General features: G+C 65.4%; 55 protein-coding genes and 3 pseudogenes (1 of these 58 running past the window's edge). 25 read left to right on the forward strand and 33 right to left on the reverse strand.

Translation table 11 applies throughout. The features are described from left to right. From P1U75_RS01475 to argH, 6 genes are all read right to left on the reverse strand, one after another. Positions 1-2179 (reverse strand): DUF4175 family protein (locus P1U75_RS01475; protein WP_300238913.1); only part of this gene is annotated, 2179 nt, incomplete at its 3' end. Positions 2180-2215: 36 nt separating this feature from the next. Further along, a complete protein-coding gene (gene lysA, locus P1U75_RS01480) occupies positions 2216-3481 on the reverse strand; it encodes a diaminopimelate decarboxylase (RefSeq protein WP_300238916.1) in 1266 nt (421 codons plus the stop codon). 58 nt (positions 3482-3539) lie between these two features. Further along, positions 3540-4733 (reverse strand): sugar-transfer associated ATP-grasp domain-containing protein, encoded by a 1194-nt coding sequence (locus P1U75_RS01485; RefSeq protein ID WP_300238920.1) that lies wholly within the window; start codon positions 4731-4733, stop codon positions 3540-3542. Positions 4734-4826: 93 nt separating this feature from the next. Next, positions 4827-5144: a DUF2834 domain-containing protein gene (locus P1U75_RS01490; protein ID WP_300238922.1), complete on the reverse strand. Its 318-nt coding sequence runs from the start codon at positions 5142-5144 to the stop codon at positions 4827-4829. A 202-nt stretch (positions 5145-5346) separates the two neighbouring features. Further along, positions 5347-6285, reverse strand: a complete 939-nt coding sequence (locus P1U75_RS01495) for a calcium-binding protein (RefSeq protein ID WP_300238924.1) — start codon at positions 6283-6285, stop codon at positions 5347-5349. A 49-nt stretch (positions 6286-6334) separates the two neighbouring features. Continuing rightward, positions 6335-7726 (reverse strand): argininosuccinate lyase, encoded by a 1392-nt coding sequence (argH, locus tag P1U75_RS01500; protein ID WP_300238927.1) that lies wholly within the window; start codon positions 7724-7726, stop codon positions 6335-6337. Between the two features lie 22 nt (positions 7727-7748). Here argH and P1U75_RS01505 point away from each other — a divergent pair, with 22 nt between their 5' ends. From P1U75_RS01505 to P1U75_RS01520, 4 genes are all read left to right on the forward strand, one after another. Beyond that, positions 7749-8315, forward strand: coding sequence for a TlpA disulfide reductase family protein (locus tag P1U75_RS01505; protein ID WP_300238929.1), 567 nt, complete (start codon positions 7749-7751; stop codon positions 8313-8315). Positions 8316-8432: 117 nt separating this feature from the next. Beyond that, the gene (locus P1U75_RS01510) at positions 8433-8819 is read left to right on the forward strand and encodes a hypothetical protein (RefSeq protein WP_300238931.1); all 387 of its coding nucleotides are present in this window, start codon (positions 8433-8435) and stop codon (positions 8817-8819) included. Next, positions 8816-9766, forward strand: a complete 951-nt coding sequence (locus P1U75_RS01515; protein WP_300238934.1) for a sterol desaturase family protein — start codon at positions 8816-8818, stop codon at positions 9764-9766. The genes P1U75_RS01510 and P1U75_RS01515 overlap by 4 nt, the downstream gene beginning before the upstream one ends. A gap of 69 nt (positions 9767-9835) precedes the next feature. Next, positions 9836-10231 carry a lysozyme inhibitor LprI family protein gene (locus P1U75_RS01520; RefSeq protein ID WP_300238937.1) on the forward strand — a complete coding sequence of 132 codons (396 nt, stop codon included), beginning with the start codon at positions 9836-9838 and terminating at the stop codon, positions 10229-10231. Here the strand turns inward: P1U75_RS01520 and P1U75_RS01525 are convergent. Further along, on the reverse strand, positions 10210-10803 hold the full coding sequence (locus tag P1U75_RS01525) for a DNA-3-methyladenine glycosylase I (RefSeq protein WP_300238939.1): 594 nt from the start codon (positions 10801-10803) through the stop codon (positions 10210-10212). The two genes, P1U75_RS01520 and P1U75_RS01525, sit on opposite strands and share 22 nt — an antisense overlap. A 98-nt stretch (positions 10804-10901) precedes the next feature. On the opposite strand from P1U75_RS01525, the gene P1U75_RS01530 reads away from it, so the two are divergent. The 4 genes from P1U75_RS01530 (at position 10902) to P1U75_RS01545 (ending at position 15330) form a co-directional block, all read left to right on the forward strand. Then, on the forward strand, positions 10902-11750 hold the full coding sequence (locus tag P1U75_RS01530; RefSeq protein ID WP_300238942.1) for an EAL domain-containing protein: 849 nt from the start codon (positions 10902-10904) through the stop codon (positions 11748-11750). Between the two features lie 216 nt (positions 11751-11966). Then, positions 11967-13142 carry an acetyl-CoA C-acetyltransferase gene (locus P1U75_RS01535; RefSeq protein ID WP_300238944.1) on the forward strand — a complete coding sequence of 392 codons (1176 nt, stop codon included), beginning with the start codon at positions 11967-11969 and terminating at the stop codon, positions 13140-13142. Between the two features lie 187 nt (positions 13143-13329). Further along, the gene (gene phbB / locus P1U75_RS01540; RefSeq protein ID WP_300238946.1) at positions 13330-14052 is read left to right on the forward strand and encodes an acetoacetyl-CoA reductase; all 723 of its coding nucleotides are present in this window, start codon (positions 13330-13332) and stop codon (positions 14050-14052) included. A 312-nt stretch (positions 14053-14364) separates the two neighbouring features. After that, positions 14365-15330 carry a transcriptional regulator GcvA gene (locus P1U75_RS01545; RefSeq protein WP_300238949.1) on the forward strand — a complete coding sequence of 322 codons (966 nt, stop codon included), beginning with the start codon at positions 14365-14367 and terminating at the stop codon, positions 15328-15330. Here P1U75_RS01545 and P1U75_RS01550 read toward each other — a convergent pair. The 3 genes from P1U75_RS01550 to P1U75_RS01560 all read right to left on the reverse strand — a co-directional run bounded on the left by P1U75_RS01550 (position 15327) and on the right by P1U75_RS01560 (position 16591). After that, positions 15327-15491 carry a DUF465 domain-containing protein gene (locus P1U75_RS01550; protein ID WP_300238951.1) on the reverse strand — a complete coding sequence of 55 codons (165 nt, stop codon included), beginning with the start codon at positions 15489-15491 and terminating at the stop codon, positions 15327-15329. The genes P1U75_RS01545 and P1U75_RS01550 overlap by 4 nt on opposite strands. 120 nt (positions 15492-15611) lie before the next feature. Continuing rightward, positions 15612-16379, reverse strand: coding sequence for a methyltransferase (locus tag P1U75_RS01555; RefSeq protein ID WP_300238954.1), 768 nt, complete (start codon positions 16377-16379; stop codon positions 15612-15614). Beyond that, entirely contained in the window at positions 16376-16591 is a 216-nt protein-coding gene (locus P1U75_RS01560; protein ID WP_300238956.1) for a DUF2007 domain-containing protein, read from the reverse strand. Before P1U75_RS01560 ends, P1U75_RS01555 begins: the two co-directional genes overlap by 4 nt. A 56-nt stretch (positions 16592-16647) precedes the next feature. Between P1U75_RS01560 and P1U75_RS01565 the strand changes: the two genes are divergently transcribed. Beyond that, positions 16648-17646, forward strand: a complete 999-nt coding sequence (locus P1U75_RS01565; protein WP_300238958.1) for a polyprenyl synthetase family protein — start codon at positions 16648-16650, stop codon at positions 17644-17646. 100 nt (positions 17647-17746) lie between these two features. On the opposite strand, the gene P1U75_RS01570 is transcribed toward P1U75_RS01565, so the two are convergent. Both P1U75_RS01570 and P1U75_RS01575 read right to left on the reverse strand, forming a co-directional pair. Continuing rightward, positions 17747-18322, reverse strand: coding sequence for a hypothetical protein (locus P1U75_RS01570; RefSeq protein WP_300238960.1), 576 nt, complete (start codon positions 18320-18322; stop codon positions 17747-17749). Positions 18323-18558: 236 nt separating this feature from the next. Then, the gene (locus P1U75_RS01575; RefSeq protein WP_300238962.1) at positions 18559-18783 is read right to left on the reverse strand and encodes a DUF6471 domain-containing protein; all 225 of its coding nucleotides are present in this window, start codon (positions 18781-18783) and stop codon (positions 18559-18561) included. A gap of 100 nt (positions 18784-18883) precedes the next feature. Between P1U75_RS01575 and P1U75_RS01580 the strand changes: the two genes are divergently transcribed. Further along, positions 18884-19846: an IS1595 family transposase gene (locus P1U75_RS01580; protein WP_300238965.1), complete on the forward strand. Its 963-nt coding sequence runs from the start codon at positions 18884-18886 to the stop codon at positions 19844-19846. Further along, complete coding sequence (locus P1U75_RS01585; RefSeq protein WP_300238967.1) at positions 19816-20370, forward strand: type II toxin-antitoxin system antitoxin SocA domain-containing protein; 555 nt, start codon at positions 19816-19818, stop codon at positions 20368-20370. Before P1U75_RS01580 ends, P1U75_RS01585 begins: the two co-directional genes overlap by 31 nt. A gap of 309 nt (positions 20371-20679) precedes the next feature. Here the strand turns inward: P1U75_RS01585 and P1U75_RS01590 are convergent, their stop codons facing one another. The 5 genes from P1U75_RS01590 to soxR form a co-directional block, all read right to left on the reverse strand. After that, a complete protein-coding gene (locus P1U75_RS01590; RefSeq protein WP_300238970.1) occupies positions 20680-21018 on the reverse strand; it encodes a hypothetical protein in 339 nt (112 codons plus the stop codon). 112 nt (positions 21019-21130) lie between these two features. After that, positions 21131-21949 carry a 4-(cytidine 5'-diphospho)-2-C-methyl-D-erythritol kinase gene (locus P1U75_RS01595; protein WP_300238972.1) on the reverse strand — a complete coding sequence of 273 codons (819 nt, stop codon included), beginning with the start codon at positions 21947-21949 and terminating at the stop codon, positions 21131-21133. Next, entirely contained in the window at positions 21939-23603 is a 1665-nt protein-coding gene (locus P1U75_RS01600; RefSeq protein ID WP_300239078.1) for a tetratricopeptide repeat protein, read from the reverse strand. The genes P1U75_RS01595 and P1U75_RS01600 overlap by 11 nt, the downstream gene beginning before the upstream one ends. 150 nt (positions 23604-23753) lie before the next feature. Continuing rightward, positions 23754-25403 (reverse strand): electron transfer flavoprotein-ubiquinone oxidoreductase, encoded by a 1650-nt coding sequence (locus P1U75_RS01605; protein WP_300238974.1) that lies wholly within the window; start codon positions 25401-25403, stop codon positions 23754-23756. A gap of 138 nt (positions 25404-25541) precedes the next feature. After that, the gene (soxR, locus tag P1U75_RS01610) at positions 25542-25997 is read right to left on the reverse strand and encodes a redox-sensitive transcriptional activator SoxR (protein ID WP_300238976.1); all 456 of its coding nucleotides are present in this window, start codon (positions 25995-25997) and stop codon (positions 25542-25544) included. 84 nt (positions 25998-26081) lie between these two features. Between soxR and P1U75_RS01615 the strand changes: the two genes are divergently transcribed. From P1U75_RS01615 to P1U75_RS01630, 4 genes are all read left to right on the forward strand, one after another. Continuing rightward, the gene (locus P1U75_RS01615) at positions 26082-26465 is read left to right on the forward strand and encodes a VOC family protein (protein ID WP_300238979.1); all 384 of its coding nucleotides are present in this window, start codon (positions 26082-26084) and stop codon (positions 26463-26465) included. 306 nt (positions 26466-26771) lie between these two features. Continuing rightward, positions 26772-27242: a transcription elongation factor GreA gene (gene greA, locus P1U75_RS01620; protein WP_300238981.1), complete on the forward strand. Its 471-nt coding sequence runs from the start codon at positions 26772-26774 to the stop codon at positions 27240-27242. A 15-nt stretch (positions 27243-27257) separates the two neighbouring features. Then, a complete protein-coding gene (locus P1U75_RS01625) occupies positions 27258-28280 on the forward strand; it encodes a hypothetical protein (protein WP_300238984.1) in 1023 nt (340 codons plus the stop codon). A gap of 305 nt (positions 28281-28585) precedes the next feature. Further along, complete coding sequence (locus P1U75_RS01630) at positions 28586-30151, forward strand: right-handed parallel beta-helix repeat-containing protein (RefSeq protein WP_300238986.1); 1566 nt, start codon at positions 28586-28588, stop codon at positions 30149-30151. A 60-nt stretch (positions 30152-30211) separates the two neighbouring features. Here the strand turns inward: P1U75_RS01630 and P1U75_RS01635 are convergent, their stop codons facing one another. From P1U75_RS01635 to P1U75_RS01665, 7 genes are all read right to left on the reverse strand, one after another. Beyond that, entirely contained in the window at positions 30212-31357 is a 1146-nt protein-coding gene (locus P1U75_RS01635; protein WP_300238988.1) for an iron-containing alcohol dehydrogenase, read from the reverse strand. Between the two features lie 62 nt (positions 31358-31419). Beyond that, positions 31420-32802: an aldehyde dehydrogenase family protein gene (locus P1U75_RS01640; protein ID WP_300238992.1), complete on the reverse strand. Its 1383-nt coding sequence runs from the start codon at positions 32800-32802 to the stop codon at positions 31420-31422. A gap of 8 nt (positions 32803-32810) precedes the next feature. Continuing rightward, complete coding sequence (locus P1U75_RS01645) at positions 32811-34172, reverse strand: glutamine synthetase family protein (protein ID WP_300238995.1); 1362 nt, start codon at positions 34170-34172, stop codon at positions 32811-32813. A 72-nt stretch (positions 34173-34244) separates the two neighbouring features. Beyond that, positions 34245-35279 (reverse strand): TRAP transporter substrate-binding protein, encoded by a 1035-nt coding sequence (locus tag P1U75_RS01650; RefSeq protein ID WP_300238997.1) that lies wholly within the window; start codon positions 35277-35279, stop codon positions 34245-34247. A gap of 51 nt (positions 35280-35330) precedes the next feature. After that, positions 35331-36653 (reverse strand): TRAP transporter large permease subunit, encoded by a 1323-nt coding sequence (locus P1U75_RS01655; protein ID WP_300238999.1) that lies wholly within the window; start codon positions 36651-36653, stop codon positions 35331-35333. After that, positions 36653-37249, reverse strand: a complete 597-nt coding sequence (locus P1U75_RS01660; RefSeq protein ID WP_300239001.1) for a TRAP transporter small permease subunit — start codon at positions 37247-37249, stop codon at positions 36653-36655. Before P1U75_RS01660 ends, P1U75_RS01655 begins: the two co-directional genes overlap by 1 nt. After that, positions 37242-38033 carry an N-formylglutamate amidohydrolase gene (locus P1U75_RS01665; protein ID WP_300239005.1) on the reverse strand — a complete coding sequence of 264 codons (792 nt, stop codon included), beginning with the start codon at positions 38031-38033 and terminating at the stop codon, positions 37242-37244. Before P1U75_RS01665 ends, P1U75_RS01660 begins: the two co-directional genes overlap by 8 nt. Positions 38034-38179: 146 nt before the next feature. Here P1U75_RS01665 and P1U75_RS01670 point away from each other — a divergent pair, with 146 nt between their 5' ends. Further along, complete coding sequence (locus tag P1U75_RS01670; RefSeq protein WP_300239007.1) at positions 38180-39043, forward strand: MurR/RpiR family transcriptional regulator; 864 nt, start codon at positions 38180-38182, stop codon at positions 39041-39043. Between the two features lie 12 nt (positions 39044-39055). Here the strand turns inward: P1U75_RS01670 and P1U75_RS01675 are convergent, their stop codons facing one another. Both P1U75_RS01675 and P1U75_RS01680 read right to left on the reverse strand, forming a co-directional pair. After that, complete coding sequence (locus P1U75_RS01675) at positions 39056-40453, reverse strand: hypothetical protein (RefSeq protein WP_300239009.1); 1398 nt, start codon at positions 40451-40453, stop codon at positions 39056-39058. Between the two features lie 141 nt (positions 40454-40594). Further along, complete coding sequence (locus tag P1U75_RS01680) at positions 40595-41524, reverse strand: LysR family transcriptional regulator (RefSeq protein ID WP_300239012.1); 930 nt, start codon at positions 41522-41524, stop codon at positions 40595-40597. 260 nt (positions 41525-41784) lie between these two features. On the opposite strand from P1U75_RS01680, the gene P1U75_RS01685 reads away from it, so the two are divergent. The 3 genes from P1U75_RS01685 to arsJ are packed head-to-tail and all read left to right on the forward strand — an operon-like array spanning position 41785 to position 44884. Next, complete coding sequence (locus P1U75_RS01685) at positions 41785-42633, forward strand: helix-turn-helix domain-containing protein (RefSeq protein ID WP_300239015.1); 849 nt, start codon at positions 41785-41787, stop codon at positions 42631-42633. Then, a complete protein-coding gene (locus P1U75_RS01690; protein ID WP_300239018.1) occupies positions 42630-43628 on the forward strand; it encodes an ArsJ-associated glyceraldehyde-3-phosphate dehydrogenase in 999 nt (332 codons plus the stop codon). The genes P1U75_RS01685 and P1U75_RS01690 overlap by 4 nt, the downstream gene beginning before the upstream one ends. Continuing rightward, positions 43625-44884 carry an organoarsenical effux MFS transporter ArsJ gene (gene arsJ, locus P1U75_RS01695; protein ID WP_300239020.1) on the forward strand — a complete coding sequence of 420 codons (1260 nt, stop codon included), beginning with the start codon at positions 43625-43627 and terminating at the stop codon, positions 44882-44884. The genes P1U75_RS01690 and arsJ overlap by 4 nt, the downstream gene beginning before the upstream one ends. 26 nt (positions 44885-44910) lie before the next feature. Here arsJ and P1U75_RS01700 read toward each other — a convergent pair whose 3' ends face one another. After that, positions 44911-45387, reverse strand: a complete 477-nt coding sequence (locus tag P1U75_RS01700) for a MarR family transcriptional regulator (RefSeq protein ID WP_300239023.1) — start codon at positions 45385-45387, stop codon at positions 44911-44913. A gap of 248 nt (positions 45388-45635) precedes the next feature. On the opposite strand from P1U75_RS01700, the gene ectA reads away from it, so the two are divergent. The 5 genes and pseudogenes from ectA to P1U75_RS01725 all read left to right on the forward strand — a co-directional run. Continuing rightward, positions 45636-46166, forward strand: coding sequence for a diaminobutyrate acetyltransferase (ectA, locus tag P1U75_RS01705; RefSeq protein ID WP_300239026.1), 531 nt, complete (start codon positions 45636-45638; stop codon positions 46164-46166). Between the two features lie 51 nt (positions 46167-46217). Continuing rightward, complete coding sequence (gene ectB / locus P1U75_RS01710; RefSeq protein ID WP_300239028.1) at positions 46218-47513, forward strand: diaminobutyrate--2-oxoglutarate transaminase; 1296 nt, start codon at positions 46218-46220, stop codon at positions 47511-47513. An 8-nt stretch (positions 47514-47521) separates the two neighbouring features. Then, on the forward strand, positions 47522-47914 hold the full coding sequence (locus tag P1U75_RS01715; protein ID WP_300239029.1) for an ectoine synthase: 393 nt from the start codon (positions 47522-47524) through the stop codon (positions 47912-47914). A gap of 61 nt (positions 47915-47975) precedes the next feature. Next, complete coding sequence (locus tag P1U75_RS01720; protein ID WP_300239030.1) at positions 47976-49475, forward strand: aspartate kinase; 1500 nt, start codon at positions 47976-47978, stop codon at positions 49473-49475. Between the two features lie 423 nt (positions 49476-49898). After that, a pseudogene (locus tag P1U75_RS01725) lies at positions 49899-50063 on the forward strand (transposase); the annotation flags it as partial. 322 nt (positions 50064-50385) lie between these two features. Here the strand turns inward: P1U75_RS01725 and P1U75_RS01730 are convergent. Together P1U75_RS01730 and P1U75_RS01735 are read right to left on the reverse strand one after the other, a co-directional pair. Next, a complete protein-coding gene (locus P1U75_RS01730) occupies positions 50386-51942 on the reverse strand; it encodes a Fic family protein (protein WP_300239032.1) in 1557 nt (518 codons plus the stop codon). A gap of 153 nt (positions 51943-52095) precedes the next feature. Continuing rightward, the gene (locus P1U75_RS01735) at positions 52096-52272 is read right to left on the reverse strand and encodes a hypothetical protein (protein ID WP_300239035.1); all 177 of its coding nucleotides are present in this window, start codon (positions 52270-52272) and stop codon (positions 52096-52098) included. Here P1U75_RS01735 and P1U75_RS20565 point away from each other — a divergent pair. Next, positions 52271-52486: pseudogene (locus tag P1U75_RS20565) on the forward strand (FAD/NAD(P)-binding oxidoreductase); the annotation flags it as partial. The gene P1U75_RS01735 and the pseudogene P1U75_RS20565 overlap by 2 nt on opposite strands. Before the next feature lie 158 nt (positions 52487-52644). Here P1U75_RS20565 and P1U75_RS01740 read toward each other — a convergent pair. The 4 genes and pseudogenes from P1U75_RS01740 to P1U75_RS01755 form a co-directional block, all read right to left on the reverse strand. Next, the gene (locus P1U75_RS01740) at positions 52645-53346 is read right to left on the reverse strand and encodes a VIT1/CCC1 transporter family protein (protein ID WP_300239038.1); all 702 of its coding nucleotides are present in this window, start codon (positions 53344-53346) and stop codon (positions 52645-52647) included. 86 nt (positions 53347-53432) lie between these two features. Beyond that, a pseudogene (locus tag P1U75_RS01745) lies at positions 53433-54176 on the reverse strand (heavy metal translocating P-type ATPase); the annotation flags it as partial. A gap of 5 nt (positions 54177-54181) precedes the next feature. Then, positions 54182-55162 carry an FAD:protein FMN transferase gene (locus tag P1U75_RS01750; RefSeq protein ID WP_300239042.1) on the reverse strand — a complete coding sequence of 327 codons (981 nt, stop codon included), beginning with the start codon at positions 55160-55162 and terminating at the stop codon, positions 54182-54184. Then, positions 55143-55667, reverse strand: partial view of a PepSY domain-containing protein gene (locus tag P1U75_RS01755; protein ID WP_300239045.1) — the 3' portion only. The gene runs 1683 nt beyond the window's last position; 525 of the gene's 2208 nt are visible here — the last part of the coding sequence; its start codon lies beyond the right edge, outside the window; it ends in the stop codon at positions 55143-55145. Before P1U75_RS01755 ends, P1U75_RS01750 begins: the two co-directional genes overlap by 20 nt.

Consider the following 55667-nt stretch of genomic DNA (forward strand, 5'->3'; position numbering starts at 1 on the left):
CGCCCGGCAGGGTGCCCTGCTGTCGGCGCAGTTCCTCGCGCAGGGCCTGCTGGCGATCCGCCAGCGCGCCCTCGCCGTTGCCGCCGGGCTCCTGCCCTAGCTCGCCCGGACGTGCACCCTCACCCTGCCCCTGCGCCTGCCCCTCGCCGGATCCCTGGCCCTCGTGGCTTTCGCCACGCCCCATGCCGCCGTTGCGCCCCTCGTTCTGCTGGCTCTGGCCAGAGTTCGCACCGGGATTGAACTGTTCCTGCAGGTCGCGGAAGGCCTGATCGCTCAGCCCCTGCTGATCGCGCAGGGTATCGGCCAGACCCTCCATTGCGCGTTGCCCCTCGGATTGCCCGCCCTGGCCCTGTTGGCCCTGCGTCACGCGCATGTTTTCCATCAGCTGCTGCAATTCCTGCAACGCCTGCTCCGCCTCGGCCATGCGGCCCTGTTCCATCAGCTCCTGGATGCGGTCCATCATGCGCTGCAGGTCATTCTGCGTCATCTGCATGCTGTCACCGTTCTGAGGCTGGCCGTCCTCGCCCTGCTGACCGTCCTGCTGAGCCTGGCGCGACAACTGGCGCAAGTAATCGTCGGTGGCCTCGCGCAGCTCCTGCATCAGTTCGGCGATCTCCTGGTCGGAGGCGCCATTCTTCATCGCCTCGGACAGCCGCTCCTGCGCCCGGCGCAGGCGTTCCAGCGCATCGCCAAGGTCGCCCTCTTCCAGAAGGATCGCCAGATCCCACAGCGCCTCGGAGATCTCGTCGCGCTGCGCTTCGCTCAGACCGTGGGCGGTAAAGTTCTCCAGCCGGCGCAGGATCACCCGCAGGCGCAGATAGGCGGTTTCGGAGCGGAACACCTCGTCCGGTCGATAGGAAACCGCGCGCAGCACCTGCGCCACCCTCGGCGCATTCTGCCGCGTCCACAGCAGGTCGCGCCGCTGCTCGGCGATCGCCGCCGCCAGCGGGTCGAAGAAATGCCGGGCCGGCAACAAGGCGGCCAGCGGCGTGGCCTGCCCCGCCTGCCCGGCGGCATCCTCGGCGGAAAGCGTGATCATCACCGGCAGGTTGGCCCAGGGATGTTTCGAGAAATCCTCGATCAGCGTCTCGGTGAATGCGGCGCGGTCGCCGGCAATCGGCAATGGCAGAGGCACGGTGATCGGCGCCCTGGCCTCGGGGTCGGCGGCAAACCCGTAGCGGCGGTCAAGCGTGGCGAGGTCCAGCGCGATCACCGCCTCGCCGCCGGTGATGCCGTAGTCGTCACGGGCCTCGAACGGCAGGGTCATTTCCCCCGCCGCACCGGTGTCCGGTTCGCCCGCGACACGCACCTCGGGGGGGGCATCCGCGATCACCGTCACATCCCAGGCGCGGCCGCCGGGACCGTCGATGCGCAGCGTGCCGTCGCGAGCGACGGTGAACTCCTGCTGCGGATCGGCGGCCGAGGGCAGTTCGCCGATGCGGCCCGACACGGTTTCGGCCAGCGTCAGCGCGCCCACTTCGCCGTAAAAGCGCAGGGTAATGCGGCTGCCCTCCGGCACGCGCATGTCGTCCCCGGCGATGTCGGCAAGGTAGAGCGTCGGCAGGCCGGTATAGCGCGGCGGCTCGACCCAGCCCTCCCAGGTCGGACCACCGGCAAGGGCACTGCCGCCCGGCGTCATCTCGGCCACCGACCCGACCCGCCAGACCGAGCCGAAGATCAGCCCGACCGCCAGCGCCAGCACCGCCACATAGCGCAGCGCATAGGGGTCGCGCGCCGCCAGCCGCAGATCGGGGCGCACCGGGCGCGCAATAGCGGCGCGGGCCGCCATCCGTGCCTGATGCGCCCGCCAGACAGCAGCCGAGGCGGCATCGCCCGCACCGATCGCCTGGTGGTCCAGAATGGCGTGGATCGGTTGCCCGGGCAGGGTTTCGTCGAGCCGCGCCAGCGCCTCGTTGCGCCGGGGCCAGTGAAACCGCCGCGCGCCGCGCGCGGCGAACCCGACCAGACCCAGAACCGCCAGAACGGCGCTGCCCCAGACCAACTCGACCGGCGCCATGTCGTGCAGCCCCAGCATCAACCCGCCCAGCGCCCCCATGACGATGCAGAGCACCGGCCAGAAGGCCCGCAGCAGACGCTCGGCCAGCATCCCGGACCGCGTGAGAAACAGCGGCAGGCGCAGGTGGGTCAGCATCGGGTCGCTCTCAGGCGCAGGGGCCATAAAGGGTTGCCTCCTTTTGGCCCACGCGGGATCGCGTCAGAGCCATTCGGGAATGGTATCTCGATTTATGATCTCGTCAAAGGTCGGGCGTCGGCGGATAACCGCGAATTGATCCCCGTGCACCATCACCTCGGGCACCAGCGGGCGGGTGTTATATTCGCTGGACATCACCGCGCCATAGGCCCCGGCACCGCGAACGGCGATCAGGTCACCCGCGGCCAGCGGCGGCAGCGGGCGCTGGCGGGCAAAGGTGTCGCCGGTCTCGCAGACCGGGCCGACGATGTCATAGGGGTACGCCTCGACACCTGGCGCCGGTTCGATCACCGGGTCGATATCGTGGTGCGCGTCATACATCGCGGGGCGGATCAGGTCGTTCATCGCCGCGTCCACGATCAGGAAGTCGCGGCCTTCGCCCTGTTTCACATAGATCACGCGGCTGACCAGCAGCCCGGCGTTGCCGGCGATCAGCCGGCCCGGCTCGATCTCGATCTCGCAGCCCAGGTGACCCAGTGTGCGCTTGATCAGCGCGCCGTAGTCGGTGGGCAGCGGCGGCGCCTCGTTGGAGCGGGTATAGGGGATGCCGAGACCCCCGCCGAGGTCGAGCCGGCGGATGTCGTGGCCGTCGGCGCGCAGGACTTCGGTGAGATCGGCCACCTTCTTGTACGCCAGTTCGAACGGCTCCAGCTCGGTCAGCTGGCTGCCGATATGCACGTCGATGCCGATGACCTCGAGCCCCGGTAACGCGGCGGCATGGGCATAAACTTCGCGGGCGCGGGAAATCGGGATGCCGAACTTGTTCTCCGACTTGCCGGTGGCGATCTTGGCATGGGTGCGCGCATCGACGTCCGGGTTCACCCGGACAGTGATCGGGGCGACAACGCCCAATTCCTGTGCAACCGCGCTGATCGCCTCCATCTCGGGCTCGGATTCCACGTTGAACTGGCGCAGGCCACCCTGCAACGCGGTGCGAATCTCCTCCGCCGTCTTGCCGACGCCGGAAAACACGATCCTGTCGCCCGGCACGCCTGCCGCCTTCGCCCGCAGGTATTCGCCGATCGAAACCACGTCCATCCCCGCGCCGGCCTGCGCCAGCGTCTTCAGGATCGCCTGGTTCGACGCTGCCTTCATCGCGTAGCAGACCAGATGATCGGTGCCGTCCAGCGCCTCGTCGAACAGCCGGAAGTGGCGCAGCAGCGTGGCGGTGGAATAGACATAGAACGGCGTGCCGACGGTAGCCGCGATCTCGGCCACCGGGACATCCTCGGCGTGCAGGGCGCCGTCCCTGTAGAGAAAATGATCCATGTCGCGCGCATAGGAGAAAGCGCGCCGCAGATCAATTGCATTCCGGTCCGGAACGATCTCAGCCGTTGCGGCGCTTGGCCTTGTTGCGGGCCTCGAACAGCTCTTTCTTGCGCGCGTACATCGCCTCGGAGCGTTCCGCCGTGCGGTCGAAGACCGGCGTGAACTCCGGGTTGCGGATGCCGCGCCCGTAGGCAAGCTGGTAGAGCCCGTGGAACGGATTGTCGTTGGCCTCGATGATCACCGGGCCGTCGGGGCCGATGGCGATGTCCCAGCCGATCACGCCAAACTCGGGGAACAGGGCGTGGGCGCGGCTGGCGGTATCGAGGGCGGCGTCGAAATGCGGTACACGGAAACTGTCGAAGCGCCGGCCGGAAACCGGGTGTTCATCGATCCAGCGGCCGTCGAGGCCGGTGCCGATGCGGCAGCGTCCCAGCAGGCCGCCGTCGCCGATCTCGGCCACCATGCTGCCCTCCTGCCAGAAATTGTCGGACATGGCGCGCGGCGAGGGCAGCTTCCACAGCGCGTAGAGCGGCCTCGGCAGTGCCTGATCGCGCACGGTGACCACGCGCACGGTGCCGATCGCGTCGCCGGCCAATGCACGCATCTCCGGGTGCTGGGTCAGCGCGGTCTGGAACAGGAAGCCATCGGGGTAATCGCTCAGGATCTCGTCGCAGAAGGCGTCGAGCGACACCCGCCGCCCGTTGCCGAGCACCAGTTCGCCCGCCTCGACCCCCGAGAGCAGCGCCGAACCGAAGCTGCCGGTGCCGCGCGCGGGCTTGGCAAAGACCGGGTAGACCGCCTTGTGCAGCAGGAAATCCTTGATCTCGGCAGGGCTGGCCAGCGCCGGAATGCGTCCGAACAGCCGCGCCGCCTGGGCCACGGCCTGGGTCCTGGTGGCGGCGAATCCCAGCTCGTGCAGAAGCGCGGTATACATCACCTTGTCCTGAACGAAGAACCGCGGGCCGGTCAGCTTGGGCGGCGAAATGTGCACGTTGACGTCGTAGCTGCCCAACACACCCACGTACTCGCGCTTTTCCTGCGGTGAGATGGCCGGGTCGTAAAGCCCGATGGAATAGTATTCATGCGGCGCGATCCGGCCCCGCCCCCGGTTCAGCAGGACCATTTCCCTGAGCTGCCGGAACGGACTGACCCCGTGCTTGCGGGCCACCTCGACGATCTTTGGGGCTGGGGCCGCGCCGGGGGTGCGCGGCGGGGTGACGAGGGCCTTGGCGTCGGCGGTGCTGTCGGTCATCGGGGCCTCCTGCGGGGCGGTTTGCGCTCTTGCAGGCGGTCTAGCGGGGAAAAATGGCCAAAATTGGGCTGATTGTTTCCAGTGCCGAACCAATCACACCACCGGGCGGCTGCGCAGGAACAGGTAGAGCGGCAATCCGCAACTGACCCCGATGCAGAATGTTGCGGGAAGGACGACAAGCGCAATCCAGTTGCGGCGCACCGCCACCTCGGCCATCACGAAGACGGTGAGCGCGATGGCCGAAATGGTCAGATCCCACACCAACCCGCTGCTTGCGGCGTTCACGTTCCAGGCCGCGGCCATGGCGCGCAGTTCAAAGCCGTTGGCGCCGAACCAGGTCACGAAATGGTACATCGGATGCAGCGCGCCCCAGATCGCCAGAGCCAGGTAGATCATGCGCAGGGGCGACATCGACACCTCCCTTTCCTGTCTTGCTCAGGTTAGCCGCTGGCCATAGGCAAGGCCAGATCCGGAAGAATGCGGGTTCAGAAGCCCGCAGCAGGCCCCGTATGCCGCGCACGACTGGGCGGCACCGGCTCGCCATCGACGCCGCAGGCCGAAAGCCACATCAGTATCGCCATGAAGGCAGCCGTTTTTTTCACGTTTGCAGTCCTTAAAAGTCGATAAAATCAATGGCGCCCGCCAGTGCGCCCGCTATGACCGGATCGTCAAGGGTGATGGTCACGAATTCGGTTTCCAGCGCGACGACCATATGCTCATCGAACACACCGTATGTCGAGACAAAGCCGGCCGCGTCCACGCTGGCGTCAAAGAGCACCACGCTGATGTCCATGCTGTCGCCCTCGGAGGGATCGAAGTCGCGCACCGTCGGATCGCCTGCGACACCGTGAAAAATGAAGGTATCAGCGCCGCGGCCGCCTGTCAGGATGTCGTCTCCGCCCCGGCCTTCGATCCGGTCATTGCCGGCGCCACCACGGATGCGTTCCACCCCACGATCACCGGTTATGGTGTCGGCGCCACTGCCTGCGAATATTCTGTTCACGCCCGGGCCATGGAGCGCCGGATTGTTCAGCACTGAGATTTCGTCGTTTCCGCCCCCCCCACGCAGCACATTTCCGACGCCGAGCGTTTGCAGAAAATCGGCGCCCTGCCCGCCGAACAGCTTGTCGTGGCCACCGGATCCGATCAACGTATCGTCCCCCCTGCCTCCGAACAGCCGGTCGCGCCCGTCGTCGGCCCCCGAAGGGTCGCCATAGAGCGTGTCATTCCCCGCACCGCCGCTCAGCCGGTCGGCACCGGCGCCTCCGAACAGCTCGTCGTCGCCGGAGCCGCCGATCAGCTCGTCGTTCCCCTCCTGCGCGGATATGTAGTCGTCGTCGCCATTGCCGTAGAGGCGATCGTCGCCGGTGCCACCGAAGATCTCGTCGTTGCCTGCACCGCCCCTGGCAATGTCGTCGCCGTCTCCGCCCGAGAGGTTATCGTGCTCCCCAAACCCGAAAAGCTTGTCGTTGCCCCCCTGACCGGCCAGCCAATCGCGCTCAGCCGTGCCTTTAATGGTTTCGTCGCTGTCGTCGCCGGAAATACGGACCAATGGACCCTCCTCGCGTTGCAGCCTGCAGAGGCATTGGGCCAAATATGCGTCAGTCGATCAGGTTTTTCCACCGCGCTATCTGTTCGCGCACGCGTTGCGGCGCGGTGCCGCCGTAGGACAGGCGCGAGTTGACCGAATTGTCGACGCCAAGCACGGTGAACACGTCGCCAGTGATGCCGGAATGGACCGATTGCATGTCGGCAAGGCTGAGGTCCGGCAGGTCGCAGCCGCGCCCTTCGGCCATCGCCACCAGCGTGCCGGTCACGTGGTGGGCATCGCGGAACGGCAGGTTCAGCACCCGCACCAGCCAGTCGGCCAGGTCGGTTGCGGTGGAAAATCCCGAACCGGCGGCGGCGGCCAGGCTTTCGCGGTTGGCGGTCATGTCCCGGACCATGCCCTCCATCGCCGCCAGCGCCAGCATCCAGTTGTCGGCGGCGTCGAACACCTGTTCCTTGTCCTCCTGCATGTCCTTGGAATAGGCCAGCGGCAGCCCCTTCATCACCATCATCAGCGCCGTGTTGGCGCCATAGATGCGGCCCACCTTGGCGCGGATCAGCTCGGCGGCGTCCGGGTTTTTCTTCTGCGGCATGATCGAGGAGCCGGTGGAGAAGCGATCCGAGAGCGTCACGAACCGGAACTGCGCCGAGGACCAGATCACCAGCTCCTCGGCAAAGCGCGACAGGTGCATGGCGCAGATCGAGGCGCAGGAAAGGAATTCCAGCGCGAAATCGCGATCCGACACCGCGTCGAGGCTGTTGGCGGCGGGCCGGTCAAAGCCCAGCGCCTGCGCCGTCATGTGCCGGTCGATGGGAAAGGAGGTGCCGGCCAGCGCGGCGGCGCCCAGCGGGCTTTCGTTCATGCGTTTGCGCGCGTCGCGCACGCGGCTCAGGTCGCGGCCGAACATCTCGACATAGGCCCTCATATGATGGCCCCAGGTCACCGGCTGCGCGGTTTGCAGGTGGGTAAAGCCCGGCATCACCCAATCGGCTCCTGCCTCGGCCTGAGACAAAAGCGCGCGGATCAGGGCCAGAAGCCCGGATTCGGCGGCGTCGAACTGGTCGCGCACCCAAAGCTTGAAATCGGTTGCCACCTGATCGTTGCGCGACCGGCCCGTGTGCAGACGCCCCGCAGGCTCACCAATAAGGGTTTTGAGACGCGCCTCGACGTTCATGTGGATGTCTTCCAGCGCGGTCGAGAACTCGAAGGTTCCGTGCTCGATTTCTGACAAGACCGTGAGAAGCCCTTCCCGAATGGCCTGCGCATCATTATCGCTTATCACGCCTGTGGCGGCCAACATCGCCGCATGAGCCCTGGAACCGGCGATGTCCTGTGCCGCCATCCGCTTGTCGAACCCGATCGAGGCGTTGATCGCCTCCATGATCGCGTCCGGTCCGGCGGCAAAGCGGCCGCCCCACATCTGGTTCGAGGTTTGATCTGCCATTGTCTGCACCCGTGGAGGTAAAATGCGCCTGTTCCGTTCCCTGACCCTTTATATGGCCCTGCTGTTGGGTGCAAACGCCGCCCTCGCCGCGGACACCGCCGCGCTGAAAGAGATGCGGACCGGCGACATGAAGCGGCTGATCGTCCATTCCGAGCCCAAGCCGCTGACCGAGACCCCGTTCACCCTGGCCGACGGCGCCGGGACCGCGACGCTGGCAGAGTATCGCGGCAAGTATGTTCTGCTGAACTTCTGGGCCACTTGGTGCGCGCCCTGCCGCAAGGAGATGCCGATGCTCTCGGAGTTGCAGGCGGAGTTCGGCGGCGCGGATTTCGAGGTGCTGACGCTGGCCACCGGGCGCAATTCGCCCACCCGCATCAAGGCGTTCTTCGACGAGATCGGGGTGACCAACCTGCCGCGTCACCAGGACCCGCGCCAGGCGGTCGCCCGCGAGGTCGGGGTGCTGGCCCTGCCGATCACCGTGCTGATCGACCCCGAGGGCCGCGAGATCGCCCGGCTGCTGGGCGACGCGGAGTGGAACTCCGACGATGCCAAGGCAATCATCCGGGCGCTGATCGCCGAGGCCGACTGAGCCGCGAACGCCAAGGGGACCGGCCCGGATCGCGGCCGGCCCATACGCCTTGACCCCACGTCCCCTTTTGACAGCCCGCCCCGTCGCGCGGTTTAATCCGCGAGGGGGAGGAAGGACATGCCGCTCACGGTGCTTGTCTCACTGGTCGCTTTCGGCATTGCGGGGATCGCGCTGCTGCTGCATCTGGCCGGCCGGTCGAAGCGCTGTGTGCTGACGCGCGAGGGGGCCGAGGCCGCCTGGCAGCGGCACTTTCCCGGCGACATCGTCGAACAGATCACGGTTGCCCGCGATGCTCACGCGGCGCTGGTGCTGACCCATCTCGGCCCCGGCCTGCTCTGGGCGTTCGGCGCCGACACGGTGGCGCGGCGGCTCGAGGATTTCGACCTGATCGACACCGGCGACCGGCTGCGCGTGGTGTTCCACGATTTCGCCGCACCCTCCGTCACCCTGGTGCTGGACGACTTCGAACGTCCGCACTGGCGCAACCTGATGCAGGCCCCATGACAGACACGCTGACATATCCCGACGTGGTTCAACTGGCGGTTCCCGCCTTCATCGCGCTGATCCTGGCCGAGTTCCTCTGGATCGCCTGGAGCGGGCGCGGCGGGCGTTACGAGACGCGCGACGCGCTGACCTCGCTGCTGATGGGGGCGGGCAATGTCGCCGTCGGCATCGCGCTGGGCTTCGTCGCCTGGGGGTTTTTCATGCTGCTGTGGCGCCTGACACCGCTGGACCTGGGTCCTGCCTGGTGGGTGGTCGTGCTGTGCTTTGTCCTCGACGACCTGCGCTATTACTGGGTGCACCGGTTCGGCCATCGCATCCGCTGGGTCTGGGCCAGCCACGTCAACCACCACTCCAGCCAGCATTACAACCTGACCACCGCGCTGCGGCAGACCTGGACCGGCACCTTCACCTTCATGATGATCGTGCGGGCGCCGCTGATCCTGCTGGGGTTCCACCCGGCGATGGTGCTGTTCTGCGGCGGGCTGAACCTGATCTACCAATTCTGGATCCATACCGAGGCGATCGGCAAACTGCCCCGCTGGGTCGAGGCGGTGATGAACACGCCCAGCCACCACCGGGCGCATCACGGGCGCAATCCGCGTTACCTCGATTGCAACTATGCCGGGGTTTTCATCGTCTGGGACCGGATGTTCGGCACCTTCGTGCCCGAACTGGAGGAGGAACGGGTCGATTACGGGCTGGTGCACAACCTCGGCACCTTCAACCCGCTGCGGGTGGCGTTCCACGAATGGGTCGGGCTGTTCCGCGACGTGACGCGGCCCGGCCTGACCCTGCGCCAGCGGCTTGGCTATGGCTTTGGCCCGCCGGGCTATTCGCACGACGGCAGCCGCGACACCTCGGAGCGGATCAAGGCGCAGCACCTGGCCCGCCACCCCGAGGACGCCGGTACGCCGGGGTTTGAAACACCGCGCCCGCCAGCGGAGTAGCGCTTGCCACATGGGCCGCGACACCGCATCCTCGGCGCATCCCGTTTCCTGACCTGAGATCGTGCCGCCATGCCCTTGCCCCGCCTCGCCCTCGCCGCCCTGCTGCTGACCGCACCCGCCGGGGCCCGTGCGTTGGACTGTTCGGCCCCGCAGACCCAGTCCGACATGACCCAATGCGCCGCGCTGATGTACCAAGCCGCCGACGCGGATCTGAACCTGGCCTATGGCCTGGCGCGCGGCATGGCCCGGCAGCTCGACGCGGCCGGCGGCGCCAATGCGCCCGGCGCCGAGCGGCGCCTGCGCGATGCCCAACGCGCCTGGATCGCCTTTCGCGATCTCGCCTGCGAGACCGAAAGCCTGCTGGCCTATGGCGGTTCCATGCAGCCGATGCTGCGCCTGTCCTGTCTGGAGCGGCTGACCCGCGCCCGGACCGAGGATCTGCGTTACTTCGGCGAGGTGAACTGACCCACCGCTGCCATCGCCCGCACCGGGGCATGCCGGTGACAGGTGACAAGGTGGTCGTTCACCATCCCCACCGCCTGCATGAAGGCATAGACAATGGTCGGGCCGCAGAACTTGAACCCGCGTTTCTTCAGATCCTTCGAGATCGCCGTCGACAGCGGCGTGAACCCCGGCACCTGCGCGAGGCTTTCCCAGCTGTTCTGGATCGGGCGGTCGCCGACGAAGGACCAGAGATAGCGATCGAATCCCTGTTCCGCCTCGATCCGCTGCCAGGCGCGGGCATTGGCGATGGTCGCCTCGATCTTGCCGCGATGCCGGATGATGCCGGGATCGGCGAGCAACCGGGCAACCTCCTCCTCGCCCCAGGTGGCGATCACATCCGCGTCGAACCCGGCGAAGGCGGTTCGGAAATTGTCGCGTTTCTTCAGGATGGTGATCCAGCTGAGCCCGGCCTGAAACCCGTCGAGAATCAGTTTTTCCCACAGCGCCCGGCTGTCCCACTCGGGCACGCCCCACTCGCTGTCGTGATAGTCGATATAGATCTGTTCGGGCCCCGCCCAGCCGCATCGTTCCATTGTCCCGCCCTGCTTGTGACCGACCGCGACAGCGTTAATTGCCGCGAAAGGAATTTCCCGGACCCTAGACACAAAGTGCAATGGGAATCAAAAACGATATGACCGGACCCGAAATCCCCGAGCGGCCCTGGGCAGATGTCCCGGAGGGCGGCGACAGCCCCATCAAGGCCGCAGTGCGCGACCGTGACGCCGCGATCCTGGACATGGTGCAGGCGGCCGTGCGACATCGGCAATGCCTGCTCGCCTTTCAACCCGTGGTGCAGGCGACGGCGCCCCGCAATCCGGTCTTTCACGAGGGGCTGATTCGCATCCTCGACGAAACCGGGCGTGTGATCCCAGCGCGGGAGTTCATGCCGGCGGTCGAGGCCACCGAACTGGGCCGCCTGATCGACTGCGTCGCGCTGGACCTGGGGCTTCAGACCCTGTCGCGTACCCCCACATTGCGACTGTCGATCAACATGTCCGCCCGGTCGATCGGCTATGGCCAATGGATGCGAACGCTGGACGGCGCCCTGCGCCGCGATGCCCGGCTGGGCGAGCGGCTGGTGCTGGAGATCAGCGAACGCTCGGCCATGACTGTGCCGGAACTGGTGATCGACTTCATGGATCGCCTGCAGGGGCATGGCATCGCTTTCGCGCTCGACGACTTCGGCTCCGGCGCAATTGAGATCCGGCATTTCCGCGATTTTTTCTTCGATGCGGTCAAGATCGACGGCCAGTTCATCCGCGGCGCGCACCGCGACCCCGAGGCCCAGGCCACCATCCGCGCGTTGATCGCCCTGGCCCGCGAATTCGAGATGCTGACCATCGCCGAATCCGTGGAAACCCGCGACGATGCGGACACCCTGGTCAAGCTGGGGATCGACTGCATGCAAGGCTACCTCTTCGGGGCGCCCACGGTGCATCCGGACTGGGCGACCAAACCCGGCATGCGCGTCGCGGGCTGACCCGGCCGTTTCCCGCGGCCTGCCCACACTGGGCCGTGCCCTGCGTTGAGATCCTCAATTCGCCGTGCAAAGCTGCAAGCGTGTGTTGCTGCACATGCAGCAATCCGGTATCACCACAGGCATCGGGGCGGCGGCCCCCGGGGGTGGCAGAGACGGGCCTGCCCGCTTGGCCGTATCGGAGGAGGCCGCCCGTTTGATGGCAGAGGACCGGATCACATGACCAACGTAGTAATTGCATCAGCGGCGCGGACCGGCGTCGGGAGCTTTGGCGGTTCGTTCGCGAACATCCCGGCGCACGACCTGGGCGCCGCCGTTCTGGAGGCGATCGTCGCCCGCGCCGGGATCGCCAAGGAAGAGGTGTCGGAAACGATCCTCGGTCAGGTGCTGACCGCGGCCCAGGGCCAGAACCCGGCCCGCCAGGCGCATATCAACGCCGGCCTGCCGATCGAAAGCGCCGCCTGGGGTCTCAACCAGGTCTGCGGCTCGGGCCTGAGGGCGGTCGCGCTCGGCGCGCAGCACATCCAGCTCGGCGATGCCGCGATTGTCGCCGCCGGCGGCCAGGAGAACATGACGCTCTCCCCCCATGCCGCCGCGCTGCGCGCCGGTCACAAGATGGGCGACATGTCCTATATCGACACCATGATCCGCGACGGCCTTTGGGATGCCTTCAATGGCTATCACATGGGCCAGACCGCCGAGAACGTGGCCGAACAGTTCCAGATTTCCCGCCAGATGCAGGACGAATTCGCGGTGGCCAGCCAGAACAAGGCCGAGGCGGCGCAACTGGCCGGCAAGTTCGCCGATGAAATCGTCCCCTTCATCATCAAGACCCGCAAGGGCGAGATCGTGATGGACAAGGATGAATACATCCGCCATGGCGCCACCATGGAGGCCATGGCCAAGCTGCGCCCGGCATTTGCCAAGGACGGCTCGGTCACTGCGGCCAATGCCTCGGGCCTCAACGACGGCGCCGCCGCGGTGCTGCTGATGACCGCCGACGAGGCCGAACGGCGCGGAATCGAGCCGCTGGCGCGCATCGCCTCCTACGCCACCGCGGGCGTCGATCCCTCGATCATGGGCACCGGCCCGATCCCCTCCTCGCGCAAGGCGCTGGAAAAGGCCGGCTGGTCCCCCGAAGACCTCGACCTGGTCGAGGCGAACGAGGCCTTTGCCGCCCAGGCCTGCGCGGTGAACAAGGACATGGGCTGGGATCCTTCGATCGTGAACGTGAACGGCGGCGCCATTGCCATCGGCCACCCGATCGGCGCCTCCGGCTGCCGCATCCTGAACACCCTGCTGTTCGAAATGAAGCGGCGCGACGCCAAGAAGGGCCTCGCGACGCTTTGCATCGGCGGTGGCATGGGCGTGGCCATGTGCCTGGAACGCCCGTAAGGTGCGCGCCCGCTAAGGAATACCGGGGCGCCTTCGGGCGCCCCCTTTTTTTGCGTTGCGGCATCGCAAGCCTCGGTCAGAAAAAGAATTCGCCGTCACACAACTTTCACCGCGAAACTTTATTGCGGAATTGATACACAATAGGTAACAGAGTTACCGGACCACATTGCAATCGAAGGAGCCATCCATGGCACGAACAGCACTCGTCACCGGCGGATCGCGCGGCATCGGCGCGGCGATCTCCAAAGCCCTGAAAGCGGCCGGTTATTCCGTCGCCGCCACCTATGCCGGCAATGATGAGGCCGCCGCCACGTTCACCGAGGAAACCGGCATCAAGACCTACAAGTGGAACGTCGGAGACTACGAGGAAAGCAAGGCAGGCATCGCCAGGGTCGAGCAGGATCTGGGCCCGATCGACGTTGTCGTGGCCAACGCCGGCATCACCCGCGATGCCCCGTTCCACCGGATGACGCCGGAACAGTGGCAGCAGGTGATCGACACCAACCTCACCGGCGTGTTCAACACCGTGCACCCGGTCTGGCCCGGCATGCGCGAGCGCGGCTTCGGCCGGGTGATCGTGATCAGTTCGATCAACGGGCAAAAGGGTCAGTTCGGTCAGGTCAACTATGCCGCCACAAAGGCCGGCGACCTGGGCATCGTGAAGTCGCTGGCACAGGAAGGCGCGGCCAAGGGCATCACCGCCAACGCCATCTGCCCCGGCTACATCGCGACCGAGATGGTGATGGCGGTTCCGGAAAAGGTGCGCGACTCGATCATCGCACAGATCCCCACCGGCCGGTTGGGCGAACCCGAGGAAATCGCCCGCTGCGTGGTGTTCCTGGCCGCAGATGACGCCGGCTTCGTCAACGGCTCGACCATTACCGCGAACGGCGGCCAGTTCTTCGTCTGAACCGCGCGATTCACCGAACATGACAGGGCCGGCCCCGCGGGGCCGGCCCTTTTGCATCCCGTAAGATCCCGGCGCCTGGGATCAGCGGGAAGACCGGAACGCGATCATCCAGGACAGGGCTTCGCGCAGGGCCTGGCCGCGTTGCACATGGGCCCGATCAATGGCGTCGCGGGTGAGGTGAGAGGTGGTCGGTTCGAACATGCTGCCCTCCGGCTACATCAGGGTTACTTGACTGGACCGAATATGATCGCCATTTTTCTTTGGCACAAACGAGAGTTTCCGTTGCCTCGCACAAGGAAAACTTAACCGACCATGCCGGGCCGCATGCCTCCGCTTACCGCCTTGCGCGCATTCGATGCCGCCGCCCGGCACTTGTCTTTTGCCAGGGCGGCCGAGGAGCTGCATGTCACCCCCGCCGCATTGTCGTTTCAGATCAAGTCATTGGAGGCGCACCTGGGCCGCCCGCTGTTCCGCCGCCTGAACCGGGCGGTGGAGCTGACCGAGGCGGGCCGCACCCTCGCCCCGGGCGCCGCCGACGGGTTCCAGACGCTCGCCGCCGCCTGGCGCGCGGTGACCCGGATGCAGGATGAAACCGGGCTTGCCGTCACCGCCGGCCCGGCCTTTACCGCGAAATGGCTGGCGCCGCGCCTGTTCCACTTCGCCCGGGCCCACCCGGAGATCGAGTTGCGCTTTTCCGCCAGCTTGCGGGTGATGGATTTCGACCGCGACGAGATCGATGTCGCGATCCGTTTCGGCTATGGTCCTGACCCCGGGCTCTACTCGCTGAAACTGGCCGAGGAATGGGTGACGCCGGTCATGGTGCCCGAACTGGCCGCGCGTTATCCCACGCCCGAGAGCTTGCTGGAGGCGCCGCTGCTGACCGACCAGTCACTCGATTTCCTCGATCCGCCCTGCGACTGGCCGGCCTGGTTCCGGGCGATGGGGCTTGCGGCCGATCCGCCCGCGGGCCCGAGGTTTTCGCAGGCGGACCATGCCATCGATGCGGCGATGACCGGGGTCGGCGTCGCGCTGGGCCGCCGCGCCCTGGTGATCAAGGACCTGTCCGAGGGCCGCCTCGTCGCGCCCTATGGAATCGCCCTGGGAACCAAGGCGCATTTCCGATTCCTGTGCCAAAGCGGTGCCGACACCCGCCCGCAGATTGCGGCATTCCGCGACTGGATTCTCGAGGAGATCGAGAAAACCGTCGCGGTCTCGGATGCCATGACAATCGTGCCGGCAGAGGACGTGCCGCCGCCGGCCCCGTCTGCGGGAAGTTAGCTCGACAGACGCTCGATCTGTTCTTTCAGTTTCAGCTTGCGCTTTTTCAGGGACGCCACGTGCAGTGCGTCCACACCGGGCGAGCGCTGGGCCTGATCGACCTCATTGCTCAGGAGTTCGTGCTTCCGCTTAAGTTCCATCAGGTGTGAACTCACGGTCATGGAAATCCTCCTCTATACAACTTGCCCATTGAGTTGAGCACATCACGGCGCGCCTGTCACGCTGCGGACACAATGGTTTTGTCACAAAAGCGACATCTTGCCGGTTTGCCGGGAAATCCGTCACCGTGGCCAAGGGAGCGCCGCGCCCTCGCGTAAAACCTTTGCGATTTCAGGATGATAGCTATCTTCATCCCGCAGGTGGCACGCCCCCGCATGCAAGACCAGCGGCGCGTGCAGGCGAAAGGGTGCCCGCCCATCCTTGCGCGCGCGCAGAATCATCAGCTCCGGCGCCCGCCCCGCCCGCGCCGCCAGCGGCAGCACCTCCAGCGACCCCAGCCGCCCGGCGCAGCCGGCCAGCAGATCGGGCAGCCGTTCGCTGCGCTGGATCACATGCAGGTAACCGCGCGGCGCCAGTCGCCGCGCCGCCGTCGCAAGCCAGTCCTCCAGCGGGGTTTGCTCGCCCAGCGCCAGACGCCGCCCGCGATCCTCGGCCGGCATATGCGCCCCGGCCCGGAAATAGGGCGGGTTGGCGATGACATGGTCGTATTGCCGCTGCCGCAGCCCGGCCGGCAGATCGGCCAGGTCGGCGCAGATCACCTCCAACGCCTGGGCGTTGGCTTCTGCATTCCGGCGCGCCAGATCGGCATAGCCCTGTTGCAACTCGACCCCGGTCAGCGCCAGCCCCGGCACCCGCGCGCCCAGCGACAGGATCGCCGCGCCCGCGCCGCAGCCCAGCTCCAGCACCGATTGCCCCGCGCGGGCCGGCACCGCCGCGGCCAGCAGCACAGGGTCCACCCCGGCGCGATAGCCCCGTCGCGGCTGGTGCAGGAACACCCGCCCGCCAAGAAAGGCGTCGCGGCTCAGCTGGTCTGCGGCGAATCCGCTCACCGGCCCAGCGGCACGTCATTGTCCCGCATCACCCGCAGCGCGGCATCAAGGTCTTCGTCGCGCACCATCATCCGGCGCGGAAAGATTCCGATCCCGCCCTCGAGCACGCTCATGTTTACGTCCATTTGAAAGCAGTCTATATCCTCGCCTTCAAGAAGGGCGGAGGCAAAGGCCATGACGGTCGGGTCGGTGCTGCGCAACAGTTCCTTCATGACACCGGATGTAAGGGCAAGCCGCAGGCGATGTCGAGCCTTTGGAAACGCGCACGATGAACATACCCATGGCAACCAAACCACATGACCGGCTCGCCACCGCCCTGTCCGAGGAAATGGCCGCCGTCGATACGCTGATCCGTACCCGGATGCGGTCTGAAAACGCCCCGCGCATCCCCGAGGTTACCGCCCATCTGGTCGGGGCCGGGGGCAAACGGCTGCGCCCGATGCTGACCCTGGCGGCGGCGCGGCTCTGTGGGTATCGGGGCGAGCATCACCTGGGCCTCGCCGCGACGGTGGAGTTCATCCACACCGCCACGCTGCTGCACGACGATGTGGTCGACGAAAGCGAGAAGCGCCGCGGGCGGCCTACCGCCAACCTGCTGTGGGACAACAAGTCCAGCGTGCTGGTCGGCGATTACCTGTTTTCGCGCAGCTTCCAGCTGATGGTCGAAACCGGAAGCCTGCGGGTGCTCGACATCCTCGCCAACGCCTCGGCCACCATCGCCGAGGGCGAAGTGTTGCAGATGACCGCGGCGACCGACCTGAAAACCGATGAGGATATCTACCTCAAGGTGGTGCGCGGCAAGACCGCGGCGCTGTTCTCGGCCGCGACCGAGGTGGGCGGCGTGATCGCCGAGGCGCCCGAAGAGCATGTGAAGGCGCTGTTCGATTATGGTGATGCGCTCGGAATCGCGTTCCAGATCGCCGACGACCTGCTGGATTACCAGGGCGACAGCGGCGCCACCGGCAAGAACGTCGGTGATGATTTCCGCGAACGCAAACTGACCCTGCCGGTTATCAAGGCGGTGGCGCGGGCAACGTCCGAGGAATACGCCTTCTGGCAGCGCACCATCGAAAAGGGCCGCCAGCAAGACGGCGACCTGGAGCAGGCCCTGGCGCTGATGGCGAAATACGACACGCTCACCGCCACCCGCGCCGATGCCGAGGGCTGGGCCGCCAGGGCACAGGCCGCGCTCGCCCCCCTGCCCGGGCACGAGCTGCGCGACATGCTCCACGACCTGGCCGGCTACGTGGTATCGCGCCTGTCCTGACCGCATCCGCCGACAGCCCGGTCTTTTTCTGGCCGAAAATACTCGGCCGTATGTATCAAACGCACCAAGCCGCTCGGAGGACTGAGCGGTGATTAAGGTTCTAGCCGTCGCGGCTTACTTGGTGCAGCCCTGGCATATGCCCTCCGGCTGGTGCGAAATTGCTTGTGCCGCCGAATGTCGCCCTGTGTTCATGCTTCCGGCCAAATACGTCCTTCCACCCAATCACGATGGTACATTTGAGATTGATCCTAGTATCGTCAGCCCAAGAGAGGGCGGAAAAATCATCGTCAGATTGCCTAACAAGACAGTTCTGTCTGAACGGCGATTCGCTATGACCCGCAATATCAAACGCCGACACCTTCTCACCGACAGTGACGGCGGTCGGAGTGATGATTTCCGTATAGGACCACACATCTCTCGCTGGCGTTTCTCCGGAATTGGTGAGGCAGAATTCGATTCTCCATTGAACCGAGCCATCTCCAGTAAAAGCGTTGTATGCGGCGGTAACGCGATCAATCATCAAGTAAGCGCTGACTTGATCCTGTCCAACTTTGACGGAAATCCTATTGGCGTCCCGCTGCAAATTAAGGGTGTAAACGAGAGCGCCAAGGCCGATGATGCTGACCGCGCCAGTAACGAACGTCAGCCAAGCAATCCAGTCGGTGGCGTGGGCCATGCGCTCTTGGGCGCGAAGATCATAATATTCATGACGGGTGGGATTGCCTGGGGAATACTCTGGTTCCGTTTCGTAACTGAACGTGCCCCTTATGGCGTCTGGCACTTGCCATACGCGATAATCAGCATTTTGGTTTGGGTCATCGGCTGCTTGGCTATAGTAGCAGGGCTGGTTTGGGCAGTAGTTTAGGCCAAACACCCACAAGACAGATGTAATAGCTACTCCGACACCTATGACTAGTCCAAGCGCAAAGACTCCGTTCCGATAGCCATCAAGCATTGCAACAGGAACGCCGCGCTAAACTTCCCTCGGGACAGTTTGTTGCGAACGTTCGCTTCCCTTTCCTCGATTCCAATGTCTGACAGCTTGTCCACAAGTTGAGCGTAAGTCACCCCCTTGCGCTTCAACTCAGCCTTGAGGAGGTTTGCCGCCTTCGATTCCCATTCAGTCTGTTGTGCCATGCATCACCTATAGGGCAAAAGTACTGTTTTCGATACATATGCCCTTGTAACCGATACGTCAATGTACTATATTTGATGCATAGGCATCGGATACAGTACAATGGCACAACACTTCCTTCTCTCCGCAGCATCCCGCACCCTCAGCCTTCGCAAGATTTACAAGGCTGGCGAGGACGCGGCTTACCGCACCTTCTGCGAAATGCGCTGGCCGGAAACCAACGGCGAAGCGGTTTGCCCGTGCTGCGGTCATGACGAGGCGTACAAGATCACCACCCGCCGCAAGTTCAAGTGCAAGGCGTGTCACCACCAGTTCAGCGTCACCAGCGGGACCATCTTCGCAAGCCGCAAGATGGACTTCGTGGACCTGCTGGCGGCGATCTGCATCATCGTGAACGCTTCCAAAGGCGTTTCGATGGTCCAGCTTTCGCGCGACCTGGACTGCCAGTACAAGACCGCCTTCGTTCTGGCGCACAAACTGCGCGAGGCGATGGCGCAGGAAGTCCAGACTGGCGAAGTTCTGACCGATCACGTCGAGATTGATGGGGCCTATTTCGGCGGGCACATCCGCCCGGCAAACGCCAAGGCTGACCGCGTTGACCGCCGCCTGAAAGAGAACCAGACCGGCAAGCGCCGCGTTGTGGTGGCCCTGCGCGAGCGGGAAGGCCGCACCCTGCCTTTCGTGACCATGAGCGAGGCAGAAGGCGTTGCGCTGGCAAACGAGAACGTTGACCGCATGGCGACCATTTCCGCCGACGAGGCGAGCCATTGGGATCTGCTCCACGCGGGCTGGGACGTTGACCGGGTGAACCACTCGGAAATCTACAGCGACCACGGCAAGCATACCAACATGGTCGAGAGCTTCTTTTCCCGCCTGCGCCGCATGGTAGAAGGTCAGCACCACCACGTCAGCCCGCAGTACCTGTACCAGTACGCGAACCACGCCGCATGGCTGGAAGACAACCGCCGCACCGACAACGGGACGCTGGCACAGATCGTTGTGTCGAACGCCATGAGCGCACCAGTCAGCCGCCAGTGGAAAGGCTACTGGCAGCGGGCGGCTTAACGCAGTTCTATGGCAAAATGTTCTTGATTTATTCTGGTGCAAACACATGTATCATTGGGTATGATGGCAATCAGGAGGCCAAAGTTATGTCAACCCTGAGAGCAGCGCGCACCATTTGGAACGGGTGCAACGGACGTGTTTCAAACCTGTCCATGCAAAAGTTGTTGTACCTCTCCCATATGCTAGAGCTTGGCGCGGGTCGAGATGGGCTTGTCAGCCAAAATTTTGAGGCTTGGGACTATGGCCCGGTTGAGCCCGGACTGTACCACTACTTGAAAGCATATGGCAGCAACTACATTCCTGACGTGTTCTCAAGCTCGGCATACGACGAAAACGATCCAGAATATGAGTCAATCTCAGAGGTGATTCGTCAGTTGGGCGACGTTCCTGCAAGTAAGTTGGTTGCAATCACTCACTGGGAAGAGGGCGCTTGGAGTAAGCACTACATTCCTGGGATGCGCAGAGTTACTATTCCTGACGAAGACATCCTGGAGGAGTACAATCTACGTGCAAAAGGAGCCTAAACAGCACATTTTCTTTGGTGCACCGACTTCTGACCCTACACGAAAAGATGAACTAATCCAGTCGCTCCAGAGTCAGCTAGACGACGAACGAGACCGCCGCAAAGAGGAACGGTTCATTTGGCTGGTTATAGTCATATTGATGTTTGACGCGTTCACTTTCCCTGCGATGCAGACATGGACCGGGCCGATCATCATTGGTTTGATTCAGTTAATCATTGTGATCGTTTTGGGGCGACGATGGCAAATGGATGAGATATGGACGCTTACTACAAAGTTGATTGATAAATGGGATGGGAGGCTTGGCAAGGGCTAAGCCAACTCCCACATCCGCCCCTCACGCCGCACAAGCCCCGCTTCGTACAACCTGTACAGCGCCATATAGGCCCGGTTTGTTGCGGCCCGCCGGGTTAACTCTGGTTTCTGAGCACGAATGACCGCCCCTATGTCGCTGGCGTGCTTCGGCCCGTCCCGCAGCACGTCCAGCACCAGTTGCCGCGTCTCACGGTGCCGGGCGGCGTTCTTGGGATACCTGGACGGTTCCGGCGGCTCTATGTCACGCATCACCAGCAACCTACTGGCAAGCTCGCCTTGTTCACCACCGGTCTTGCATAGCGCCAGTAGCGCGCCATCTATCGACTTGTCCTGCATGGGTGCAGAATAGCGAAAACCGACGGTTAGGGATTCCGGTTTCTTGGTGCGTTTGATACATAAGGCCGAAAATACTCTCGCCGAAGGCCGCGCCCCGACGGGGCGCCCGCGCTCACGCCGTGGCGCTGCCGATGCTGTGGGTCGCCTGAACCCACCAGCCGGGGTGCGCCGTCGCGATTTCGGCCACCGCCGCGCGCGCCGCATCCTCGCTGCCGTAAATCCCGAAACAGGTGGCGCCGGAGCCCGACATGCGCGCCAGACGGCACCCCGGCGTGCCGCCGAGCGCCTGCAATGCGTCACCGATGGCCGGGGCGGTCGTGATGGCCGGCCCTTCCAGATCGTTGCTCTGATCCCCCAGCCACGACAGGAACGCCGCTGGTGAAGTCCATGACGGCAGCGCCCCCATCCCTTCGTTGGTCTTCTGCGTCAGGATCTGGAACACCGCCGGCGTCGGCACATGCACGGCGGGGTTGACCAGCACCAGCGGCAGCGCCGGCACCCCCGGGACCCGGTCAAGAACGTCACCGATCCCACGCATCCGTTGCGGCGCGTCGGACAGGCAGACGGGCACATCTGCCCCCAATCGGGCCGCATGATCTGCGCCGCCGAAGCTGCGCAGAACCGCCGCCGCGTCCGACGATCCACCGCCGATCCCCGCCCCGTGCGGCAGGATCTTTTCCAGCCCGATGCGCAGGGTGACCCCGGCCAGTTCCGCCGCGCGCCAGGCCAGGTTGCGCGCATCCCCGGGCACCCCTTCGGCAAAGCGCCCGGTCACGCGCAGCGACATCCGTTCGCCCGGGTCGAACCGCATCCGGTCGCCCAGTTCGGCAAAGACCACCAGCGAATCAAGCAGGTGATAGCCGTCGGCGCGCTGGCCGGTGACGTGCAGGGTCAGGTTGATCTTGGCCGGGGCGACGACCTCAGTCGCCATTGGCAACCTTGAGCGGCCGGGCCCCCTCATCGGCCAGCACCGCGTCCAGCCCGGCCTCCAGCTTGCGCCGGATACGGTCCGGATCGGCCTCGCCGTCCATGTCCTCCGGGTCGATGAAGGACAGCGCCCGCCTCCACTGGAATTCCGCCTCGCGGGTGCGGCCCACCGCCCAATAGACATCGCCAAGGTGGTCGTTCACCACCGGGTCTACCGGCATCAGCTCGACCGCGGTTTCCATATGGGCAACCGCCTCGTCGTAGCGCGCCATCCGGAACAGCACCCAGCCCAGCGAATCGACGATGAAGCCGCTGTTCGGCTCGGCCGCTACCGCGCGTTCGATCATGTCCAGCGCCTCGTCCAGCTTTTCCTGCTTCTCGACAAGCGAATATCCGAGGTAGTTCAGCACCTGCGGCTGGTTCGGGTTCAATTCCAGCGCGCGGCGCAAATCGGCCTCGGCCTCGGGCCAGCGCTTGAGCCGCTCCAGGCTGATGCCGCGGGCATAGAGCAGAAACCACTGGGTCGGCGCCCCCTCTTCGGTAAATTCCAGCGCCTTGTCATAGGCATCGACCGCCCCGGCATAGTTTTCCTGCTGGCGCAACAGGTCGCCCAGCGCGTTATGCACCACCGGCAGCGTGGGATAGACCCGCGACAGTTGCTCCAGCACCTCGATCGCGGCGTCCGGCTTGCCGGCGCGGCGCAGCGCGTCGGCGCGGCCCAGTTCGGCGGCATGGTGATCGGGGCTGCCGGCGGGCACCTGTTTGTACGTTTCGACGGCCAGATCGTACTGTCCCAGCCCGTCCAGAAGATCGGCGCTGAGCAGCAGCGCGTCGATGTGACCGGGGCGCAGGTAGCTGGCGATGCGAACATAGATCAGCGCGTAGTCATCCGCCGCCTCGCCGTTGAGCGCGGCGCCGATGGTAAAGAATACCTCGGCCATGCCGTCGCTGACGCTGCCGACCTGTTCGAACGGCAAACGGTCGCCCGCCGCGAGCCTGTCTGCCACCGCCGTCAGCCCGGGGTCGAAACCGGCGCCGAAGGCATCGGTCATCATTTCCAGCGCCTCGGCGTTGCGACCCAGCTGCGACAGGATCTGCGCCCGCGCGATCACCGCCCGGCGCGACAGCCCGCTCAGGCCCGATTTGCGGTCGGCATAGATCGCCTCGGCCCCCTCGAAATCGCCCACCAGCGCCAGCGCCAGCGCCTTGTGGTAGAGCGCGAAGCTGCGCAGCCCGTTCTCCTCGGCGACACGGTCGAACTGCTCCAGCGCCTCGGCGACCGACCCGGTTCCCATATGCGCCCAGCCCGCCAGCAGCCCGTCGACCAGCGGCCCGATCCCGTTGGCGTTCTCATCGGCTTCCAGCAGCGGCTCGAACGCGCCCCGCTTGATCCGGTCGGCGGCGATCGCCATATGCGCCGCCTGGTTCTTGCGGCCGTCGGCCTGCATCTTCAGCGCCACTGGCAGCGCCCTTTCGATCCTGCCCAGGGCCAGCTGTGACACGATCACGTTTTCCATCAGTCCGGCGTTGGCGCTGTCGGCGCTGAGAGCGCGGGTGAAATAGCTGGCGGCCTGCTCGAAATCGCTCTCGAACAGGGCATGGCGGCCGGCCAGATATGGCCCGGTGCCCGGTTGCGCCGAAAGCTGCGCGGGGAACACGACGGATGCGACCAAGACGGCGGCGGCCGCGTGGCGAACTAGAGATTTCACAAGAACCTGCCTCTTCTGCTGGACCTGTTTCAAGCTAGGCGCATCCGCAGGCAAGGGCAATGGCGCGCCCGGTCGCGGCCGCGCCATCGCACCGTTTCGTTACATGTTGGGATAATTCGGCCCGTCGCCGCCCTGCGGGGTGACCCAGTTGATGTTCTGGCTGGGATCCTTGATGTCGCAGGTCTTGCAGTGCACGCAGTTCTGGAAGTTGATGACGAACCGCGGGTCCTTACCCTCTTCCTCGACCACCTCGTAGACGCCCGCCGGGCAGTAGCGCTGCGCCGGTTCGGCGTATTTCGGCAGGTTCACCTTGATCGGAATGCTGTCATCCTTCAGCTGCAGGTGGCAGGGCTGGCTTTCCTCGTGGTTGGTCATCGAGAAGCTGACGTTGGTCAGCCGGTCAAAGCTCAGCTTGCCGTCCGGCCTGGGATAGTCGATCGGCTTGAACTTCGCCGCCTCGCCGGTGGCTGCCGCGTCGGACTTGCCGTGGCGCAGGGTGCCGAACAGTGAAAAGCCCAGCGTGTTGGTCCACATGTCCAGCCCGCCCAGCGCCAGCGAGGGCATCAGCCCCCATTTCGACCACATCGGCTTGACGTTGCGGACCTTTTTCAGATCCTTGCCGATGGCGCCGCCACGCACCTCGGCCTCGTAATCGTTGAGCTCGTCGCCGGAACGCTCGGCCGTGATCGCGGCATGCGCCGCCTCGGCCGCCGCCTTGCCCGAGAGCATGGCGTTGTGGTTGCCCTTGATGCGCGGCACGTTGACCATGCCCACCGAGCAACCCAGCAAGGCCACGCCCGGCGCCACCATCTTCGGCATCGACTGCCAGCCGCCCTCGGAGATCGCGCGGGCGCCATAGGCCACCCGTTTGCCGCCCTCGAGCAGGTCGGCGACGATCGGGTGATGCTTGAAGCGCTGGAACTCCATATAGGGGAAGAGATGCGGGTTCTCGTAATTCAGGTGCACCACGAAACCGACGTAAACCTGATTGTTCTCAAGATGATAGATGAAAGATCCGCCACCCGCGTTCGATCCCAGCGGCCAGCCCATCGTGTGAGTGACGGTGCCCTCGCGGTGCTTGGCCGGGTCGATCTCCCAAATCTCCTTCATGCCCAGCCCGAATTTCTGCGGGCAGTGCCCCTTGGACAGCTCGTACCTGGCGATCACCTCTTTCGCCAGCGAGCCGCGCACGCCCTCGGACAGGAACACGTACTTACCGTGCAGCTCCATTCCCGCCTCGTAAGACGGTCCGGGGGTGCCATCGGGGTTCTTGCCGAATTCGCCCGCGACCACGCCCTTGACCTCGCCCGCGTCGCCGTAGACCAGTTCCGAGCAGGCCATGCCGGGGAAAATCTCGACCCCCATCTCCTCGGCCTGTTCGGCCATCCAGCGGCAGACATTGCCCATCGAGACGATGTAATTGCCGTGGTTGTTCATCAAGGGCGGCATCGGCCAGTTGGGCACGCGGATCTTGCCCGCCTCGCCCAGCATGTAGAAGTTGTCCTCCTTGACCGGCACGTTCAGCGGCGCGCCCTTATCCTTCCAGTCGGGGATCAGCGCATCCAGACCGCAGGGGTCCAGCACCGCGCCCGACAGGATGTGCGCGCCCACCTCCGAGCCCTTTTCCAGCACCACCACGTTGAGGTCAGCGTCAAGCTGCTTGAGACGGATCGCCGCCGACAGGCCCGCAGGGCCCGCCCCCACGATCACCACGTCGTATTCCATCGCTTCGCGTTCTATGTCGGCCATCAGGGGCTCCCTGGCTAAATCTGTCTGTCTACCCGGGCTCGGGGGCAATTTTCTTTCGCGGCTGAATACCCTTTGTCGCAGGGCGAGGTCAATCACGACACCGCGTAATTCCGCTGCGGCGCAGAAATCAGGATACGCTCAGATTTCCGGTTTGTCCCCCATGAGATAGCGGGGCCCGCTGCCCTTTTCGCCGGCCCGGTCCCCGGGATTGTAGAGCGCGCATTTGGGCAGCGAGAGGCAACCGCAGCCGATACAGCCGTCCAGGTTGTCGCGCAGGGTCTGCAAGGTTTCGATTCGCTGATCGAGCCGGGCGCGGAACCGTTCGGCGATCCGCGACCAGTCCTGCGGCGTGGGGGTGCGGCCGCCGGGCAGCTCGTCCAGCAGGGTGCGGATTTCCGGCAGGGTAACCCCGAACTGCTGGGCGATGCGCACGAAGCTCAGCCGCCGGATGTCGGCGCGGGCAAACCGCCGCTGACCGCCCGCGTTGCGCCAGGGCGCGAGCAGCCCCTGCGCCTCGTAATAGCGGATCGCGGAAACCGCGAGCCCGGTGCGCCGCGCCAGCGCCCCGATCGACAACCCGGCAGGGGATTTCATGTCGCCTCCAAAAAATCTTGACCTCAAGTTAGGTTGAGAGATTAGACCGAGTCGGGTCAAGACAATACAGGAAAGGAAACCCCGATGACCGCGACGCTGGAACACGCCAACCTCACCGTTGCCGACCCCGACGCCACCGCCGCCTGGATGGGCGAGGTGTTCGGCTGGGCCGTCCGCTGGTCGGGACCGGCCAAGGACGGCGGCTATACTGTGCACGTGGGCGGCAAGGGCGATTACCTCGCGCTCTACCGCCCCGCAACCCCGCCGCATGCGGGCGATATCAGCTATGGCATCCTCGGCGGGCTGAACCATGTGGGCGTCGTGGTGCCCGATCTCGACGCCACCGAGGCGCGGGTCAAGGCCATGGGTTTCGTGCCGAACAACCACGCCGACTACGAACCGGGGCACCGCTTCTACTTCCTGGATTCCGACGGAATCGAGTTCGAGGTGGTGCACTACGATGATTGATCTGCTCTGGCTGGCCGGCGGCACGGTGCCGCCGCGCGCCCTGCCCGCGCCTTCGGTCCCCGGCTGGCCGGACGGGCCGATCCGCTGCCCACGGTGATCTTTCGGGGCGCTGGCGCAGGCCGGTCGACCCCGCCCGCTTCGCCGCTTTTCCCGGCAAGACCCGGCCGCTCGCGGGAAATGCCTGTGGACATATCGCCTGTCCCCCCTTGAAATCGGCGTCGGGATTGAGTCAGGTATTCGTCAGCCCAATTGCTCGCCCCGCTGCATCGTGCGGCGGGGCGTCTAACTTTTGCGTGGATAGACAATATGGAAAAGATCCCGATGACGCCGACGGGCCATGCTGCGCTCGAAGCCGAATTGAAAAATTTGAAATCGGTCGAGCGTCCGGCAATCATCAAGGCGATCGCCGAGGCGCGCGAGCATGGCGACCTGTCGGAGAATGCCGAGTATCACTCGGCGCGCGAGAAGCAGTCCTTCATCGAAGGGCGCATCAAGGAAATCGAGGGCATCCTGTCGCTGGCCGAGGTGATCGACCCGGCCCGGCTGTCGGGTCCGATCAAGTTCGGCGCCACGGTGACCCTGGTGGACGAGGACACCGACGCCGAGAAGACCTGGAAGATCGTGGGCGAGCACGAGGCCGACATCGAGAGCGGCCTGCTGAACATCAAGTCGCCCATCGCGCGGGCGCTGATCGGCAAGGAAGAGGGCGACAGCGTCGAGGTGCGCACGCCGGGCGGCGAGCGGTCCTACGAGGTTCTGAAAATCGTCTACGCCTGACGGAGAGCGCGCATCATGGCCGGCCCTTCCTTTGACTCCAACAAGGCCTTGAACACGCCGCTGGGCATGTACGACCGGCCGAGCCGCCCCGCCATCACCGGAGTCGAGGTTGTCGCCATCGCGCTCAGTGTGGTCTGGCTGGCGGGCGCCGTGGTGTTTCTTTTCGTGCTGCCCGCGGGCAGCGGCGAGATCGACGGGCTGCGGTTCATCATAACGCTGCTGGCGGTGTTCCTGCCGGTGGCGATGATCTGGGTCGCCGCCACCGCCGCCCGCGCCAGCCGGGTGATGCGCGAGGAAAGCCACAGGCTGCAGACCGCCATCGATGCGATCCGCCAGGCGCAGATCGCGCAGCAGCAGCGCGGCGCGATGCAGCAGGATGCGTCGGTGGCGAAGAAGCTGGAGGAGATCGCGGAGACGGCGCGCAAGACCGAGGCGGCGCTGGCGGTGTTTCATTCCAGCCGCGCAGTCGAGGCGACCCGGCAGGTGGTGCAGGCCGCCGCCCCGGCGCCGGAGGGCGAGGACCAGGGCGCGCTGGAACTGGGCACGCCCGCCGAGGCGCTGAGCCCGCCGCTGCCGCATGCGGATTTCATCCGCGCGCTGCACTTCCCCGAGACCGCCGAGGACGAGGAGGGATTTGCCGCCCTGCGGCGGGCGCTGAAGGATCGCAAGGCGGCCCAGTTGATCCAGGCGGCACAAGATGTGCTGACCCTGCTCAGCCAGGACGGCATATATATGGACGACCTCTCGCCGGACCGGGCCCGGCCCGAGGTCTGGCGCCAGTTCGCCCAAGGCATGCGCGGGCGCGCGGTGGCGGCGTTGGGGGGCGTGCGGGACCGCTCGTCGCTGGCGCTGAGTGCGGCGCGAATGAAGCAGGATCCAATCTTTCGCGACGCCGCCCACCACTTCCTGCGCCGGTTCGACCAGTCGTTCGCGGAGTTCGCGGAAGAGGCCAGCGACGCGGAAATCACCGCGCTGTCCGAGACCCGGACGGCGCGGGCCTTCATGCTGCTGGGCCGGGTGGCGGGCACCTTCGACTAGAAAACCGGGGAGTTTGCCCCCGGTTTGGTACAATCCGCAGGACAGGGAAACCCGCCGAAACCGCCGGTTTGGGGAGTTTCGGGGCGATTTTGTACAGTCTTTCCTGCCAGCCGGTTAAAGCCGCCGCCGCACGCCGGTTTTGCCATCTGTTAACCCGGTCCGGTCATCCTGTCCCGATCCGGCCCCCGCCCCGATCCCCCCCTGCCGCGGGCTGGACGATGTCGGAGCGGCCGGTTTGACTCATCTCAAGGCGCCAGGTGCGGTCACGGCGCATCCTGCCCCGGCGAGGATCGAGGGAGGAGACCATGCGAATTTCGAGACGCGTGCTATTGCGATCCGCAACCGCCGGGGTGATCGCGGGGTCGATTCTGCCGGGGTCGCTGCGGGCGGCGGGTGCCGTCAACGAAACCACGGGGGCGGCGCATTCCGGTCTTGCGCAGGCGCTGGCCAGTGCGCGGGCGGGCGACACGATCACCGTCGCCGGTTACCATCAGGGCAATTTCACCATCCCAGTTCCGATGACCCTGCGCGGGTCAGAGGATGCGATGCTCGACGCCGCGGGCCGGGGCACCGCCCTTGTGATCGCGGCCGATGATGTCACTATCACGGGGATCGCCCTGACCGGGTCAGGGCCGCGCCGGTCCTTTGCCAGCATCTGGGGGCCGGCCGGGCTGCGCGTCGAGGGGCAGCGCGCCAGCCTGTCCGGGCTGACCGTCACCGGCAATGAGGATGGCGTCCTGCTGTTGAACGCGGCGGACGTGCGGATCGACGGCTGCCGGATCTCGGAGAACCGCGGCGACGGCATCAAGGTGATGGGCGGGCACGGGCACCGAGTTTCAGGCAATGCGATGGACCGCAACGGCGTCGGGCTGACCATCGCGCCCTATTACGGCGATGCGACCGAGATGATCCTGCCGGACGTGCCGCAAACCAACGATACCGCAGCGATGCAGCGGTATCAGCGTGCGTTGCAGATGCTGACCGAGTTGAAGGAGGGGGCCAAAGGGGCCACCGACATCATCGTGGAAAGCAACACCCTGCGCGGCAACGGCACCCTTGGCATCCACCTTTATACCGGGTCCGCGCGGTGCACCGTGCAGCAGAACGAGGTGCATTTGACCGGCCGCGAACGCCAGCCCGACCAGGCCGCCGTCGCCTGGTACGGGGATTATCTCAGCCGCAGCCTCGGGGGGGCGGACGTCACGGATGTGCTGAATACCCATGCCGGGACCGGCATCATCCTGAGCTGCCTGACCGAGGAGCACCGGATCATCGCAAACCACAGCCACGACAACCTTGGCGAGGGCATGGCGGCGAACATGACCTATCGCAGCCTGTTCGAGACCAACCGGCTGGAGCGGAACCGGACCGGGTTCTGGCTGGATTACTCCGACGACAACGAGGCCCGCGGCAACGTGATCGCCGCCAATACCGATGGTGGACTGGTGATCGACAACTGGCTGCGGTCGCAGGCCCCGGCGCCGAGCGGATCGAGCGGCAACCTGATCGTGCTGAATGTCCTGACCGGCAACCGCATCAACGCCTATGACAGTTCCGACCATGTGCCGACGCAGGCCGAGGTGCAGGCGCGGCTGGACAAGGCACCGCTGCCCGCCCAGCTTCGGGAGATGTTGCGCCAGAGCCCGGACCTCTGCACCCGGATGATGGCGCAGCACCTGTCGGCGCATCGCCCCGGCCGGAACCGATGGGACGACGGGCAGTTGGGCAACCACTACAGCGATTTCGACACCCCGGAGGAGGGGTTCCGCGATGCCGACGCCAATGGCGTGAGCGAGCAGCCCCATGCGATCCCCGGCGGTGGCCATGTGGACCGCTTTCCGCTGAGCCTGACCCGCGCGCAGGCCCGCTGAGGCGCGTAACCCCGCCGCCGGGTGCGGCGGGGTTTCCGAGTTTGATGCCTGCGGTCGGGCTCAGAGCGCGGCGTTGAACAGCGCTGTGAGGTTCTCCGTGGTCAGCTCGATCGGGTTGCCGCCACAGGACGGATCGGTCAGCGCGTCCCTGACCAGCGCCGGGATGCTTTCACCCGTCACCCCCAGATCGGAGAGCTTGCGCGGGATACCGAGGCTGTCGTTGAACGTCTGCACGAAGGCGCGGAAGCCGTCAAAGCCGCCCTCGATCCCCAGGTAGGCTGCCGCGCTGTCGAACCGCGTGGCGATGGCCGGGGCGTTGAGATCGAGCACCGCGGGCATGCAGACCGCGTTGGTGGTGCCGTGGTGGGTGTTGAAATGCGCGCCGATCGGGTGGCTCATGGCGTGGATCGCGCCCAGCCCCTTCTGGAACGCGGTGGCGCCCATCGCCGCCGCGCTCATCATGTTGGCGCGAGCCTCGAGGTCGGCGCCATCGGCATAGGCGCGCGGCAGATACTCCCTGACCAGCCGCATCCCCTCGAGCGCGATGCCCTGGCTCATCGGGTGGTAATGCGGGCTGGAGAACGCCTCGACGCAATGGGCAAAGGCATCGAGCCCGGTGCCGGCGGTGATCGCCCGGGGCATGCCCACGGTCAGTTCGGGATCGCAGATCACCACGGTCGGCAAAACCTTGGGATGGAAGATGATCTTTTTCGCGTGGGTCTCGGAATTGGTGATGACGCTGGCGCGGCCCACCTCCGAGCCGGTGCCGGCGGTGGTCGGCACGGCGATGATCGGTGCGATCACGTCGGCGTCGGCGCGAGTCCACCAATCGCCGATATCCTCGAAATCCCACACCGGCCGGGTCTGGCCCGACATGAAGGCGACCATTTTCCCCAGGTCGAGGCCGGAGCCGCCGCCGAAGGCGATCACGCCGTCATGACCGCCGGCGTTATAGGCCGCGACGCCGGCCATGAGGTTGTTTTCGTTCGGGTTGGGTTCGACCTCGGCAAAGAGGCCACGGCCCAGCCCGGCGGCCTCGAGCACATCGAGCGTGCTCTGCGTGACCGGCAGCGCGGCAAGGCCGCGGTCGGTGACCAAGAGCGGTTTGGTGATGCCCGCTGCCGCGCAGGCCTCGGGCAGTTCCTTGATGCGCCCGGCACCGAAGCGGATGGCGGTCGGATAGGACCAGTTTCCAACGAGAGACATTTTCTTAACCTTCTCAGAGTGGGCGCCCGCCGCCCGCATCGGCGCGGGCGGGCGTGGCGGGATCAGCCGGTCACCTTTTTCAGGTGATAGGATTTCGGACGGGTCAGGTTGTGATAGCCGATCACCGAAAGCCCGCCGCCGCGCCCGGTCTGCTTGCAGCCGGTCCAGCACAACCCGGGATCGAGGTAGTCGGCGCGGTTCATGAAGACGGTTCCGGTCTCGATCCGGTCGCCGAGGCGCTCGGCCCGCGCAAGATCGCGGGTCCAGAGGCTGGCGGTCAGGCCGAAGTCGCTGTCGTTCATCAGCGCGAGCGCCTCTTCGTCGTCCCTGACCGGCATGATGCCGACCACGGGGCCAAAGCTTTCCTCGCGCATCACGCGCATGTCGTGGGTGACATTCGTGAGGATCTGGGGCGTGAGATAGGTGCCGCCGTCGTCGCCGGGCATGGTGTCGATATGGGCCACGGCGCCGGCGGCGACTGCCTCGTCGATCTGGGCGCGGACCTGTTGCGCGAAGCGGGTGTTGGCCATCGGGCCGATCGAGGTATCCGGGTCAAGCGGATCGCCCAGCTTGTAGCCGTTGACGATAGCGATGGCCTTTTCGAGGAAGGCGTCGAACAGGGATTCGTGGACATAGATCCGCTCGATCCCGCAGCAGCACTGGCCGGAGTTGAACATCGCCGCGTCGATCAGGGTTTCGGCCGCCGCCTGCAGATCGGCGTCCTCCATCACGTAGCCGGGATCCTTGCCGCCCAGTTCCAGCCCGACCCCGGTGAAGGTGCCCGCCGCGGCGCGTTCCATCGCCTTGCCGCCGCCGACCGAGCCGGTGAAGTTGACGAAATCAAAGGCACGTCCCGCGATCAGGTCCGCGGTGGTGTCATGATCGAGAAAGACGTTCTGGAACACCTCCTCGGGCACCCCGACGGAGTGGAAGGCCCGCGCCATCCGCTCGCCCACCAGAAGGGTCTGGGTGGCGTGTTTCAGCAGCACGGTGTTGCCCGCGATCAGCGCCGGGGCGACCGTGTTGATCGCGGTCATGTAGGGATAGTTCCAGGGTGCCACCACCAGAACCACGCCCAGCGGCACGCGGCGGATGTAGCGTTTGAAGGTCTCGTCCTCGCCCACGTCGATATTGGCCAGCGCCTCGCGCGCGATCGAGGCCATGTGGGTGGCGCGCTCCTCGAAGCCGCCGAATTCGCCGCCGAAGCGGACGGGGCGGCCCATCAACCGGGCCAGTTCGGGCACGATTTCGTCGTTCATGTCGCCGACGGCGGCGACGCCGGCCATCACCAGGTCGATCCGCTCTTGCAGCGGGCGGGCGGCCCAGGCGGCTTGCGCCGCGCGGGCCCGGTCGGCGGCGGCGCGCGCGGCCTCGGGGCCGAGCGTTTCGCGGGTCGCAAAGACCGATCCGTCGATCGGCGAGATGCAGGTCAGGGTTTGGGTCATGTCAGTCCTCAGGCCAGTTCGAACCCGCGCGCCACCTCGTAATCGGTGACGACGCGATTGAAATCCTCGATCTCGCATTCCGCCGCGCGGGCGTAGTGGTCGATCACCGCGTCGCCCATCGCCGCGCGCAGCATGTCGGAAGCCAGCAGCGCCGCGCGCGCGTCGCGCAGGGTATGGGGGATATGGGCGCTGCTTCCCTCATAGGCGTCGCCCTTGAACGGCGGCTCAAGCTCCAGCCCCTCTTCGATGCCCTTGATCCCGGCGGCCAGCAGCGCCGCCATCGCCAGGTAGGGGTTGATGTCCGAGCCGCCGACCCGGCATTCGATGCGCACGGCCCTGGTGCCGTCGCCGCAGAGGCGGAAACCGGCAGTGCGGTTGTCGATCGACCAGATGATGCGGGTGGGGGCGAAGCTGCCCTTCTGGAACCGCTTGTAGCTGTTGATGTAGGGGGCGAGGAAATAGGTATAGTCGGCGGCGTATTTCAGCAGGCCGGCGACATAGCTTTTCATCAGCGCGGACATGCCGAGGTCATCCTCGGGGTCGTAGAAGGCCGGTTTGCCATCCTTCCACAGCGACTGGTGCACGTGGCTGGACGAGCCGACCTTGTCGGCGCTCCACTTCGGCAGGAATGTCACCGCGCGGCCCTGCTGCCAGGCGATCTCCTTGGTCGCGTGCTTGGCGATGGTGTGGAAATCGGCCGTGTCCAGCGCCGGGGCGTATTTGATGTTGAGCTCTTCCTGCCCGGTCTCGGCCTCGCCCTTGGTGTTTTCCACCGGGATGCCGGCATCCCACAGGTGATTGCGCAGCGGGCGCATCACGTGTTCTTCCTTGGTGGTCTGCAGGATGTGGTAATCCTCGTTGACGCCGGAGAGCGGGGCGAGGTCGCGGTAGCCCTGTTTGCGCAGCTCATCAAAGCTGTTCTCGAACAGGAAGAACTCCAGCTCCGTGGCCATCATCGCGTCGAACCCCATCGCATCGAGACGGCGGAGCTGCCGTTTCAGGATCGCGCGGGGCGAATGGGGGATTTCGGCGTGGGTGTGGTGGTCGAGCACGTCGCAGAGCACCATCACCGTGCCCTCGAGCCAGGGCATCGGGCGCAGGGTGGTCAGATCCGGCTTCATCACGTAATCGCCATAGCCCGCGCGCCAGGAGGTGGCGGCGTAGCCCTCGGGCGTGGCCATCGCCAGGTCGGTGGCCAGCAGGTAGTTGCAGCAATGGGTCTCTTCCCAGGCGCTGGCGACGAAGTGGCGGGCGTGGAACCGTTTGCCCATCAGCCGCCCCTGCATGTCGACCAGGCAGACCAGGACCGTGTCCACCTCGCCTTCTTCGACGCGGACCTTCAGATCCTCGAAACTCAACGTGCCAGACATCGGTTGCTATCCTGTTCTCGTTTGGGGACCCCGGCGTCGCCGCCGGGGCCCGTTTCATAACCTGTAACGATCTCAGCCGTAGCGGTAGGGGCGTCCGGCCTTCTGCATGTCGGCGTTATACTTCTTGAAGATCTCGACGACTTTGGCCTTGGTCTCGGACTCGGCCGCGATCTCGTCCCAGAAGGTATGCGCGGCGGCCTCGACCTGATCCCACTCGCTGTCGGGGATCGAAGTGAGCTGCATCTTGGTGCCGTCGACGCGCAGCGACGCCTCGCCGCCCCAGTACCACCACTGGCGGTAGTAGTGCGACTGCTCCATGCAGGTGGCCAGCAGCAGTTTCAGATCCTCGGGCAGTTCCTCCCAGCGGCCCATGTTGGCGAAGAAGTGGCCGATCCAGGCGCCGGAGATGTTGTTGGTGAGGAAGTAGTTGGTCACGTCGGCCCAGCCCACCGTGTAATCCTCGGTGATGCCCGACCAGGCGATGCCGTCCAGCTCGCCGGTCTGCACGGCGACCTCGATGTCTTCCCACGGCAGGGTGACCGGCACCACGCCGAACTGCGACAGGAAGCGGCCGGCGGTCGGGAAGGTGAAGACCCGCTTGCCCTTGAGGTCGGCCAGGCTGTTGATCGGGTCCTTGGTGGCGAAGTGGCAGGGATCCCAGGAGCCGGCCGAGATATGCTTGACCCCGACCTTGGCGTATTCCTCGCCCCAGATCTCGTTCAGGCCGTACTGGTTGAACAGCACCGGCACGTCGAGCGAGTAGCGCGAGGCGAAGGGGAAGTAGCCGCCAAACACGGTGACCTCGGTGGGCGAGGCCATCGAATCGTCGTCCGACTGCACCGCGTCGATGGTGCCGCGCTGCATGGCGCGGAACAGCTCGCCCGTGGGCACCAGCTGATCGGCGAAGTAGAGCTCGATCTGCATGCGGTCGCCGGCGATCTTGTTGAAGGTGTCGATCGCGGGTTTCACCACATGCTCGGCGAGCGCGCCGCCGGCATAGGTCTGCATCCGCCACTTGATGGTGGATTGCGCCAGCGCCGGGGTGGCCAGCGGCGCCGCCGCCATGCCGACACCGGCGGTTTTCAGGAACTTGCGTCTTGTGGTCATCTTCTTCTCTCCTTGTGGTTTCCGGCCCCCTGTCGGGGCTCTTCTGCGGGGTTAATTTGCGTACACCGTACCGGGCAGCCAGAGCGCGATCCCGGGAAAGACCATCACCAGTATCAGAGCGCCCACCATCACCAGCGCGAAGGGGATGATCGAAACGTAGATGTCGCGCAGGCCGATCTCGGGCGGGGCCATGGCGCGCATCAGGAACAGGTTATAGCCGAACGGCGGGGTCATGTAGGCGATCTGCGTGGTGATGGTATAAAGCACACCATACCAGATCAGATCGAACCCCAGCGCGCCCACCAGCGGCACGTAAAGCGGCGCCACGATCACCAGCATCGCGGTGTCGTCCAGGAAGGTGCCCATCACGATGAAGCTGAGCTGCATCAGGATCAGGATCATCCAGGGGGACAGGCCGAGCTGGTCGGTGAACAGATCCTCGATCGCCTTGACCGCGCCGAGCCCGTCGAACACCGCGCCAAAGCCCAGCGCGGCGAGGATGATCCACATGAACATGCAGGAGATCGCCAGGGTTTCGCGCACCGAGGTTTCGAACACGTCCCTTGTCATCCGGCCCTTGAGGATCGCCGCGACAAAGGCGGCCATCGCGCCGATGGCCGAGCTTTCCACCAGCGAGGTCCAGCCGTTGACGAAGGGCAACATCATCACCGCGAAGATCGCCAGCGGCAGGATACCGGCGCGCAGCAGCCGCAGTTTCTCGGCGGTGGAGACGTTACGCTCCTCCTCCGGCAGGACCGGGCCAAGTTCGGGCTGCACCCGGCAGCGGATGTAGATGTAGAGGATGAACATCCCGGCCATCATCAGCCCCGGGATCACCCCGGCGAGCCAGAGCTGCCCGACCGGCTGGCGCGCGATCATCGCGTAGAGCACCAGCACCACCGAGGGCGGCACCAGGATGCCCAGCGAGGAGCCGGCCTGGATCACCCCAGTGACCATGATCTTGTCATAGCGCCGTTTCAGCAGTTCCGGCAGCGCGATGGTGGAGCCGATCGCCATGCCCGCCACGCTGAGCCCGTTCATCGCCGAGATCAGCACCATCAGCCCGATGGTGCCGATCGCCAGACCGCCGCGCACCGGCCCCATCCAGACATGGAACATCTTGTACAGATCGTCGGCGATCTTCGATTCCGACAGCACGTAGCCCATGAAGATGAACATCGGCAGGGTCAGAAGCGGATACCATTTCATCAGTTTCATCGCCGCCGAGAACGGGATCTCGGCGCCGCCGGTGCCCCAGAGCAGCAGCGCCGAGGCGGCACCGACGAAGCCGATGGCGCCGAACACGCGCTGTCCGGTCATCAGCATCAGCATCATCGAGCTGAACATCAGCAGGGCGATCATTTCATAGGGCATCAGATCTCTTCCCCGCGGATGCGTCCGATGTCGCGGAACAGTTCGGCCAGCGCCTGCAGCAGCATCAGCGTGACGCCCAGACACAGAAGGGTCTTGACCGGCCAGAGCCAGGGGCGCCAGGCGGTGGGGCTGCGTTCGAGATAGCCCAGTTTCTCGCCCGCCGCATCGAAGCCGCCGGTCACCAGCGTCTTGAGCAGATCCCAGAAGAAGGCAAAGGGCTCCATCCCGAAATAGCCCAGCGAATAGGCGGTGGAGCCGACCGCGCCGTAGAGCAGCACGCCGAGATAGAACATCAGGAACAGCACAGTGAAGGCATCGAACCAGGCCTTGGTCCGGGCCGACCAGCCACCATAGAACAGGTCCATCCGCACGTTGGAGCCAAGCTGGATCGAGTAGGGTCCGCCGAGGATGTAATAGGCGACCATGACGAATTGTGCGGTCTCCAGCGTCCAGAGCGAAGGGGTGAACAGCGCCTTGGAGACCGAAGACCAGAGCAGCACGCCGACCAGCGCGAAGATCAGGTACATCGCGATGCGCCCGATGAAGCGGTTGAACGCGTCGATGGCGCGGACGTAGCCGCGCAGGACCCTAGGCATGGGCGGCCTGCCCGCCCTGTGCCGCCAGCGCATCGAGCGCCGGGCGGATCAGGGTCATCAGGTCAGCGGCCATTTCCGCCACGGCGGATTCGGTCGCGACAAGGTCATTGCGGATCTCGATCATCACGTTGGGCAGCCCGTTGGCGATGCCGTGCAGCTTGAGCGAATGGGTCACGCCGTCCTCGGGGCCATAGGGATCGTTGCGGGCGATCCGGCGCTGCGGCAGCTCGGCCGCCCGCTCCAGCATGGCGTCGGCGAGGCGGCTGTCGGTATCGTGCAGGATGCCGATCTCGGTCGCGCGGGTCCGGCCGAAATAGACCGGGGTGAAGCTGTGGATCGTGATCAGCGCGGTCGGCACCCGGCGGGCGCGGCGGCCTGCGATCGCAGCGGAGACCGCGGTGCAGAACGGCCGGTAAACGGTATCGACCCGTTCGGCGCGTGCCTGCGCCGTGAGGGCGCGGTTGCCCGGCACCGCGATCAGTTCGGATTTTTCCGGCATCGCACTCTCGGCCTCGGGCGGGCGGTTGCAGTCGTAGACCAGCCGCGACACCCGCCCCGCGACCAGCGGCGAATCGAGCGCGCGGGACAGCGCCAGTGCCACGGCGCGCGCGCCGGGATCCCAGGCGGCGTGGCTGTCGCGCGCGGCGGCGGCAAGCCCCAGGCCGTCATAGCGCGCAGGGATGTGGCTGGACGCGTGTTCGCACAGCAAGAGCGCCGGCCCGGCGCCCGGCGGATTGATCAGTTCGACGGCGTTGTTTTCGGCGTCCGGCCTGCCCTCGGGCATGTGCGATCCCCCTTGTTTGGAAAAATCTTTTCACATGGGGCAATGATGTGTCAATATATCTCCAACGATAGAGGCCGGGGAAATCGTTCGCCACGCAGAGGGCGGACCGTCTGCCCGGAAAACATGCAGGAGGCAAAAGCCCGCCGGTGACCAAACCCGCCCCAACCGTGCGCGAACTGATCCGTCAGCATTATTCGGAGCTGACCCAGTCGGAGCGCAAGTTCGCCCAGGCGCTGCTGGAGAATTACCCGGCGGCCGGGCTGGCCTCGATCACCATCGTGGCCTCCAGCGCCGAGGTCTCGACGCCCACGGTCGCGCGCATGGTGCAGAAGCTGGGGTTCAAGGGGTATCCGCAATTTCACCAGGCGTTGCGGAGCGAGTTGGAGGCCAAGGGGTCCGGCCCCACCAAGCGGCGCGAGAAATGGGCCGCGGAGGCACCCGATTCGCATCTGCTCAACCGGTTCGCCCAGACCGTCACCCGCAATATCGAGCAGACCTTTTCCAACATCGACACCGGCAGTTTCGATGCCGCCGTCGCGCAGCTGGCCGATACCGAGCATCAGCTTTACGTGGTGGGCGGGCGGATCACCCGGTCGCTGGCCGATTACGCCTTTACCCATTTCCAGGCGGTGCGGCCGAAGGTGACCTATCTGACCGCCTCCTCGGCGACCTGGCCGCATTACGTGCTGGACATGGCGGCGGGCGATACGCTGTTGCTGTTCGACGTGCGGCGATACGAGGCCAACCTGGAGCGTCTGGCCGAGCTGGCCGCCGAGCGGGGCGTCCGGCTGATCCTGATCACCGACCAATGGGCCAGCCCGATCGCGCGGGTGGCGCATTTCAGCTTCAACTGCTGGGTCGAGATCCCCTCGGCCTGGGATTCCAACACCTCGACGATGATGCTGCTGGAGGCGCTGATCGCGGCAACCCAGGAGGCCTGCTGGCCCGAGACCCGCGACCGCTATGAACGGCTCGACGCGCTGTTCGACCTGACCCGGCTGTTTCGCTGAGGGGGCTTCTTTCTAGGCGCCGACCACGAAGGCGAAGACCAGCACCCAACCGGAAAGCAGCGCACCGACCGTCAGCGCGTAGCCCCCGTTCCAGCGCAGCCCCACATGGGTTGCGCTGACCTGCCCGAAGGAGCCGATCATCAGGGTCGTGGCGGTGAAGGGCGAGGTGATGCCGCCCATGGCCCAGCCGGCGGCGATCGCCGTCACCACGGCCGCCGGGGTCACCCCCATCGACGCCGCCTCCGGGATCAGCGGCGCCAGCAGGGTGACTGTCAGGATCGGGTTCATGCCGAGCTGGCCCAGCACCGGGATGATCCAGACCAGCATCACCAGCACCGCCCAACCCGGTAGCAGCGCCGGATCAAGCCCAGACCGCAGAACCAGCGGCAGCAGCAGCGGCGCGCCGATGGTCCCGATGTAGCCGGCCATCATCAGCAGCGTGATCTCGCCGCGATAGCCGGGCAGATCCTGCGCCAGGTAGCCGCGCAACCGGGTGGCCGGGCCGAAGTCGAGCCCGCCGCCGGCATGTTGCAGCGCCGCCCAGAGCGCGGCGATCACCGGCACCACCACCATGACCACCCCGACGATGCGGATGCCGGTCACCAGGTGCAGCCCGCCGACGGTGACCGCGAAGAGGGCCAGCAACAGCAGCAGCGGCGAGATCGCCATCCAGGACCCCGCGCCGCCCGCCCGCGCCCCCGGCGGCAGCGTCACCCGCGGCTTGAAGATCGTGTCGAGCGCCCAGCCGGTGCCGGCGACGATCGCCGCCGTGACCAGCCCCGGCATCACCGCATCGGCCCAGCGCGCGCCGGGGATCAGCGCGGTGGTGATCGCCATGGTGAAGGCCAGCGGCGACCAGGGCAGCGAGGAGATGAAGCCGCGCTGGATCGCAAGCAGCATGCGGCGGCGGCGATGGCTGCGGATCACCGGGTCGGGCTCCGCCGCCGCGCTGGCAGTGGCGAGGCTGCCCAGCAGGGTGATGGCGCCGTAATTCAGCAGCAGCGCGAACAGAAGCCCGCCCAGGGTCAGCGCGCCATAGCGCCGCCCCGGCGGCTGGCTGGCGAGGAACCGCCCGGCGCGGCCGATGGCGGGCGAGGTTTCCGCCACGTTGCGCAGGGTCGAGAGCGCGGTGAAGAAGGCGCCGATGAACCCCGCCGAGTAGAGGCCACGCAGCGCCACCGCCTGCCAGTCCGGGTCGGTGAGCGCCTGCGCCAGGGTCAGGGCCGCACCCACCGCGACGAAGGCGCGGCGCGAGCGGCGCACATGCAGGGAAAGCAGCGCCAGCACCGCCAGCACCAGCCAGGGGACCGGCGCCGAGGCCCAGCCCGCGCCCCATTCGGCGCAGGCGACAAGGCCGGTCAGGACGACCAGCAGGCAGGAGGTGAACCAGGTCGGGGGGGCGGCTGGCATTGGTCGGGCTTTCTCGCGGCCCCTCCGGCCTACTGCAATGCGACGGCGGCGGCAAGCCGGGGCCGATGGCCGGGGGGCGGGGGTCGGGATGCGGTGCCCCCATCGCGGGGTCGATGGCGATGGCATACCCCTATCGGGAAGTCACTCCGCGCGCCCCGGCTTTCCGGCGGTCAGGCGCCGCCCGCCGCGCCCCGCGGCCAGCTTGTGCGCCATGTCGAGCAGCGCCTTGAGCACCGGCGTGTGCGGTTCCTGATAGGGCGCGACGAGGCCCACGGCGTGCCCGTCGTGCCGTTGCCGGATCGGGATCACCTTCAGCCCGGTTCCCGCGGTCAGGAAATGCGCGATATCTGCCGGCAGCACGGTGACGCTGTTGCCGTGCTGCACCTGGGAGACCAGCACCACGGTCGAGTTCGACTCCAGTTGCGCGCTGGGGGTGATCCCGGCCTCGGTGAAGTTCTTGTTGATGATGCGCCGGTTCTGCATGTCGGGGGTGAGCAGACAGAGCCGTTGGTCGGCCAGGTCGGACCAGTCGACGCGGTCGCGCGCGGCGAGCGGATGGTCCCCGGCGCAGACCAGCGTATAGGTTTCGCGGTAGAGCACGGCGGTAGAGACCCGGCCCAGCGGTTCGTTGTCGAGATAGGAAATGCCGGCGTCGATATCGAGGTTGTCGAGCATGGTCAGCACCTCGATCGAGGTGGAGGAGCGGATAGTGAAGCTGACGTTGGGATGTTCGGCGTTGAAGGCGGCGGCCAGCCGCGAGGCGGTGGTCAGCGCGGTCGGGATCACCGCGATGCGCAGGTGGCCCGAGAGCCCGGCGTGGGTAAAGCGCATCTCTTCGCGCAGCCGCCGGGCGTCGCCGACGATCTGGCGCGCCCAGACCAGCGCACGCTGGCCCTCGGGCGTCAACCCGCCGTAGCGCGAGCCGCGCTGCACCAGCTTGACCCCGAGCTGGTCCTCGAGTTGCCGGATGCCGGTCGAGAGGGTCGGCTGGGTGACGCCGATGCTGGTGGCGGCGCGACCGAAGTGTTGTTCCTTGGCCAGTGCGATGAGCATTTCAAGCTTTCCGATCATGATATGACATTGGCACGGCAGAAACCGATAGGAAATATCTTTCAACCGGCGCTCCGGGACTGCCGCGATCACACCCCGGTGCGCGACAGCAGCCGGGCCGCCATCCCGGCACAGGCGCCGAAAAGGCGCAGATGCACGATTGCCGCCCATGGTCACACCCCCGTCATCCCGGCACCCCACCCTGCGACGACGCGCGGGAGCCTTGTCAAAGCGCCGGTTTCAGCCTTGTTGACCTCATATATTTTATTTATTCATGAAATATGGAAAAAGAATCGCTCGACCAGCTTGCCACCCTCAGCCACCCGCAGCGGATGGCGGTGTTCCGCCTGCTGATGCGGCGCTATCCCGATGCGGTTCCCGCCGGGGAGATCGCCGCCGCGCTGGACCTGAAGGCCAGCACCAATTCGGTTTACCTGTCAGCGCTGCTGGAGGCCGGGCTGGCCGAACAGCACCGACTGGGCACCTCGCTGCGCTATCGGGCCAGAATGCCCCAGGTGCAGAAGATGATGCGGTTTCTTATCCTCGACTGTTGCCGCGGGCGGCCCGAAATCTGCACGCCGTTCCCCCCTCCCACCTCTGACGGAGCCGCCGCCATGGCCGACCGGAAATACAACGTGTTGTTCATCTGCACCGGCAATTCCGCCCGCTCGATCTTTGCCGAGGCGCTGCTGCGCAGCGAGGCGGGCGACCGCTTCAACGTCTATTCGGCGGGCACCAGCCCCTATTCCGAACTGAACCCCTTTGCCGTCGAGACGCTGGCCTCCAAGGGACATGACACCACGCCGCTGCGCGCCAAGACCATCGCGGAATTCCGGGAACCGGAGGCGCCGGTGATGGATTTCGTCTTTACCGTCTGCAACCAGGCCGCCAACGAGGATTGTCCGGCCTGGGACGGCCAGCCGGTCAGCGCCCATTGGGGCATGCCCGACCCGGTCAAGGCGACCGGCACCGACGCCGAGAAGCGGCTGGCGTTCCAGCAGACCTATGGCGCGCTGCGCAACCGCATCCGCGCCTTCGCCGCCCTGCCCCTCGACACGCTTGACCGCATCTCGCTTCAGGCGGCGGTCGACGGGATCGGGGAAACCGCACTGGAAGGAGCTGCGGAATGACCAGATACGCGCTGAACGGCCTTGGCCGCATGGGCAAGCTGGCGCTGCGCCCGCTGCTGGAACGCGGCGCGCAGGTGGCCTGGATCAACGACGCGGTGGGGGATGCGGAAATGCACGCGCACCTGCTGGAGTTCGATTCCGTGCACGGCCGCTGGCCTGCCGCGTTTTCCCATGACGCGGACAGCGTCAGCATCGACGGCACCCGCCTGCCGGTGCATCAGGCCGGGCGGCTGGAGGATCTGCCGCTGGAGGGGGTCGACGTGGTGATCGACTGCACCGGCGCCTTCAAGACGCAAGCAAAACTCGCCCCCTATTTCGCGGCGGGAGTGAAGAAGGTTGTCGTTTCGGCCCCGGTCAAGGACGGGCCGACCGCCAATATCGTCTATGGCGTGAATGACCACGATTACGATCCGGCCGCGCACGACATCGTCACCGCCGCAAGCTGTACCACCAACTGCCTCGCGCCGGTGGTCAAGGTGATCCACGAGGGGCTGGGCATCAAGCACGGCTCGATCACCACGATCCACGACGTGACCAATACCCAGACCATCGTCGACCGCCCGGCCAAGGATCTGCGCCGCGCGCGCTCGGCGCTGAATTCGCTGATCCCCACCACCACCGGCAGCGCCACCGCGATCACGCTGATCTATCCCGAACTGACCGGCAAGCTGAACGGCCATGCGGTGCGGGTGCCGCTGCTGAACGCCTCGCTCACCGATTGCGTGTTCGAGGTGGAACGGGAAACCACCGTTGAAGAGGTCAACGCCCTGTTCAAGACCGCTGCCGAGGGCGCGCTTGCCGGCATCCTCGGGTTCGAGACCCGCCCGCTGGTCAGCGCCGATTACACCAACGATCCGCGCTCCTGCATCATCGACGCCCCGTCGACCATGGTCATCAACGGCACCCAGGTGAAAATCTATGCCTGGTACGACAACGAATGGGGCTATGCCAACCGGCTGGTGGATGTGGCGCTGATGGTCGGGGCCAGCCTGTGAGCCAGACCGCGACCGACCGGGGGCTGGCCGCCTATGTGGCGGTCACTGCTGCCTACTGGGCCTTCATGCTCACCGACGGGGCGCTCCGGATGCTGGTGCTGCTGCACTTTCATACGCTGGGTTTCCCGCCGGTGCAGCTGGCCTATCTCTTTGTCCTTTATGAGTTCGCCGGCTGCGTCACCAACCTTTCGGCGGGATGGATCGCCGCGCGCTTCGGGCTGACCCGCACGCTTTATGCCGGGCTGGGGCTGCAGGTGGCCGCATTGCTGGCGTTGGCCCGGCTCGATCCCGGTTGGTCGTTCACGCTTTCGGTGGTCTATGTGATGCTGGTGCAGGGCGCCTCGGGGGTGGCCAAGGATCTGGCCAAGATGAGCTCCAAATCGGCGGTAAAACTGCTGGCGCCCAAGGGCGAGGGTGTGCTGTTCCGCTGGGTCGCATTGCTGACCGGGTCGAAGAACGCGGTCAAGGGGCTGGGCTTTCTGCTGGGCGCGGCGCTGCTGGCGCTGGCGGGGTTCCATGTTGCCGTGCTGGGCATGGCAGGGGTTCTGGCGGCGATCCTGATCGCCGTGCTGATCGGCATGCCCGCCGGTCTGCCCGCCGGTCGCAAGGACGCCAGGTTCCGCGAGGTCTTTTCCGGGAACCGCAACATCAACTGGCTCAGCTTTGCCCGCGTGTTCCTGTTCGGCGCCCGCGACGTGTGGTTCGTGGTCGGCATCCCGATCTATTTCCACGCGGTGTTGTCGGACGGGTCCGAGGCGGGCAACCGGGCTGCGTTCTTTGTCATCGGCGGCTTCATGGCGGTCTGGATCATCCTTTACGGCGCGGTGCAGGTCTGCGCGCCGACCCTGTTGCGCGCCGCGTCACGGGGCGAGGCGGCGATGGTGGCGGGCGCGCGGAGCTGGGCGACGGCGCTGATCGTGGTGCCCGCCGCGCTGGCGCTGCTGACATTGCTGGCCGGGGCGCCGGCACCCTGGCTGACCGCGGCGCTGATCGCCGGGCTGCTGGTGTTCGGGGCGATCTTCGCGGTCAATTCCGCGCTGCATTCCTACCTGATCCTGGCCTTTACCGAGGACAGCCGCGTGACGATGGATGTCGGCTTCTACTATATGGCCAATGCCGCCGGGCGGCTGTTGGGCACGGTGCTGTCGGGGGCAAGTTACCAGATTGGCGGGCTGCCGCTGTGCCTCGGAACCGCTGCGGCGATGGTGGCGCTGAGCGCGCTGGGGGCGGCGCGGCTACGCCCGGTCGCGGCCTGATCCCGGCCTGATCCGGGCGGGGCGGTTCAGCCGGAGGTGGTGAAATCGCCGGTATCGAGCACCGGCGAGGCGTCGATATCCTTGGCGTCCAGCATCGAGGCGACCCGTTCCAGCGCCGCGACCAGCATCGCCTGTTCCCAATCCTCCAACGCCTCGAACTTGCGCACGTAGCGCTGTTGCAGCGCGTCGGGCGCGCGCGCGATGGCGGCGGCGCCCTTTTCGGTCATCACGATATTGGTCTGGCGCCGGTCCTTTTCCGAACGCTGCCGCTCCACCATGCCCTGGTGCACCAGCTTGTTGACCAGCGAGGTGACGGTGGCCTGCGACACCCGCATGCGCTGCGAAATCTCGGTCGCGGTGCAATTGCCGCGCTCGCTGACCAGTTGCAGAACCCGGAACTGAACCGCTGTCAGCCCCGCCGCCTGCGCCAGCTCGCGGCCGAACAGCTCGGTCGCGCGGAGAATCCGCCGCAGGGCGATCAGGCTGATATCGGTGCGATCCATTCGCCCTCCCGGACAAGAGTTATCCAATGATGACAGAGCCTTAGGTCGCCATCAATAGCCATGCGCACAGGGGTGGCAACCCGCCATATGCTTTGTTTTATCAAAGCATATATCACGATAGAACGAAGCATTTTTGGCCCATATTGGCGGCTTATCGCGCTATAAGCGACATTTTGCTTTTACTTATTGAAGTTTTTCGCGGCGATGTTACTTTGACACTCGAAGCAAACGGAGGAAGCAAATTCGTCATGCCCCAGGCACAGAACATGTCGCACGAGAAACGCCCCACCCTGCGCAAGCCCGTCGCTGAAGACGGCGGCGCGATCTGGGATCTTGTCCGCGCATGCAAGCCGCTCGATGAAAATTCCATGTATTGCAACCTGATCCAGTGCGACCATTTCCGCGACACCTGCGTCGTGGTCGAGCTGGACGGCAAGATTCTGGGCTGGGTTTCGGCCTATGTCATGCCGAGCGAGCCCGATACGCTGTTTGTCTGGCAGGTCGCCGTGTCGCCCGATGCGCGCGGAATGGGTCTGGGCACCAAGATGCTGGGCCATATCCTGGATCGCGACGTCTGCGAGGATGTCACCCGCCTGCAAACCACCATCACGCGCGGCAACGAAGCCTCGTGGAGCCTGTTCCGCCGGTTCTGCGAGCGCCGCTTCGGCCGGTTCGACTCGCAGCCGCATTTCATCCGCGACGACCATTTCATGGGGCTGCACCCGACCGAATACATGGTCACCATCAAACTGCCCGGGCGGATGAAGAAAGCGGCATAAGCCATGCTGCGCCCGCCCGTGCTCCCCAATCTATTGCTGGAAGGACTTACCATGTCGACTGACACGTCAGCCGAAATCAAGATCTTTGAACGCCGTGAATCCGAGGCCCGCAGCTATTGCCGCGGCTTCGACACCGTCTTTACCTCGGCCCGGGGCTCGGAAATGACCGATGCCCGAGGGCGGACCTATATCGACTTTCTCGCCGGCTGCTCCTCGCTGAACTACGGCCACAACGACCCGGACATGAAGATCGCCCTGATCGAGCATCTGACCGATGACGGGCTGGCCCATGCGCTGGACCTGCACACCGATACCAAGGCCGGGTTCCTTCAGGCGTTCGAGACCCATATCCTCAAGCCGCGCGGCATGGATCACCGGGTGATGTTCACCGGCCCGACCGGCGCCAACGCCGTCGAGGCGGCGATGAAACTGGCGCGCAAGGTGACCGGGCGCAGCAATATCGTGGCCTTTACCAACGGGTTCCACGGGGTGACGCTGGGCGCGCTGGCGGCCACCGGCAACGGCTATCACCGTGGCGGCGCCGGTATCGAGCTGCCCGGCGTGACGCGGATGCCCTTCGACGGGTTCTTCGGCGACGAGGTGGACACCGCCGATTTCCTCGAGGCGATGCTGCGCGACACCTCCAGCGGCGTCGACGCCCCGGCGGCGATCCTGCTGGAGACCGTGCAGGGTGAAGGCGGGCTGAACGCCGCGCGCCCCGAATGGGTCAAGCGGGTGGCCGAGCTGGCGCATGACCACGGCGCGCTGCTGATCGTCGACGACATCCAGGCCGGCTGCGGCCGCACCGGCAGCTTCTTCTCCTTCGAGGAGATGGGGATCGTGCCGGATATCGTGACGATGGCGAAATCCATCTCGGGCTTTGGCCTGCCGATGGCGCTGACGCTGGTGCGCCCGGAGTATGACGTGTTCGGCCCGGCCGAGCATAACGGCACCTTCCGCGGCAATACCCATGCCTTTGTCACCGCCCGCGTGGCGATCGAAAAATTCTGGGCCGACGACGCGTTCCAGAAATCGCTGGCCGAAAAGGCGATGATCCTGACCACGGCGCTTGGCGAGCTGGCCGAGATGATCCCCGGCGCGCGTCTCAAGGGGCGCGGGTTGATGCAGGGGGTCGATGTCGGCTCGGGCGACCTGGCCGGGCGGATCTGCGCCACCGCCTTTGGCAAGGGGCTGGTGATCGAGACCTCCGGCTCGGACGATGAGGTGGTCAAGGTGCTGGCGCCGCTGACCACCCCGGACGAGATGTTCCGCAAGGGGCTGGGCATCTTGCTGGCGTCGGCCCGCGAGGTATTGTCCGAAGAACCCAAGAGAATTGCAGCGGAGTAACAAGACCGATGATCGTACGCGACTTCAACGAAATCACCAAGAACGAGCCCGAACGCGTGGTGTCGGACGCCAAATGGTCCAGCGTGCGGATGCTGCTGGCCGACGACGGGATGGGCTTTTCGTTCCACATCACCTTTCTCGAGGCCGGTTCGGAGCATACGTTCCATTACAAGAACCACTTCGAGAGCGTCTATTGCATGCAAGGCAAAGGCTCGATCACCGATCTGGCCACCGGCGAGACCCATGAGATCAAGCCGGGCGTGATGTATGCGCTGAACGAGCATGACAAGCACACCCTGCGCGCCGAGGAAGAGCTGGTCATGGCCTGCTGCTTCAACCCGCCGGTAACCGGCAACGAGGTGCACCAGGCCGACGGCTCCTACGCGCTGGAAACGGCCTGAGCCACCTGACCCGGAACTGAACAAAGGAGGCTCGGCGCGACCCGCCGGGTAATCCCCCCCTGTGAGTTTTCCAGACCATACCGTCGAGAAGATCGGCGGCACCTCGATGAGCCGTATCCGCGAGCTGCGCGATACGCTTTTCATCGGCACCCGCGAGGGCGCCGACCTCTATCACCGCGTGTTTGTGGTCTCTGCCTTCGGCGGCATCACCAACCTGCTGCTGGAACACAAGAAGACCGGCACGCCCGGCGTCTATGCGCTGTTTGCCAATGACGACAACGGCCATGACTGGCTGGACGGGCTGACCCGCGTGGCCGATGCCATGCGCGAGGCGCATTCCGCCGTGCTGGAGCATCCCGCCGACCTGACCGCCGCCGACGAGTTCGTGCGCGAGCGGATCGAGGGCGCGCGGTCGTGCCTGTTCGACCTGCGGCGGCTGTGCTCCTATGGGCATTTCCGGCTGTCGAGCCACATGATGGTGATCCGCGAGCTGCTGTCCGGTCTGGGCGAGGCGCATTCGGCCTATGTCACCACCCTTCTGCTGCACCGCGCCGGGGTGAACGCCCGGTTCGTCGATCTCAGCGGCTGGCGTGACGAGGAGGAGCACAGCCTGAAAGAGCGGATCACCGCCGGGCTGGAACAGGTCGACCTGAGCGCCGAGATGCCCATCGTCACCGGCTATGCCCAGTGTACCGAGGGGCTGATGCGGGAGTTCGATCGCGGCTATTCCGAGGTGACGTTCTCGAACATCGCCGCCCTGACCCGGGCGAGCGAGGCGATCATTCACAAGGAATTCCACCTGTCGTCCGCCGATCCGAAACTGGTGGGCGAGGGTGCCGTGCGCAAGCTGGGGCACACCAACTATGACGTGGCCGACCAGTTGTCGAATCTGGGGATGGAGGCGATTCACCCCAACGCGGCCAAGACCCTGCGCAAGGCGGGCATCCCGCTGCGGGTGACCAATGCCTTCGATCCGGGCGATCCCGGCACGCTGATCGACGACGCCCCGGCCGATCTGCCGGCGGCCGAAATCGTGACCGGGCTGCACGCCTATGCGCTGTCGCTGTTCGAACAGGACATGGTCGGCGTGAAGGGCTATGACCAGAGCGTGCTGGAGATCCTCGCGCGGCACAAGGTGCACATCGTCTCCAAGGGCACCAACGCCAATACGATCACCCATTACCTCGACGCGCCGCTCAAGGCGGTGCGCCGGTCCGAGCGTGACCTGACCGAGAAGTTTCCCAATGCCGACGTGACGGTGCAGGGGCTGGCGCTGGTCTCGGTGATCGGGCGTGACCTGAACGGGCTGAACGCCACCCAGGCCGGGTTGGCCGCGCTGCAGGCGGCGCAGATCACGCCGCTGGCGGTCCAGCACCTGCCGGGCAGCGTCGATATCCAGTTCCTGGTCGCCAAGGACGACCGCGACAAGGCGATCAAGACGCTGCACCGGGCGCTGATCGAAAAGCCGGCGGCGGGCGGCACGCAGCCGATCCGGCTGGAGCGCAAACCGCCGCCGAAACAGGCGCCGGAAACCGGGTTCCGGCTGTCCAACGCCAGTTGATCCAAATGCAGGGATGACGGAGCGGCCGCAAGGCCAAACCGTTTGCTTCGGGGGGTGGGCCGCAAGGTCTGCCCCCTTTGCGGATGGGGCGAGGATCGCGCCCCGATTTGGGCGCGGGCATCATCAGGGCGATTGACCGTTATGGGCCCGTTGCTAGCCACGGTCACGACCGCAGCATGTTGCGCGTGCAGAATGCCGCAGGATGTCATTGAGCGATAGATGCGCATTCCCTTGGCGCAAATCAGCTTACGCAGCCATCCTCTGCTGTCGCGTCTCTTCGCGCAAGAGCGATGTCACGATACTGGCGAAACTCACTCAGCATCGGCATGCAATGATCCTGGAGTGAGCTACCCCCTGAAATTCGGACACTGACATAAGCTACGGTTTGCAGTCTGCTGATCTTCGACGAGAAGGAGATCGGAGATGTCGAAACGGAAGCAGCACGCCCCCGAGTTCAATGCGAAGGTCGCGCTGGAAGCCCTGAAGGGTGAGGAGACGGCGGCCGAACTGGCGAGCCGGTTCGGAGTTCATCCGACGATGATCCACCAATGGAAACGTGCCCTGCTCGAGGGGGCGTCCGGCGTGTTCGAGCGCGGCGGCCGGAAGAAAACCGCAAACCAAAGGAGCCCCATCATGGCACGCACTAACACGAAACGCGACAACCAGCAGCCCAACGCGCCCGAGTTCCTCGCCTGGCACGTCACCGACAAGGGCGAAAAGTCCTTCTGGAACAAGGTTGGAACCGCATGGCGGCATAAAGACGGGAAAGGCTACACGCTCCAGCTTGAAGTCGTTTCGATCAATGGCCGCATCGTCCTGCGCCAGCCGCTCGAAGAGCCGAACGGTGGCGACGGCCAAAACGAAAACGGGAGCGCGTGAGCGCTCCCGTTCTTTTACATCCCAGCAAAGCCTATCTGTCGTCGGGGAAATCCTGGAAAATGTCGTTGACCGCTGTGGTCAAGAGAGCCGCCTCGTCGTCAGTGAGCTTGGCGAACTCCTTTTCGCGGCGGCGCTTGGCTAGTGTGCCGCCGTTCTGCCTAACAAACATAATGAAGTTGTCGGCCAGTCGGTCGGGCATCTCGACCGCATTCATGATTGCGGTCATGGCGGCATCATGCCGCTTGAGATACTCGATCTCGCGGGGCAGATCGTTCTCGATGGTCCGCAGGACGCATTCATAGAGGAACTCAGCCTCGCTCGTGCAGTCGTAGAAGCGATACAGATCGGACGTATCGTTCGTGACTGCAACATTGCCGTTCGGAAGCGCGTGCCAGTCGATATATGGCATGAGTGGTCCCGAATGCCCCTGAAGGACGTTTCGGTAGTCGTCAATGCGGTCGAGCATGACGGACGAAACGGGGAAGGCCATGCCCTTTGGCGTGAACCCGCGCTCGGCCAGAACATGGTGGATCAGGCAACGGTGCAACCGCCCGTTCCCGTCAGCAAGCGGGTGAATGTAGACAAAGCCGAACGCGATACAGGCCGCTTGCAGGACAGGATCGACGTCCTCGATATCCGTGATCCGCAAGCGGTTGTTGCACTCGTTGAGACCCGTCATCAAATCCATAAGGTTTTCGTGACGCGCACCGATGAACTCCGGCACAGGCTCATGATTGTGGTCGCACTCGCCAAGGAAGACACCTTCTTCGCGATAACCGATGGTCGTGAAGCGGTCATCACCGATGAGGATGCGATGCAGCCTATAGATTTCCGTTTGGTTGAGCGGGCGTTTCCCTGCTTCGAGTACGGCACGCGCCCATCGCTCCAGACGATTGATCGGCGGTCGCTCTCCCTCAATCTCGAAGCTCGCGCGGCTGTCGGCCAGCATGAGAAAGCTCGCCGCGCGCGCGATAACCTGAGCTCCCGTCCGACCGATGGTTTCTTGTGCCTGGCTCGCGAGGTCTTTGGCGATCAGCTCTTCGAGCTTCGGTGTTCTTCGGATGATTGGGCAGAGTGCGCCTGTGCCGAGCAGGTTGTCCCGAACACGATGGCGCAGCGAAATTTTCACTTTGCCCGTGAAATATTGCTTCGGATCGAGTGCTTGGACCGCCGTGACCGTGGGTGCATCGTCAAGGGCGAGCCGCTTACCCGTTAGCGTTTCGTAGAAGAACCAAATCCTTCGGCTGAATGCACCCGTGGGCGTTCGCTTGATGAGGTCAGTCAACTCTTCGACTGGGGCAGCCTCCAGCACCCGTTTGAGTACGAGCAGGTCGATAGGTTCGTGCCGCAGCGCGAAGGTCAGATGACCTTCGAGCGTCGGTTCGGGACGATACCTTTTGTCATAGATGTCCCATCCTGCCTCGCTCCGCCTGTTGCCGCGCACAAACTTGTCCGCCGTGGACGACAGGTTTCGGACAGGAGCGGCAACATCGAGCGCATGCACCAGAGCCGACAAGCCAGCCAGTTCCGCACCCTCGGGCAAGGGGTCGTCTTGAAAAAACGCTGGTCTCAGATCATCTAGTTGCACAGGTCGAAATCCTTTCATGGGCGTCGAATATGGCGCCAAAATCCGCTCATTTGTCGAAAATCAGCATAAAGTGAAGCGTGTCGAAAATCAATCATTTATGTCGAAATTCCATCACAATACCTACACATGTCGAAAACCGCATCACCCATACTCTCAATGCGTCTTCGACGGTAGCACCTGATACAGCCGATCCAGGGTCGGATCATCGACAACGACGACCTTCACGGGGCCGTGCAGGTCTTGATTTTCGTATAGAAGTCCGAAGCACCGAGCATCGAAATGATCGGCCTCACTCGCGGTTCGGGAGATTTCAAGCGCCTCGTCCGTCATGTCGCATATCTCCTGCGGATGTACGCGCCGAGCGACATATCCGCTGCGTCCTGTTCGAGTCGCGGCCACGCGCGGCCTGCACGTCACCCTCGTCGAAAGGGCGCCGCGCATCCTCGCCCGTGTCGCCGCCGCGGAAACCGCCACCTGGATCAAGACGATGCACAGGGACCACGGGGGCGACATCCGCGAAGGCTGCGCGCTCGAAGGGCTGTCCAAGGGTGCCGGGGGATTTCGCCGCCGTCCCGAGCAACGCGCCTACCGCGTGTTCGATTTCCGCTGGAATGGAAGGGATGGGCCTGTTGTCGAACCTTATCAACCACAAGACAATGATATCGTAGTTTTTACGGATTCCCTGGCAGCCTGCGCGGTTCCCTATCCGACCGTCACGCCGAAAATTGTGCCAACGGCTGCTGTCGCGGCCATCGCGAGTGCCCCCCACAAGGTGACTCTCGCAGCACCGCGCATGAGCCCTGCGCCGCCAGCGGATGCTCCCAGGCCGCCGAGGGCCGCAAGGCCGACGATGGTCGATGCCGCCACCAGAACTGCGATCTGCGCCTCTGGCACGAGCAACACTACGATAAGCGGAACCACCGCGCCGACGGCGAAGGTAAGCGCGGAAACCAAGGCGGCTTGGATCGGGCGGGCCGTCACGGTCTCTGAGATCCCGAGTTCATCCCGCGCATGCGATCCGAGAGCGTCGCGCTCGGTCAGCTGAACCGCGACCTTCTCGGCCAGATCCCGATCGAGTCCGCGGCCCACATAGATCCGGGTCAGTTCTTCGAGCTCGGCTTCGGGCGTTTCCTCGAGTTCGCGGGCCTCGCGCGCAAGGTCGGCTTGCTCGGCGTCGGTCTGGGAACTAACCGAGACGTACTCGCCTGCAGCCATCGACATCGCACCGGCCACGAGCCCGGCGAGACCAGCGATCAGCACTTCCGGCTTTCCGGACCCGGCCGCGGCCACGCCAACGACGAGGCTCGAGGTCGACACGAGACCGTCGTTGGCGCCGAGAACAGCGGCACGCAGCCAGCCGATGCGATGAACCATATGGACTTCGGTATGCGAAAGGCGGCTCACGGCGTAACTCCTTCGGGGATGTCGGCCTGCCCGTTGGAGACGGCCCGCGGTTTCTGTGTGGCTGGTTCGTGCGGCGCGATCCGGAGGGCCGCGAAGGCGATGGTCACGGTGACGGCGAGAAAGCCCAGCGACCAGCGGTCCGCCAGACGCGACATCGGCGCCTTGGACGCCTGCGCTTCCTCCACCAGCCGGACGATACCGGCATAGGTGCTCTCGGCCGCGCGACGGGAGGCCGCCAGATCGAACGCATCGCCTGCATTGGTCGAGCCGCTCATGGCCTCGGCCCCGCGCGAAAGGCGCACCGGCAGCGACTCGCCGGTCAGCGCGGAGGTATCCGATAAGGCCGCCTCGGAGGCCACCGTGCCGTCCACCAGCACCACGTTGCCCTGCCGGATCAGCAGCCGGTCGCCGGGAGCGATTTCGTCGAGCCGCACGTCTTCGAGGCCGCCATTGCGATGCCGTGTCGCCGTCCGCGGAACCCGGGACAACAGGTCGTGCATCTCGCGCCGGGCACGGCCTTCGGCGAAGCTTTCCAGGAAGGTGCCGCCGGAATACATCACCGCGACGACAGCCGCCGCGAGGGTCTCGCCGAAGACGAGCGCGGCGGTCATCGACAGCGCCGCGACGATATCCAGCCCGACCTCACCGCGCCTGATGCTGCGCAGGATTTCGACCGCGAGCGCGGCGAGGGCTGGAACAACCCCGGCGAACCAGACGATGTTCGCGATGTCGCCCATGCCAGCCAAGTAGAATGCAAGACCCGTGATCAGACCGATAACGGCCAGAAGCAGAATTGCGGTCTTGAAGCGATCGGTACGGGTCTGGTCCATGCCGCTTATCTCCCCTCAGCTGGGGTCATCGCAGCTGGCTTTTCGGAAAAAAGTGATCCGACTCCCACGCCCCTCGCGCTTCCGCCATTTTCGCGCAGGAGGAATAGGGCGTCGAGCCCTTGTTCCCTTGCGAGTGCCGCGCCCCTCTCCGGGCCAAGCACCATCAGCGCCGTCGCCCAGGCGTCGGCTTCGGCACAGCTGCCGGCAACGACGGTGACAGAGGCAGGCGGCGCTATCAGCGGCGCGCCACGCCTCGGATCCATGGTGTGCGACAGGCGTCGTCCCTGCACCTCGACCCAGTGGCGGTAGTCGCCCGACGTCGCCACGGCGGCGTCCTGCAGCGCGAGAATCGAATGGGAAGTCCGGCGCTCCGTGTCCGGCGCTTCCACCGCGATGGTCCACGCCGTGCCGTCCGGCCGGAGGCCTGTCGCGCGCATTTCCCCATCGATTCCGACAAGGGCGTTGTCGATTCCGTGATCGCGGAGTGTCTCGGCCAGCCGGTCCACGCCATAGCCCTTCGCGATGCCGTTCAGGTCCAGCGCGATGGGCGCGGCCTTGCGCATGTGATCGCCGTCGAACTCCAGAACCTCATGCGCCGGGCGACGTGGGGCTGCCATCGCTGCACGGATCCCATCGGGCGCGGCGGCCTCCGGCCCGAAACCCCAAGCCATCACCGCATCCCCCATGCCTGTGTCGAAGGCCCCGCCCGAGGCGCGCCCGATCTCTCGGCCAAGGCGCAGGACGTGCCCAAGGCGCGAGGGCACCGCCACCCAATCGCCCGCAGGCGCTGCGTTGAGCCGCATCAGATCGCTGTCGGGCTTCCAGATCGACATCTGTCCGTCCACTTCGTCCACGGCCGCTTGCAGCGCCACGCAGATCGGGTCGGGGTCGATGCCCGGCTCGGCGTAGAACAGAGCCGACCAACGCGTGCCCATCGTCGGGCCGTTCAATGCGACGCGCGCGCGCTCAGTAGACATCTTCAACATACCGCCCCTCCGCCTTCAGGACCACTGGCGTGAGCCCGGCCGGCGCGAGGATCTCGGCCAGCGCATCGGACACGCCCGCAGCCATGTCCCGTCCACCGCAGACCATCACGCGAGCGCCATTGCGGACGAGGTCCGCGACCTGAGTGGCCTCACCCCGCAGCGCGTCCTGCACGTAGTGGGGCCGCGCCCCGCGCGAGACGGCCGTGACCAGGCGGGTCAGACGCCCCTCGTCCTGCCAGGCCGCAAAGTCCTCGCCGTAGAAGAAATCGCTGTCGGGATGGCGCATGCCGAAGAACAGGTGGATCGGCCTGCCGTGCCCGTTGCCGCGGACAAAGCCCGCGAGCGGTCCGATGCCGGTCCCCGCGCCGATCAGGATCAGCGGCGCGCGGCTCGGGCCCGGGCGGAAGCCGGGGTTGCGGCGGAGAAAGGCGGTCACCGTTTCGCCCGGCTTCAGCGCCGTGAGCTGGCCCGAACAGAGGCCGCCGGCATGCTTTTTCACGACGAT

It is taken from the genome of Antarcticimicrobium sp., from assembly GCF_029212575.1.
Classification (GTDB): domain Bacteria; phylum Pseudomonadota; class Alphaproteobacteria; order Rhodobacterales; family Rhodobacteraceae; genus Antarcticimicrobium.

What these genes read in the sequence shown, in the direction of transcription:
- P1U75_RS01660 (WP_300239001.1), bottom strand. Translation starts at nt 37,249, where the DNA reads ATGCCTAGGGTCCTGCGCGGCTACGTCCGCGCCATCGACGCGTTCAAC.
- P1U75_RS01530 (WP_300238942.1), top strand. Translation starts at nt 10,902, where the DNA reads ATGACCGGACCCGAAATCCCCGAGCGGCCCTGGGCAGATGTCCCGGAG.
- P1U75_RS01545 (WP_300238949.1), top strand. Translation starts at nt 14,365, where the DNA reads ATGCCGGGCCGCATGCCTCCGCTTACCGCCTTGCGCGCATTCGATGCC.
- P1U75_RS01590 (WP_300238970.1), bottom strand. Translation starts at nt 21,018, where the DNA reads ATGCAGGACAAGTCGATAGATGGCGCGCTACTGGCGCTATGCAAGACC.
- P1U75_RS01550 (WP_300238951.1), bottom strand. Translation starts at nt 15,491, where the DNA reads ATGACCGTGAGTTCACACCTGATGGAACTTAAGCGGAAGCACGAACTC.
- P1U75_RS01735 (WP_300239035.1), bottom strand. Translation starts at nt 52,272, where the DNA reads ATGACGGACGAGGCGCTTGAAATCTCCCGAACCGCGAGTGAGGCCGAT.
- P1U75_RS01690 (WP_300239018.1), top strand. Translation starts at nt 42,630, where the DNA reads ATGACCAGATACGCGCTGAACGGCCTTGGCCGCATGGGCAAGCTGGCG.
- P1U75_RS01580 (WP_300238965.1), top strand. Translation starts at nt 18,884, where the DNA reads ATGGCACAACACTTCCTTCTCTCCGCAGCATCCCGCACCCTCAGCCTT.
- P1U75_RS01525 (WP_300238939.1), bottom strand. Translation starts at nt 10,803, where the DNA reads ATGGAACGATGCGGCTGGGCGGGGCCCGAACAGATCTATATCGACTAT.
- P1U75_RS01575 (WP_300238962.1), bottom strand. Translation starts at nt 18,783, where the DNA reads ATGGCACAACAGACTGAATGGGAATCGAAGGCGGCAAACCTCCTCAAG.
- P1U75_RS01485 (WP_300238920.1), bottom strand. Translation starts at nt 4,733, where the DNA reads ATGACCGACAGCACCGCCGACGCCAAGGCCCTCGTCACCCCGCCGCGC.
- greA (WP_300238981.1), top strand. Translation starts at nt 26,772, where the DNA reads ATGGAAAAGATCCCGATGACGCCGACGGGCCATGCTGCGCTCGAAGCC.
- P1U75_RS01700 (WP_300239023.1), bottom strand. Translation starts at nt 45,387, where the DNA reads ATGGATCGCACCGATATCAGCCTGATCGCCCTGCGGCGGATTCTCCGC.
- P1U75_RS01615 (WP_300238979.1), top strand. Translation starts at nt 26,082, where the DNA reads ATGACCGCGACGCTGGAACACGCCAACCTCACCGTTGCCGACCCCGAC.
- P1U75_RS01510 (WP_300238931.1), top strand. Translation starts at nt 8,433, where the DNA reads ATGCCGCTCACGGTGCTTGTCTCACTGGTCGCTTTCGGCATTGCGGGG.
- P1U75_RS01685 (WP_300239015.1), top strand. Translation starts at nt 41,785, where the DNA reads ATGGAAAAAGAATCGCTCGACCAGCTTGCCACCCTCAGCCACCCGCAG.
- soxR (WP_300238976.1), bottom strand. Translation starts at nt 25,997, where the DNA reads ATGAAATCCCCTGCCGGGTTGTCGATCGGGGCGCTGGCGCGGCGCACC.
- P1U75_RS01675 (WP_300239009.1), bottom strand. Translation starts at nt 40,453, where the DNA reads ATGCCAGCCGCCCCCCCGACCTGGTTCACCTCCTGCCTGCTGGTCGTC.
- P1U75_RS01630 (WP_300238986.1), top strand. Translation starts at nt 28,586, where the DNA reads ATGCGAATTTCGAGACGCGTGCTATTGCGATCCGCAACCGCCGGGGTG.
- P1U75_RS01635 (WP_300238988.1), bottom strand. Translation starts at nt 31,357, where the DNA reads ATGTCTCTCGTTGGAAACTGGTCCTATCCGACCGCCATCCGCTTCGGT.
- P1U75_RS01645 (WP_300238995.1), bottom strand. Translation starts at nt 34,172, where the DNA reads ATGTCTGGCACGTTGAGTTTCGAGGATCTGAAGGTCCGCGTCGAAGAA.
- P1U75_RS01640 (WP_300238992.1), bottom strand. Translation starts at nt 32,802, where the DNA reads ATGACCCAAACCCTGACCTGCATCTCGCCGATCGACGGATCGGTCTTT.
- P1U75_RS01605 (WP_300238974.1), bottom strand. Translation starts at nt 25,403, where the DNA reads ATGGCCGACATAGAACGCGAAGCGATGGAATACGACGTGGTGATCGTG.
- P1U75_RS01490 (WP_300238922.1), bottom strand. Translation starts at nt 5,144, where the DNA reads ATGTCGCCCCTGCGCATGATCTACCTGGCTCTGGCGATCTGGGGCGCG.
- ectA (WP_300239026.1), top strand. Translation starts at nt 45,636, where the DNA reads ATGCCCCAGGCACAGAACATGTCGCACGAGAAACGCCCCACCCTGCGC.
- P1U75_RS01625 (WP_300238984.1), top strand. Translation starts at nt 27,258, where the DNA reads ATGGCCGGCCCTTCCTTTGACTCCAACAAGGCCTTGAACACGCCGCTG.
- P1U75_RS01680 (WP_300239012.1), bottom strand. Translation starts at nt 41,524, where the DNA reads ATGATCGGAAAGCTTGAAATGCTCATCGCACTGGCCAAGGAACAACAC.
- P1U75_RS01750 (WP_300239042.1), bottom strand. Translation starts at nt 55,162, where the DNA reads ATGTTGAAGATGTCTACTGAGCGCGCGCGCGTCGCATTGAACGGCCCG.
- P1U75_RS01570 (WP_300238960.1), bottom strand. Translation starts at nt 18,322, where the DNA reads ATGGCCCACGCCACCGACTGGATTGCTTGGCTGACGTTCGTTACTGGC.
- P1U75_RS01565 (WP_300238958.1), top strand. Translation starts at nt 16,648, where the DNA reads ATGAACATACCCATGGCAACCAAACCACATGACCGGCTCGCCACCGCC.
- P1U75_RS01715 (WP_300239029.1), top strand. Translation starts at nt 47,522, where the DNA reads ATGATCGTACGCGACTTCAACGAAATCACCAAGAACGAGCCCGAACGC.
- P1U75_RS01515 (WP_300238934.1), top strand. Translation starts at nt 8,816, where the DNA reads ATGACAGACACGCTGACATATCCCGACGTGGTTCAACTGGCGGTTCCC.
- P1U75_RS01595 (WP_300238972.1), bottom strand. Translation starts at nt 21,949, where the DNA reads ATGGCGACTGAGGTCGTCGCCCCGGCCAAGATCAACCTGACCCTGCAC.
- P1U75_RS01520 (WP_300238937.1), top strand. Translation starts at nt 9,836, where the DNA reads ATGCCCTTGCCCCGCCTCGCCCTCGCCGCCCTGCTGCTGACCGCACCC.
- P1U75_RS01535 (WP_300238944.1), top strand. Translation starts at nt 11,967, where the DNA reads ATGACCAACGTAGTAATTGCATCAGCGGCGCGGACCGGCGTCGGGAGC.
- argH (WP_300238927.1), bottom strand. Translation starts at nt 7,726, where the DNA reads ATGGCAGATCAAACCTCGAACCAGATGTGGGGCGGCCGCTTTGCCGCC.
- P1U75_RS01560 (WP_300238956.1), bottom strand. Translation starts at nt 16,591, where the DNA reads ATGAAGGAACTGTTGCGCAGCACCGACCCGACCGTCATGGCCTTTGCC.
- P1U75_RS01665 (WP_300239005.1), bottom strand. Translation starts at nt 38,033, where the DNA reads ATGCCCGAGGGCAGGCCGGACGCCGAAAACAACGCCGTCGAACTGATC.
- P1U75_RS01505 (WP_300238929.1), top strand. Translation starts at nt 7,749, where the DNA reads ATGCGCCTGTTCCGTTCCCTGACCCTTTATATGGCCCTGCTGTTGGGT.
- P1U75_RS01655 (WP_300238999.1), bottom strand. Translation starts at nt 36,653, where the DNA reads ATGCCCTATGAAATGATCGCCCTGCTGATGTTCAGCTCGATGATGCTG.
- ectB (WP_300239028.1), top strand. Translation starts at nt 46,218, where the DNA reads ATGTCGACTGACACGTCAGCCGAAATCAAGATCTTTGAACGCCGTGAA.
- P1U75_RS01650 (WP_300238997.1), bottom strand. Translation starts at nt 35,279, where the DNA reads ATGACCACAAGACGCAAGTTCCTGAAAACCGCCGGTGTCGGCATGGCG.
- phbB (WP_300238946.1), top strand. Translation starts at nt 13,330, where the DNA reads ATGGCACGAACAGCACTCGTCACCGGCGGATCGCGCGGCATCGGCGCG.
- lysA (WP_300238916.1), bottom strand. Translation starts at nt 3,481, where the DNA reads ATGGATCATTTTCTCTACAGGGACGGCGCCCTGCACGCCGAGGATGTC.